We start from the raw sequence: 53660 nt of genomic DNA, 5'->3' as shown, positions 1-53660 counted from the left end.
GTTCGTCCTGAGCCAGGATCAAACTCTCCATAAAATGCCTAAACAACCGTCAGACATCCCACGAAGGAACATCCCAGCAGACACCCCCGCAAGACGCAGGAGTGCCACAACCATCAACCAGACACCCACCCCGAAGAGCAGGACATCCGGCATGACGGGGTTAATTCATCATGCACTGGCTTTTAGCACACTGTTGAGTTCTCAAGAAACGGACGCGTACATCGACTCACAAGTCAATTTGATTCGTTAGTCGAGGCGTTCATCCGTGTTACTTTAAGTTTCACCGAATCCCCATCCCCTGTCAAATCGCTTCGATCCGGCAGAATGTTGGTCGAAGTGGAGACTTGTACTGGGATCTTGGCCGGCTCCCTCAGGAGGAGTCGGCCGGATGAACTTACCGTGCCATCCGCGCTCTGTCGAATCAACCGATTTTCCGGAGACTCGGAGACCACATGATCGACAACCAGACCCGTGGCCCGGCACCGGTTCGTTCATGGAGGCTTCCCCCGGGTACCACGACGTGTCCGCCGGTCCCGAAGGGCGAAGAGAACCTTACGTCGCCGATCCGAGGACGTCAAATCGCTCGCTCCGGGCGTCCAACCGGACCGTCAGGCGGCGGGACCACGGACCGCGCCGCACTCCCCGGCAAGACCGCTCACCCTGCGGGTGGCCTGGCCACATGCCCGCAGGCATCCGACCAGGCCACCCCAACGGCCGTGCGTCAGGAAACCACCTCGACACCGCCGATCGAGCGCTTGCCCCGGCGCAGGACCAGGAAGCGTCCGCACAGCAGGTCCTCCCGAGTCGGCACGTATGACTCGTCGGTGATCTTCGTGTTGTTGAGGTACGCCCCGCCCTCCTTGACCGTCCGCCGCGCGGCCGACTTGCTCTCCACCAGGCCGCTCGCGGCGAACAGGTCGATGATGGGCACATCCAGCGACGTCACCTCGGCCCGCGGCACCTCGGCGAGCGCGGCCCGCAGCGTGCGCTCGTCGAGCTCGGACAGCGCGCCCTGGCCGAACAGCGCGCGGGAGGCGGCCTGCACCCGGGCCACTTCCTCGTCGCCGTGCACCAGCCGGGTCAGGTCCTCCGCGAGGGCCCGCTGCGCCTCGCGGGCGGCCGGGCGGTCGGCCACCGCCTTCTCCAGTTCCTCGATCTCCTCCCGGTCGCGGAAGGTGAACACCTTGAGGAAGCGGATGACGTCCCGGTCGTCGGCGTTGAGCCAGTACTGGTAGAACGCGTACGGCGAGGTCAGCTCGCCGTCGAGCCACACCGAGCCGCCGGCCGTCTTGCCGAACTTGGTGCCGTCCGCCTTGGTGATCAGCTTTCCGGTGAGGGCGTGCGCGTGCCCGCCGGTCACGCGCCGGATCAGCTCGCAACCCGCGGTGATGTTGCCCCACTGGTCGCTGCCGCCCACCTGGAGGGTGCAGCCGTACCGCCGGTAAAGCTCCAGGTAGTCGTACGACTGCAGAATCTGGTAGCTGAACTCGGTGTAGCTGAGCCCCTCCCCCGACAGCCGGGCGGCGACCGACTCGCGGGCCAGCATCCGGTTGACGGGGAAGTGCTTGCCGATGTCGCGCAGGAAGTCGATGGCGGACAGCTGCGCGGTCCAGTCGAGGTTGCTCACGAGGGTGGCGGCGTTCGGGCCGGGCGTGAAGTCGAGGAACTTCTCCACCTGGACCCGGATGCGGCGCACCCACTCCGCCACGACCTCCGTCGGGTTGAGCGAACGCTCCTCGTTGCGGCCGCTGGGGTCGCCGATCAGTCCGGTGGCGCCGCCGACCAGGCCGATGGGCCGGTGCCCGAAGCGCTGGAAGCGGGTGAGGATCAGCAGGGTGGCCAGGTTGCCGACGTGCAACGACGGAGCGGTCGGGTCGAAGCCCGCATAGACGGTGATCGGCCCCTCGGCGAGTGCCTTGCGCAGCGCGTCGGCATCGGTGGTCTGCGCGAGCACGTCGCGCCATTCGAGCTCATCGAGGATGTCGGTCACGGTCCTGGCCTTCGTTGTCGTAGTTCGCCTGGGCGGGTCGGGATGCCCACCGCCGGTCCCGCGGCTCCGGGCGGACGGATCGATTCCCCGACGCCCGTCGCCCAGATCGAACCTTGGTGAGCATCACATGTATATGGCTTTGTACAGGGTGATGCGTCAAATCATGGAATCGCCACCCGAAAAACCGGCCACAGCCGCGGCCGTCAGCGGGATCGGGGCTGGTGGGAGCGGTAGGGGGACACCGTGGGATCTGCGTCGATCCAGAAGCGCCACGGCGTCTCCTTGCCGTTCGCCACGCCCGTCCGCGGCCCGGTGCGTACGCGTGAAGGGCTGACGGGCTCGCCGTCGAGGATGCGTATCGGCCCGTCGCCGCAGCAGTCCGCCCCATCGTGCTCCCGGGCGAACCCCAGCGCCACGGCGAGCCTCGCCGGTCCCCGCGCCAGGTCCCGCGACGCCACGCCGGAGGCCGGGCGGGTCCCGGCGGCGTCGCCGTTCGGCGCCGGGCGGCGCCCGTTGCGCCGGGCCAGCGCGAGGTCGGCGCCCGCCACGATCTCGCCGGCGCGCAGCAGCACGCCCGCGCCCGTTCCTTCGGGCATGCAGACCAGGTTGGCGCAGAAGTGCATGCCGTACGTGAAGTACACGTACAGGTGCCCGGGCGGCCCGAACATGACGGCGTTGCGCCGGGTCTGCCCCCGATAGGTGTGCGACGCCGGGTCCTCGCCAGGCACGCCGTACGCCTCGACCTCGGTCAGCCGTACGGCGACGCGCCCGCCCGGCGAATCGTGCACCAGGACCCGCCCGAGCAGCTCGGGCGCGACCTCCACGGGCCGCCGGGCGAAGAACGACCGGTCCAGCGGACGCCATCGGGCGAACGCCGCTTCGCCGGAGGATGCGCCGTGCGAGGTCACCGGTTCGAAACCGCCGGGGCCCGCTCAGGCTCCGGCGGCCCAGGCGGCCTGGGCGTCGACGGACTCCCGCAGCGCGGCGAGCTGGTCGCGGACCCGGTCGGGCGCGGTGCCGCCGTGGGCCTTGCGTGCCGCGAGCGCGCCCGGCACGCTCAGCACGTCGCGCACCTCCGGCACGTCCGATCCGGCGGCCCCCTCGACGGGCTTGGCGGTGAAGTGCGGCGAGACCTTGGCCAGCTCCTCGTCGGTGAGGTCGCCGAAGTCCTTGTCGTTCACCTGGCACCACACCACCAGGTGGCCGACCGCCTCGTGCGCCTCGCGGAACGGCACGCCCTTGCGGACCAGCAGCTCGGCCAGGTCGGTGGCGAGGGCGAAGCCCTCCGGCGCGCTCGCCTGGAGGCGGGCGGTGTTCACCCGCATGGTCGCGACGAGGCCGGCCATCGCGGGCAGCACGAGCAGCAGGGTGTCGACGGCGTCGAACACCGGCTCCTTGTCCTCCTGCAGGTCGCGGTTGTAGGTGAGCGGCAGGCCCTTGAGGGTGGTGAGCAGCGTCATCAGGTTGCCGATGAGCCGCCCGCTCTTGCCCCTGGCCAGCTCGGCGACGTCGGGGTTCTTCTTCTGCGGCATGATCGACGAGCCGGTGGAGTAGGCGTCGTCCATCTCGATCCAGTGGAACTCCTGCGAGGCCCACAGGACGATCTCCTCGCCGAGCCGGGACAGGTGTACGCCGATCATGGCGGCGCAGAAGAGGAACTCGGCGGCGAAGTCGCGGTCGGCGACGGCGTCCATGGAGTTGGGGGCGGCGGCGTCGAAGCCCAGCTCCTCGGCGACGGCCTGCGGGTCGAGCGGCAGCGACGACCCGGCGAGGGCGCCGGAGCCGAGCGGGCTGATCGCGGCGCGGCGGTCCCAGTCGCGCAGCCGGTCGACGTCGCGGGCGAAGGCGTGGACGTGGGCGAGCAACTGGTGGCCGAACGACACCGGCTGGGCGTGCTGCAGGTGGGTCATGCCGGGCGCGGCGGTGTCCGCGTGCTGCTCGGCCTGGCTCATCAGCGCCGTCTCCAGCTCCACCAGGCGGGACACGATGTGCCGTACGTGGTCGCGCAGGTAGAGGCGCAGGTCGGTGGCGACCTGGTCGTTGCGGCTGCGGCCGGCGCGCAGCTTGCCGCCGAGGGTGCCGAGCCGTTCGAGCAGGCCGCGTTCGAGCGCGGTGTGCACGTCCTCGTCGGCGACGGTGGGCCGGAACTCGCCCTTCTTGCACGCCTCTTCCAGGTCGTCCAGCGCGCCCAGCATGCGTCGCAGCTCGTCCTCGTCGAGCAGCCCGGCCCGGTGCAGCACCCGCGCGTGCGCCCTGGAGGCCAGCAGGTCGTACGGCGCCAGCCGCCAGTCGAACTGCACGCTCACCGACAGGCGCGTCAGCGAGTCAGCGGGGCCGCCCTCGAACCTGCCGCCCCAGAGCCGCATCGGCTTGCCGCCGGAGTTGTCCGCCACCCTTGTCTCCTCCCCGGGCCCGGTGTGCCACACGCCTTGTCCAATCCGCGACCCTAGCTCACGTGGGGCATCGTCATGTACGCGGCCAGCGTGGCGTGCGGCGTCCGCCGCCGGGAGCTTGGGCGACATGTCTACTTGTGACATGAAATATCCACTTACCTTTTCTCTGCAGATGGTCTGATTGCCCGCCCGTCGGCAACTCCGCGACGACCGCCCTACGCGGCGGCGACGGCACAACCCACAGCCCGCACAACCCACAGCCCGCACAACCCACAGCCCGCACAACCCCGGGACCCGCAGGATCCCGGCCGCCCCGACGCGCTCCCCGCCGCCGTCACCCGCCGGGAGCGCGGCCGCCGCCGTATGAGGTGACGGATGTGCGGACGCCTTCGCGCCCGAGAAGTCGTAGACGCCGACCCACCGGCGTCCCGGGCGCGGGCCCGATCTCCGCCACCGCGCGTGCGACGCCACCCGGCCTCAGCGGCGCGGCCGCCGCCCTCCTGCACGCATGGACTTCCCGCCGCCCGGCTCGCAGGTCACGTACTCTCCGGTACGGCCCGCCGACTAGGTGCGCCGGTCCGCGGCCCGGAGCAGGCTCTCGGCGACCGCCGCCCCGCCCTGCGGATCACGGCTGATCACCAGGATGGTGTCGTCGCCCGCCACCGTGCCGAGGATCGACTCCCAGCCCGCGTGGTCGATCGCCGAGGCGAGGAACTGCGCCGCCCCGGGAGGGGTGCGTACGATCACCAGGTTCGCCGACGCCTCGGCGGAGACGAGCAGTTCCTCGGCGATGCGTCGCAGCCGGGCCGCCGGGGTCTCGGACGTGCCCAGGCGGGCGGGCGGGATGCGCGCGCCGCCCTCCCCCGGCAGCGCGTAGACGAGCGACCCGTCCTCGGCGCGCAGCTTGAGCGCGCCCAGTTCGTCCAGGTCGCGGGAGAGGGTGGCCTGGGTGACCTCGACGCCGCTCTCGGCGAGCAGCTTGGCCAGCTCCGGCTGGGAGCGGACCGGCTGCTGCGACAGCAGGGCCGCGATGCGGGCGTGCCGGGCCGCCTTCGTCGTCGGGATGTTCACCGCCTGCCCCTGGACTGTTCGAGCAGGAACGTCAGCAGGGCCTTCTGCGCGTGCAGGCGGTTCTCCGCCTGGTCCCACACCACGCTCTGCGGGCCGTCGAGCACCTCGCCGGTGATCTCCAGGCCGCGGTAGGCGGGCAGGCAGTGCAGCACGATCGCGTCCGGCTCGGCCTCGGCCAGCAGCTCGGCGTTGATCTGGTACGGCCCTAGGGCGGCCACCCGCTCGTCCTTGCCCTCCTGTCCCCCCTCCTGCCCCATCGACACCCAGGTGTCGGTGGCGAGCACGTCCGCCCCGGCCACGGCGGCCCGCGCGTCGCCGAGCGTCTCGACCGAGCCGCCGGTCGTCGCGGCGATCGCGGCGGCGTCGGCGACGATGGCGGCGTCCGGCCGGTACCCGTCCGGGGCGGCGACGCGCACGTGCATGCCGGCCACCGCGCCGCCGAGCAGGTAGGAGTGGGCCATGTTGTTGGCGCCGTCGCCGAGGTAGGTGAGGGTGAGCCCGGCCAGCCGCCCCTTGCGCTCGCGGATCGTCTGCAGGTCGGCGAGGATCTGGCAGGGGTGGAAGGAGTCGGTGAGCGCGTTGACGACCGGCACGTGGGAGGCGGCGGCCATCGCCTCGATGCGGTCCTGGCCGTAGGTGCGCCACACGATCGCGGCGACCTGGCGCTCCAGCACCTTGGCGGTGTCCTCGATGCTCTCGCCGCGGCCCATCTGCGACTGGCCGGCGTCGATGACGAGCGGCAGGCCGCCCAGTTCGCCGATGCCGACCGCGAACGAGACGCGGGTGCGGGTCGAGTTCTTGTCGAAGAGCACGGCGACGGTGCGCGGGCCCTCGAGGGGGCGGTAGCCGTACCGGTCCTTCTTCATCGCGTCGGCGAGGTCGAGGACCCGTGCCTGCTCCTCTGGGGTCAGGTCGTCGTCGCGCAGGAAGTGCCGGCGGGCCGATTCCGGTGAGTCGGTCACGGGACGTCCTTGGGATTCGGTGGCGTTGCCGCCTTGGACAGTATGGCAGGGAACGCGTCCACGAAGGTCGCGAGCTCGTCCAGGGTCGTCACGAGCGGAGGCGCGACGCGCACCGCGTCCGGCTGGACCGCGTTGACCAGGAACCCGGCCTGCCGGGCGGCGGTCTCCACCCGTGCGGCCACCGGCTCGGTGAGCACGGCGGCGAGCCACAGGCCGCGACCGCGCACGCCCGCGAACAGCGGGTGCTCGACGGCGGCGAGCCCGGTGGACAGGTGCTCGGCGGCCCTTGCGACGTGCGCGAGCAGTCCCTCCTTCTCGATCGTGTCGAGTACGGCGAGGGCGGCGGCGCACGAGACGGGGTTGCCGCCGAACGTGGAGCCGTGGTCGCCCTTGGTGAAGATCGTACCGGCGGGGCCGAAGCCGACGCACGCCCCGATCGGCAGGCCGCCGCCGAGGCCCTTGGCGAGGGTGAGGACGTCGGGGGTGACGTTCTCGGACTGGTGGGCGAACCAGTGGCCGGTGCGGCCGATCGCCGACTGGATCTCGTCCATGACGAACAGGGCGCCGGTGGCGCCGCAGATCTCGCGGGCGGCGCGCAGGTAGCCGTCCGGGGGCGGGACCACGCCGCCCTCGCCGAGGGTGGGTTCGAGGAACACGGCCGCGCAGTCGTCGGTGACGGCCTGCTTGAGCGCGTCGGCGTCGCCGTACGGGACGAAGCGGACGTCGTGCGGGAACGGGCCGAACGGGTCGCGGATGGAGGCCTTGCCGGTGAGCGACAGGGCGCCGGTGCTGCGGCCGTGGAAGCCGTTCTCGGCGGCGACGATGTAGGAGCGGCCGGTGGTCTTGCCGTACTTGACCGCCATCTTGTACGCGGCCTCGTTGGCCTCCGTGCCGGAGTTGGTGAGGAACACCCGGCCCTCGCCGCCGAGCAGGCCGCGCAGGCGCTCGGCGAGCAGCACCTCCGGCTCGTTGAGGAACAGGTTGCTGGTGTGCGCGATCGTCGCGACCTGGGCGGTGACCGCGGCGACGAGCGCGGGGTGGTTGTGGCCGAGCGAGCTGACCGCGATGCCGCCGATCAGGTCGAGGTAGGCGTTGCCGTCGGCGTCCCAGACGCGTGCGCCCTCGCCGCGGACCAGGGCGACCGGCTGCGGCGCGTACGTGGGCATGAAGGCGGCCTGGTGCCGGGCCAGCAGGGTCTCGTTCCGGCTCATCGTCATGCTCCTTGTGTCGTGGGCAGCACCATCGTGCCGACGCCCTCGTCGGTGAAGACCTCGACCAGCAGCGAGTGCGGCATGCGGCCGTCCAGGACGTGCGCCTGGGGCACGCCGCCGCGCACCGCCGTCAGGCACGCCTCCATTTTCGGGATCATCCCGGCGGACAGGCCGGGCAGCAGTTCGGCCAGCTCGTCGGCGGTGATGCGGTCGATGACGTCGCCGCGCTCGCCGTCGGGCGACCAGTTCGCGTACAGGCCCTCGACGTCGGTGAGCATGATGAGCTTCTGGGCGTCGAGGGCGACGGCGAGGGCCGCGGCGGCGGTGTCGGCGTTGACGTTGTAGACGGTGCCGTCGTCGCCGCGCGCCACCGAGGAGACGACGGGGACGCGGCCGTCGTCGACGAGCGCCCGCACCGCGCCCGGGTCCACCTTGACGATGTCGCCGACCTGGCCGATGTCCACCTTCTCGCCCTCGACGAGGGCGTGCTTGCGCTCGGCGGTGAACAGGTGGGCGTCCTCGCCTGACAGGCCGACGGCGAACGGGCCGTGCCGGTTGATCAGGCCGACGACGTCGCGGTTCACCTGGCCGACCAGGACCATGCGGACGACCTCCATCGCCTCGGGGGTGGTCACCCGCAGGCCGGCGGTGAAGGTGGACTCGATGCCGAGGCGGTCCAGGTGGGCGTTGATCTGCGGGCCGCCGCCGTGCACGATCACCGGCTTGAGCCCGGCGTACAGCAGGAAGACGATGTCGTCGGCGAACGCCTTGCGCAGCTCCTCGTCGGTCATCGCGTGCCCGCCGTACTTGATCACGACGGTCTTGCCGCGGAAGCGCTCCAGCCACGGCAGGGTCTCGATGAGGACGGCGGCCTTGTCTATGGGATCCAGCGGTTTCGGTGCGGAGCTCATGACGAGTACGCCGAGTTCTCGTGGACGTATTCGGCGGTGAGGTCGGTGGTGTGGATGGTCGCGGTGTGCGGGCCTGCCGACAGATCGACGGTGATCGTGACGTCGCGGGGCCGCAGGTCAACCTTGGAGCGGTCGTCGCCGGCGGCGCCGCCCCGGCAGACCCAGATGCCGTTGATGGCGACGTTGAGCCGGTCGGGCTCGAACGCGGCGTCAGTGACGCCGACCGCGGACAGCACCCGGCCCCAGTTGGGGTCCTCGCCGTGGATGGCGCACTTGAGCAGGTTGGAGCGGGCGACCGAGCGGCCCACGGTGACCGCGTCCTCGACGCTCGCCGCGCCGATCACCTCGATGGCGATCGCCTTGGTGGCGCCCTCGGCGTCGACGACGAGCTGGCGGGCGAGGTCGGCGCAGACCTCGGTGACCTTGGCGGTGAACTCGGCCTGGTCGGGGACGACGCCGGTGGCGCCGCTGGCGAGCAGCAGCACGGTGTCGTTGGTGGACATGCAGCCGTCGGTGTCGACGCGGTCGAAGGTGACCGCGACCGCCTCGCGCAGGGCCGCGTCGAGCGCCTCGGCGGGCAGGTCGGCGTCGGTGGTGATGACGCTGAGCATGGTGGCGAGGCCGGGGGCGAGCATGCCCGCGCCCTTGGCCATGCCGCCGACCATGTAGCCGCCCGCGCCCCGGCGGAAGGAGATCTTGGAGACGGTGTCGGTGGTGCGGATGGCGTCGGCGGCCGGGAGCCCGCCGTCGCGGGAGAGCTGGGAGGCGGCGGCGGTGACGCCGTCGAGCAGCTCGGGCATGGGCAGCCGCTCGCCGATCAGGCCGGTGGAGCAGACCGCGATCTCGCCGGCGGAGTCGCCGAGCACCTCGGCGACCTTCTCGGCGGTGGCGTGGGCGTCCTGGAAGCCGAGCGGGCCGGTGCAGGCGTTGGCGCCGCCGCTGTTGAGGACGACCGCCTTGACCCGGCCGCCGCGCAGCACCTGCTGCGACCACAGGACCGGGGCGGCCTTGACGCGGTTGCGGGTGAAGACGCCGGCGGCGGCGCGGGACGGGCCCTGGTTGACGACGAGGGCGACGTCGCGGTTGCCGTTCGGTTTGAGGCCCGCCGACACGCCCGCGGCGACGAAGCCCAGGGGTGCGGTGACGCTCATCTCGTCTCCTCCTTGCCGCAGTTGCCGCTTTTGCTGCTTTTGTCGCCGCAGGGGCCGTCGCCGGGCCCCCGGGTCGCGAAGGCCGGTCGATGATTGCTCACGGAGCTACTCCAGTGGTCGGCAAACCGAGTTCTTCGGGGAGTCCGAGGGCGAGGTTGGCGCTCTGGATCGCGCCGCCCGCCGTGCCTTTGGTGAGGTTGTCGATGGCGATGACGACGAGCACCCGGCCCGCCCGCTCGTCGAGGGCGACCTGCAGGACGGCGGTGTTCGCGCCGTAGGTCATCGCGGTCGCGGGCCAGGTGCCCTCGGGCAGCAGGCGCAGGAACGGCTCGTCCTTGACGGCCGTGTGGTACGCCTCACGAAGGGTCTCGGCGGTGACGCCGGGGCGGGCGGGGGCGGTGCAGGTGGCGAGGATGCCGCGGCTCATCGGGGCGAGCACCGGGGTGAAGCTCACGGTGACCGGCGTCCCGGCGACCGCGGAGAGGTTCTGCTCCATCTCCGGGGTGTGGCGGTGCACGCCGCCGGCGGAGTAGGCGCTCGCCGAGCCCATGACCTCGCTGCCGAGCAGGTGCGGCTTGAGGGAACGGCCCGCGCCGGAGGTGCCGCTGGCGGCGACGACCACGACGTCGGGCTCGGCCAGGCCGGCGGCGAAGGCGGGCAGCAGGGCCAGCGTGGCGGCGGTCGGGTAGCAGCCGGGGACGGCGATGCGGGTGGCCGTGCGCAGGACCTCGCGCTGGCCGGGCAGTTCGGGCAGCCCGTACGGCCAGGTGCCGGCGTGCTCGCCGCCGTAGAAGCGGGCCCAGGCGGCGGGGTCGGCGAGCCGGAAGTCGGCGCCGCAGTCGACGATCAGCGTGTCCTCGGGGAGTTGCCGGGCGATGGCGCCGGACTGGCCGTGCGGCAGGGCGAGGAACACCACGTCGTGCCCGGCGAGGGCCTCCGCGGTGGTGTCGGTCAGCACGCGGTCGGCGAGCGTGGGCAGGTGGGGCTGGTGCTCACCCAGGGTGGATCCGGCGTTGGAGCCCGCGGTGAGCGCGCCGATCTCGAACTCGGGGTGCGCGAGCAGGAGTCTGAGCAGCTCGCCTCCCGCGTATCCGCTCGCTCCGGCGACGGCCGCTCGCCTCGTCACGCGTACCTCCCCGACGGTCGCGCGTGCATAACCATGCATCGCATCTCATGTTCTTACCGTTAAGAGTATGCACGAGCCGGGATGACCATGCAACATGTCGTCCAGGTAACAATTCATCGTCTGGTGCCCATACCGGCCGGTCGGTATCGTGGCGGCACGCATCCGGATATGGCACGACCGGGAGTCAGACGTACATGAGCGCACACCCTGAGGCCGGGCTCACCGCCCCTGGACAACCGTTCGAGATGGAAGAGGTCGAGGTGCGCGGGTCCCGCGTGCGCACCTGGCGGCACGCCCCTCGGGACTTCCGGGCGCTGCTGGAGAGAAGCCGGCTCCACGGCGAGCAGGTCTTCATCGTCTACGAGGACGAGCACGTCACCTACGAGGAGCACTACCGGCGCGCCGCCACCCTCGCCCGGCGTCTGGTCGAGGAGTACGGGGTGCGCAAGGGCGACCGGGTCGCCATCGCCATGCGCAACTATCCCGAATGGATCGTGTCGTTCTCGGCGGCGCTCGCTGCCGGGGCGATCGCCGTGCCGCTCAACGCCTGGTGGACCGCCGCGGAACTGGAGTACGGCCTGGCCGACTCGGGGACGAAGGTGCTGATCGCCGACGGGGAGCGTGCCGACCGGCTGCGGGACTCGGCGATCGAGGCCCGGCTCATCGTGGCGCGGCCGGGGCCGGAGGGGCCGCCGCCGGGGGCGCGCACGCTCGACGAGGTGATCGGCACGGTGCCGGCCGACGTGACGCTGCCCGCGGTGGAACTCGATCCGGAGGATCCGGCCACGATCTTCTACACCTCCGGGACGACCGGGCGGCCCAAGGGGGCCCTGGGCAGTCACCGGAATCTGGGGCAGTCGCCCGTGACGGTGGCGTACGCGCTGCTGCGCACGGTGGTCCGGTCCGGCGGGGATCCGGAGGAGGCGGCGGGCAGGCGCCGCGTCACCCTGCTGACCGTGCCGCTGTTCCACGTCACCGGATGCTTCGCGGCGATGACCACGACGATGTTCACCGGCGGCGGGCTGGTGCTGATGTACAAGTGGGATCCGGAGCAGGCGTTGCGGCTCATCGAGCGCGAGAAGGTCACCCAGATGACGGGGGTGCCGACGAACGCCTGGCAGCTGCTCTCGCACCCCGATCTGGATGAATACGATATTTCGAGTCTTGGCGGCATCAGCTATGGGGGCGCGCCGGCTCCGCCCAAGCTGCCGGAACGCATCAACGCCGCGCTGCCGCACCGTACGCCGTCGAACGGATACGGCATGACCGAGACGACGGCCCTGGCGATCTACAACAGCGGCCCCGACTACGCGGCCAAGCCCGACAGCATCGGCCTGCCCGTCGCCGTGGTCGACGTCAAGGTCTGCGACCCGGCGGGCGCCGAGCTTCCCATGGGCGCGGTCGGCGAGCTGTGCATGCGGGGGCCCAACGTGATCATCGGCTACTGGAACCGCCCGGACGCCACCGCCGAGACGTTCGAGGACGGCTGGGTGCACACCGGCGACCTCGCCCGCGTCGACGAGGACGGCTTCGTCTACATCGTGGATCGCGCCAAGGACATCGTCATCCGCGGCGGCGAGAACGTGTACTGCGCCGAGGTCGAGGCCGCCCTGTTCGAGCACCCGGCGATCGACGACGCCGCGGTGATCGGCGTACCGGACGACGAGCTCGGCGAGCAGGTCGGCGCCGTCGTCCGCCTCGCCCCCGGCCACTCGGCCACCGCCGACGACCTGCGCGAGTTCCTGCGCGGCCGGATCGCCGCGTTCAAGGTTCCGACGCGGTTCTGGTTCCGCGAGGCGGAGCTTCCCCGCAACCCCGGCGGCAAGATCCTCAAAACCCACCTGCGCCGAGAGATCCTCGGCGACTGACCACACCGGTCGGCGGGGGGCGGCGGGGCGGCCCCTCCCCGCCGCCCCCGCCGACCGGCTCGTCCATCCGGTATCGAGCCGGCGCGGGGGCGGCGGGCGGGGCGGCGCGGGCGTCAGAACGCCGCGGCGGCCGCGGGCGACTCCACCAGGCGCCGTGAATACTCCCGCACCCGGCTGATGTAGTGGTCCCAGGGGAAAAGCGGTCCGGGGTCGTCGTGGTCATTACCCGGAACGTTGCAGTGGCCGCCCAATCCTGTGAACCAGCCGCGCGTCCGCGCGTTCAGGGGCACCTCGATCGGAATTCCGTACAGGGCGCACAGATAGGCGGACAACTCCGCGGAGGACTCCAGCATCTCCTCCTTCCAGTCATCGGGCCCCTTGGCGCCCGGATATCCGTATTCATGCTCGATGCCGACGTACACGTTATTGCCGCCCTTGCAGTGCCAGGCCTTGTACCTCCCGTCCCTCGGGCCCCCGGTGTCGGGGGCGGGCAGCGGCACCATCTGCAGGCGCCGCCCGTCCCTGGCGACGATGAAGTGCGCCGAGACCTGGGACGACGGGTTCTGGAACCAGGAGACCGCCCCGTCGTACCGTCCGGCGGTGTAGTGGATCACGATGCCTTTCGGGGTCATGGCGCCGGCGGACCGGTTGGGGCTGTTCCGATAGGCCACCTCGGGCCTGGACACCTCCCGGAGATTCTGATGGGTCAGCAGGCCCTGGCCGTCCATCTCGTCGGTCGTCACGCCCAATGCCAGCTCTCCACATCTAGGGCAGATGCATTGCGTCACCGTTTCCATGACCGCCACCTCAACAAAAAATCGTTCCGAAATTATTGGCGCCAACAAGGGATCAGGAAATGCCTTCGAGAAGGAATGTCACATGCCCCGCGCCGTATTGCACCCTTCAAAACAACGCTAATCCGGGCATAGATCTCCGGCAATCCCGCCTGTCGAATCCGTACGCCGATTTGACCGAATTTCGATCGGCGATCGACGGCCCCGGCCGACGCCGGTCCGCTACTCGGCACGTAATCGACGCGCCCGGACCCCGCATGCGACGGTTCCCTCGTACGGCCCGCCCCGCCTCGGCGCCGGGGCGGCACCACGGCAATCACGCGCATCCAATAGGGAGAATCGCGATGACCGACTTCAATGACCTGGTGGAGCGGTACCTGAGGGCCTGGAACGAGCCGGACGCGGAACGCAGGATCAAAATCGTCGCGGACCTGTGGACCGAGGACGGCGGCTACACCGACCCCCTGGCCGACGTCACGGGCCACGAGGCGATCGCAGCCGTGATCGCGAGTGCCCGCGAGATGTTCCCCGGTTTCGTCTTCACCCTCGGCACCGGGCCCGACGGGCACCACGACACCGTCCGCTTCACCTGGCACCTCGGCCCCGAGAACGGCCCCGAGCCCGTGGTGATCGGCTCCGACGTCGCGGTGCTCGCCGGCGACGGCCGCCTCAAGCACGTCTACGGCTTCCTGGACAAGGTCCCGGCGGCCTGAACCTTCCCGCCCGGAGCGCGGTCAGGCGAGTGTCTGCCACCAGCCGTCCACCGGCGGCGGCGCGCTGACGTTCAGCGGCTCGCCGGGGCGGGGGACGACGATCTCGACGTCGCGGGCCTTGGCCTCGCGCCACAGGCGGTCGGCGGGCTCGGCCCAGGAGTGCGGGGCGAGGTTGAAGGTGGCCCAGTGCACGGGGAGGAGGAGCCCGCCGCCGACGTCGAGGTGGGCGGCGACGGCCTGTTCCGGGGTCATGTGGACGTCGGGCCAGTTGTCGCTGTAGGCGCCGATCGGCATGAGGGTGAGGTCGAAGGGGCCGTGGGCGGCGCCGATTCCGGCGAAGCCGTCGAAGTAGCCCGAGTCGCCGCCGTAGAAGACGCGGTGCCGGTCGCCGGCGATCGCCCAGGAGCCCCACAGGGTGTCATTGCGGCGCAGGGTGCGGCCGGAGAAGTGACGGGCGGCGGTGGCCGTGAAGCGCAGGCCGGCCACCTGCGCCTCCTCCTCCCAGTCGAGCTCGACGATCCGGGAGGGGGGCACCCCCCACCGCTCAAGGTGGGCTCCGATGCCGAGCGGCACGAGGAAGGACGCGGAGTGCGTACGGCTGAGCACCCGTACCGTCGGCATGTCGAGATGGTCGTAGTGGTCGTGTGAGATCACCACGGCGTCGATCGGCGGAAGCGCGCTCAGCGGCACGGGCGTCGGGTGCAGCCGCCGCGGCCCCAGGAACCGCACGGGCGAGGGACGCTCGCTCCAGATCGGGTCGAGCAGCACCCGCCGCCCCTCGATCTCCGCCAGGACCGTGGAGTGGCCGTACCAGACGACGTCGAGACCGGTGCGCTCGGGGCGCGAGGGCGCGGCGGTCACCAGGGGCACGGGGCCGCTCGGCCGACGGGTCTCCCGTTCGGCGACCATGCTGCGGATGATCTTGAGGCTGGGGGCCGACGGGACGGTGGCGCCGGGCTCCGAATTCCGGAACGCCCCGTCATGGAACTGTGGCGACCGCAGCACCCGCTCCGCGCGCTCCCCCGACGGCCGCCTGCCCAACGACGCCGGGACATCCCGCAGCAGCAGGCCGGCCGCGACGACCGCTCCGGCCGCGAGCGCCCCCTGTATCGTCCGCTTCACCGCCATCCCACACTCCGATCCGGTGTCGATCTGATCGGTCTGATCGGTCAAACTGATCGCGGCCGCCCGGTGTTCCCGGCGACTTCCGCTGTACGTGAACAAGAGCCCGATGCTGGGGCATCATCAACATTGAGTTCGCGATGGCTAGAGCATCAAGCGACGGCGGTTGCTACGGTAAGACACATGACGGTTGCAGTGCGGAGTGAGAAGATGGCCAACCCGCGGCTACCCACCTGGCTGACCCCTCCCCCGGAGGGGTTCACCTCCGACGATCTCGATCACTTTCCGGATTTGCCTGCGCACACAGAGTTGATTGATGGAAGCTTGGTCTTCGTGAGCCCGCAGAAGGACTTCCACACGACCATGCTTGACCTGCTGGTGGCCGAGACGCGACGCACCACGCCTCCGGAATTCCGGGTACGTCGCGAGATGAGCGTCATCCTGGGTCCCAAACAGCGTCCCGAGCCCGACATGATCGTGCTTCGATCGGAGGCCCTGCGCGGCCCCGACGTCAGCGCCTACCCGGCCAGCCATGTCGTGGTGGCCGTGGAGGTCGTCTCCCCTGATTCGGAGATTCGCGACCGGGAGCGCAAGCCCCAACTCTACGCAAAAGCCGGCATCCCGCATTTCTGGCGTGTGGAGAACAACGAAGGCCGCCCCACCGTCTACGTCTACGAACTCGATCCCGCCACCTCGACCTACACCCTGACCGGGATCCACCACGACAAGCTGCGCCTCACCGTCCCCTTCGAGATCGACATCGACCTGACTAAGATCGAAAGCCTCTGATCGCCCGACCGGATGAGGAATCGACCCCGCCCCGCGGAGCAGGTGGCGGGCGTCAGGCGATTCGCAGGCCGCAACGCGTTACTTGGCAATCGTCTGGGTGTCATTGCTCTTGTGGATGACAGGACGTATGTTCCTCTCACCAGGATGAGCATGCCTCATGTTTATGGGGGTCCCCTCCATGCCCAGACGTCTTCGCCGTACCGTTTCCGCCTTATCCGCCGCCGTACTCCTCACGCTGGGGCTCCCCGGGGCACCGGCCGCCGCCGACACCTCCTTCACCCCCGACGACCACTGCATCGGGCAGTGCGCCGACATTCTGCCGCCGGGGCAGAACGGCAACGCCACGTTGATCGACATCATCGGCAACCAGGCCTTCGGCACCATGCCGCGGCACGCCGACGACCAGCTCGCCAAGTACGCGAACCTGCTCGCCGGGTACAACGGGCTCACCGAGGACCAGATCGGCGCGTTTTTCAACGACGCGTCGTTCGGGGTGCCGGCCGGGCAGGTGGAGAGCACCGTACGGCCGCGCTCGGACGTGACGATCGTGCGGGACAAGGCCACCGGCGTGCCACACATCACCGGGACGACGCGGGCCGGGACGATGTTCGGCGCCGGGTACGCCGGGGCGCAGGACCGGCTGTGGGTCATGGACCTGATGCGGCACGTGGGGCGGGGCGAGCTGACCTCGTTCGCCGGGGGCGCGCCGGGCAACCGGGCGCTGGAGCAGAGCGTGTGGCGCAACTCGCCGTACACCGAGGCCGATCTGCAGGCGCAGGTGGACCGGCTGCGGAGCCAGGGCGAGCGCGGGCGGCAGTTGTATGACGACGTCCGGGAGTACGTGGCCGGGATCAACGCGTACATCGACCGGTGCATGGCCGACCGGAACTGCCCGGGCGAGTACGTGCTCACCGGGCACCTGGACGCGATCACCAACGCGGGCGGGCCCGAGGACTTCACGACGACCGATCTGATCGCGATCGGCGGGGTGATCGGGGGCCTGTTCGGCGGCGGTGGCGGCGCGGAGATGCAGTCGGCGCTGGTGCGGGTGGCCGCCCGGGCCAAGTACGGCACGGCCGCCGGCGACCAGGTATGGGCGGCCTTCCGCGCGCAGAACGATCCCGAGGCCGTGCTCACCCTGCACGACGGGCAGAGTTTCCCGTTCGGCGCGGCGGCGGGCGCGACCGGCGTGGTGCTGCCCGACGCGGGCGCCGCGCCCGTCGACATCACCGAGAACGAGTCCGGCTCGGCGGCCTCATCGGCGTCCGCGACGGCCGCGATGGCCGCGGGCGTGACGCCGGCCCTCAACGGCCTGGTCGTCGACAACGCCAGGCCGAGCATGTCGAACGCCGTGGTGATCTCGGCGGCCGAGTCGAAGGACGGGCACCCGATCGCCGTGTTCGGGCCGCAGACCGGATATTTCGCCCCGCAGCTGCTGATGCTGCAGGAGCTGTCCGGGCCCGGCATCCGGGCGCGGGGCGTCGCGTTCGCCGGGCTCGGCATGTACGTCCTGCTGGGCCGTGGCATCGACTACGCCTGGAGCGCGACCTCCAGCCTGCAGGACATCACCGACACCTACGCGATCATGCTGTGCGAGCCGGGCGGCGGCACCCCGAGCGTGAACTCGGACCACTACCTCTACCGCGGCTCCTGCACCGCGATGGAGACGCTGCGCAAGACGAACTCCTGGCGGCCCACCACCGCCGACTCCACCCCGGCGGGCTCATACGACCTGGTGATGAAGCGCACCAAGTACGGCCTGGTGACCTGGCGGGGCACGGTGAACGGCGTGCCGACGGCGTTCACCACGCTGCGCTCGACCTACCGGCACGAGGCCGACTCGGCGATCGGCTTCCAGATGTTCAACGATCCCGACGCGATGGGCTCGGCGGCCGATTTCATCGAGTCGGCGTCGAACATCACCTACGCGTTCAACTGGTTCTACGTGAACTCCACCGACGCGGCGTACTTCATGTCGGGCAGCAACCCGGTCCGCTCCCCGGTGTCCGATCCGAGCCTGCCGATGGTCGCCGACCAGGCGCACGAATGGGAAGGGTACGACCCCGACGGCAACACGGCCGCCTACGCCCCGGCGTCGAGCCATCCGCAGACCACCGGCCAGGACTACCTGGTGAGCTGGAACAACAAGCAGGCCAAGGACTACGGCTCGGCCGACGGCAACTTCAGCTTCGGCGCGGTGCACCGCGGCGACCTGCTCGACGGGCCGGTCAGGGCCGCCCTCGCCGGGGACGGCAAACTCGACCGGGCCGGCACCGCGAGGATCGTGGCCGAGGCGGCGTCCGTCGATCTGCGCGGCAGGCGGGTGCTGCCCGACCTGCTGCGGGTGATCGACGCCTCCGCCGTGACCGACCCGGCGCTCTCCGCGGCCGTGGCCAAGCTGCGCGCCTGGGCCCAGGCGGGCGCCCGCCGGGTGGAGACGTCGCCGGGGAGCAAGGCGTACGCGCACGCCGACGCGATCCGGATCATGGACGCCTGGTGGCCGAGGCTGGTCGCCGCCCAGTTCAAGCCGGGCCTCGGCGACGACCTCTACCAGGCCCTGGTCAACGCCCTGCAGATCAACGAGTCGCCGTCGGGCCACCAGCAGGGCGACGTGTCCACCGTGCCGATCTCCGCGAACGAGGCCCAGACGCACAAGGGGTCGGCGTTCCAGTTCGGCTGGTGGGGTTATGTGAGCAAGGACGTGCGCTCGGTGCTCGGCGATTCCGTGCAGGGCGCCCTCCCGCGCGAATACTGCGGGGATGGCACCGTGGCGGGCTGCCGTACCGTGCTGCTCGCCAGCCTCGCCACGGCCGTCGCCGAACCGGCGTCGGTCACCTATCCCGGCGACGACGTGTGCGCGGCGGGCGACCAGTGGTGCGCCGACGCGGTACGGCAGTCGCCGCTCGGCGGCATCAAGCACAACCTGATCTCCTGGCAGAACCGGCCGACCTACCAGCAGGTGGTGTCCTTCCCCGCCCACCGCGGCGACCCGATCGCCAACCTCGCCCAGGGCGCGACCGCGACCGCGTCGAGCAGGCAGAACTCGTCCTACCCCGCGAGCAAGGCGATCGACGGCGACCTGGCCAGCCGCTGGTCGAGCGCGTCCAGCGACAACCAGTGGCTCCAGGTCGATCTGGGCGCGGTGAAGACCGTGGCCCGCACGATCCTGCGGTGGGAGGCCGCGTACGGCTCGGCGTACACGATCCAAACCTCCACCGACGGCTCCACCTGGACCACGGTCCACTCCACGACCACGGGGAACGGCGGCGTGGACAACGTCACCTTCACCCCGGTGAATGCCCGCTATGTCCGCATGCAGGGCGTGAAGCGCGGTACATCCTACGGTTATTCGCTCTACGAGTTCGAGATCTACTCCCGCTGACCGCCTCGCCGGTCGGCGTTCGCTCCCAGGACGCCGACCGGTCGTACATGATCGACGAGGTCGTCCCGATGTCGCCGACGCCGGCGTGGGAGTCGGTGCTCGGAGAGTCGGCGACCAGGGCGGCGCCCCGGCCGCCTTCCGGCCGGGGCGCTCGGCGGTCATAGGGTCCCGCCCGGCCGCCGGAGACCTCCAATCGACAGGCGGGCGCGCTGCACCGTTCCAGGGCTCGATCACGCCCGCCCGTCAACGCTCCCGGCGGTCGCCCTCGGTTCGGGCGCCGCCGGGGCCCCGGCTACGAGTCGTGGATGATCACGCCTCGGATCAGCTCCCCGTCGTCCAGGGCCTGGTAGCCCTCGTTGATCTCGTCCAGGGAGTACCGGCGGGTGATGAGCTCGTCGAGCTTCAGCCGGCCCTGCCGGTAGAGGCTGAGCAGCCGCGGGATGTCGTACAGCGGGTTGCACATGCCGAAGATGTGGCCTTGGATGCGCCGCTGGTAGCCGACGACGCCGCCGTTCGCGGCGAGCCGGATGTGGTCCTCGCCCGTACGCCCCACGGAGGTGATGGTGACCTGGCAGCCCTTGCCGACCATCGCGGTGGCCTGTGACACCACCTCCGCCGTCAGTTCGCCCACGGTCACGATCGCGTGGTCGGCCAGTTGGCCCCAGGTCATCTCGACGACGGCCTCGTGGGCCTCCTCGGCCGAGGCGAAGACGTGCGTGGCCCCCATCTCCAGCGCCTTGTCCCGCTTGAACTTCACCGGGTCGATCACGATGAGGTTGCGCGCGCCCGCGTACGCCGCGCCCTGCACGGCGTTGATGCCGACGCCGCCCGAGCCGAAGATCACGACGGTGTCCCCCGCGGAGACGCCGGCCGCGTACACCGCGGTGCCCCAGCCGGTCGGGACGCCGCAGCCGACGAGCGCCGCCACGTCGAAGGGGATGTCGTCGTCGATCCGGACGCAGGAGGCCTGCGACACGACGGCGCGCTGGGAGAACGTGCCGAGCATGCAGAACCCGCCGAGGTCCTCCCCCGAGTCGTCGTGGAACCGGAACGTCCCGTCGCTCAGCCGGCCCGTGACCATCTCGGCGCCCTGGTCGCACAGGTTCTGCCGCCCGGTCGAGCAGTACCTGCAGGTCCCGCAGGCGGGGATGAACGAGCAGACCACGTGGTCGCCCACCTTCACCCTGGTCACGTCCGGGCCGACGGCCTCCACCACTCCGGCGCCCTCGTGCCCGCCGACGAGCGGCAACCGCCCGATGCTGGCGCCGGTGCGCAGGTGCTCGTCCGAGTGGCACATGCCGGACGCGGCGAACTTGATCCGTACCTCTCCCGCGCGTGGCTCGTCCAACTCGAGTTCAGTCAGTTCCCAGGGTGTTCCAGGCTTGCGGATGACCGCTGCTCTCGTCCTCATGCGGCCGGAGCGTACTTATCGTTCACAAGATTGTCCATAATTTCGTGAACTCGATCTTCTACAAAGTTTCGCCGGTTTCGCGTACGTGATCAACGTCCCCGTCCATAAGGGTCTACCCAGCCCGCCTCGGCGCCGCCCATGGACGGCTGTCCGCCCGACCGGCGCAACCCGATCCCCCGCCCCATCCGGCCGTCTCCTGCCGTTGCGGGTTGATACTCGTATACGTATACTCGTCCACGAGTATCTGAGATTTGGCGAGGTGGATGGCATGGCGAAGCGGCGCAAGGTCGGCAATCTGCTGGCGCTCGCGGTGCTGGCCGCGCTCATGCAGGGCCCCATGCATCCGTACGAGATCGCCACGGCCTTGCGTGGCTGGGGCAAAGACCAGGACATGGAGATCAAGTGGGGGTCGTTCTACACAGTCATCGGCAACCTGGATAAACACGGCCTGATCACGGCCGTTGAGAGCACCAGGGAGGGGCGCCGTCCCGAGCGCACCGTCTACCGCATCACCGAATCCGGCCGGGCGGAGCTGCTGGACTGGACACGCGAGCTGATCTCGACGCCCATGCCCGAGCGCCCCCGTTTCCGCGCCGGTCTGTCGGTGCTCCCCGTCCTGCATCCGGACGAGGCCGTCGAACTGCTGCGACAGCGCCTGCGCCTGCTGGAGGACGGCATCGCGACCGCACGCGAGGAGCTCGAACGGCATCTGCGCACCATCCCGCGGCTGTTCCTGGTGGAGACCGAGTACGACCTCGCCCTCCAGGAGGCGGAGGCGGCCTGGCTCCGCACGCTGCTCGCCGAGCTCACCTCGGGCGTCTACCCGGGGCTCGACGTCTGGCGCGCCGTACACGAAACCGGCGAGATGCCGCCGGAACTGACCGAACTCGCGGAGAAGAGCCGCTCCGCGGAATGACGAAAGCCCTGGCGCGGTGCGCCAACACCACGCCAGGGCCCATTTCCTCGAACCACACCTGGGAAGGCGCTCGGCCCGAGGCGGCAACCACGAGAATAGCCGGGTTCCTCCCAGGCCGGTTCGCACGCACGAGAACCGACACCAGGGAGAAGAATCATGACCGCGATCAGAACCGCGATCGTCGTCGGCGGCGGCATCGCCGGGCCCGCGACGGCGATGGCCCTGCGCAAGGCGGGTATCGAGGCCACCGTGTACGAGGCGCACCCGAGCACGGCTGACGGAATCGGCGGCACGCTCGCCCTCGCGCCCAACGGCCTCGCCGCCCTGCGCGTCCTCGACGCCGACGGGCCGGTGCCCGCGCTCGCCACGCCGATCACGCGTACGGTCATGGCCGTCGGGCGCAGGCGCATCGACCTGCCCACCCTCCCCGACGCGCCTCCGCTGCAGGTGATCCACCGCAGCGACCTCTACCGGGCGCTGCACGACCGGGCCGTCGCCGCGGGCGTCACCGTCGAGTACGGCAGGCGCCTGGTCGACGCGCGGGAGACCGCGGCGGGCGTCACCGCGACGTTCGCCGACGGCGGCACCGCCTCGGCCGACATCCTCGTCGGCGCCGACGGCATCCACTCGACCGTACGCACGCTCATCGACCCCGGCGCGGCCGGCCCGCACTTCACCGGGCTCCTCGGCTTCGAGGCGGTGGCACGCCATCGCGTCGACGTCCCGCCCGGCACGATGACCTTCGCCTTCGGCAAGAACGCCTACTACCTCTACTGGCCCGAGCCGGGCGGCGGCACCCGGTGGGGCGTCAACCTGCCGCAGGAGCGGCCGATGACCCTCACCGAAGCCCGCTCGGTACCGCCCGCCGACTGGATGCGCCGGCTGCGCGCCGCGTTCGCCGACGACGACCCCGGCCGCGACCTGATGCTGACGAGCGACGCCGACGAGGTGCAGGCCGTGGGATCGCTGCACATCATGCCGCGCCTGCGGCACTGGCATCGCGGCCGCATGGTGCTGGTCGGCGACGCGGCGCACGCCCCCTCCAACAGCTCCGGTCAGGGCGCGTCGCTGGCGCTGGAGAGCGCGGTGCAACTGGCTCGCTGCCTACGCGACCTGCCCGACGTCTCCTCCGCGTACGCCGAGTACGAGCGCCTGCGCCGCGACCGCGTCGAGCGGATCGCCGCCCGCGCGGCACGGATCAACCGCGCCAAGGCCCCCGGAGCGGTGGCCAGGGCGATGATGCCGCTGCTGATGCCCCTCATGCTGAAAACCGTCATGAACCCGGAGAAGACCCTCGGCCCCGAGCAGCGTTACGTGATCGACTGGGACGCCCCGGTGTCGACCGGCTTGACATAGGGAAAGCCGGCACCCCGCAGGTGGGCGGCCACGTCCGGCTTGAGCCCCGAGGGTACGGCGGTACCGGCGACGAGGGACAGCATCGCCTCGGGCGCGTTGTCGGCCAGCGTACGGCCGTTGCGGGTCGCGAAGCCGAACGTCGCGGGGGTGCCCACGACGTAGGGCAGGACGTCGGGGAACAGCTCATGAGCGACGGCCTGGCCGTACCCTTGAGGGTCGTCCGATGTCCTGCTCGCGGCCGCGACGGCGGCGACGCGCCCGGCGATGTGCTCGCCATCGGCCGCCAGGTCCTGCGACGGGTGCCGCGAATTGGAAGGATCGGAAAAGTCGGTGTCATCGGGCCAGAAGATCGGCCACATCATGGGATGCCCGGCCCGGTTGATCTGACGCCGCCCACCGGCGTCCGTGGCCAGTTTGGTGGCGCACCACACTCCGATCCGCGCCCCGGGCCGCAGCCTCTCATGCTGATGGGAGACCTCCAGCACGATCGACTCGACGGTCTTGCCGGCGAAGCTGTTCCGCGCGTTCTCCGGATGCCACTCCGGCAGGTCCACCGCGGTCCGCTTCGCGATGGCCGAGTTCACGACGGCAAGCAACGACAAGTCGATGTAGAACGAGTCGGCGATGCGCCCGGCCCAGAGCCGGACGCCGTCCCCGCCGACCGACTCGCCCGTCCGGCCCTCCAGCACGACCCGGCCGTCCGCGGCGTCCTCCCGCGCCTCCTCCCCCTCAAGAGCGCGCAGCCGCAGGGCCTGCCGCCCACCGGAGTCCGCCTCGCCGAACTCCACCCGGTACGTCAACTCCTCCAGGTCGGCTCCGCCGAAGTGCACCTTGAACTCGTAGCGCGCCTCCGGGTGGAAGCCCGGCTCGGCACGAACGCCGGTGATGTCGGAGTTGACGTCCATGACGAACACCGTGCTGCGCTCGCCCTGGAACACGTACAGATCGTCGATGAAGAGGTTGCCGCTCTGGCTCGCCAACGGAGTATCGAGATGATGGGACATGACAAGATCTCTCTTCCCGGCCACGCGGACAACACCGAACTGATAACTGAACCGGAAGTGTGATCGGCTGCCGCGCAACCTGCGGTCCGAGCCCTCCCCTACCCGCTCCCCGAATCCCTGCGCCACGATCTATCCCGTCATAACCACAAGATGAGTTGGCCTTGACCCGGATCACGACCGCCGACATACCCGAAGCCGCACATTCGTCCGCCCGTCCGCCGCACCGGGCACGGCGTCGCCGGGGGCCGCTGACAGCGCTGGAACGGACTCGTAGTCCGATTGTTTCCGCTGGGATCGCGGGCGCACCAGCGAAATGACCGCCCTGGCCAGCGGCGCACGAAAAGTCCGGTCTCGTGGCTCGTTGCCCTGCCGCCGGGCGGCCTTGGCCTGGCTCCGCGCACGCCTGCGGATCTACGCCCTGAGCTGCACATCTGAAGTAGTTCAGATAGGATGTCGATGTGACGACAAAGACCTTCTCTTACAGTTCGTTCCTACGCAGCCCTTCCCAGGTGCTCCCTTCCCTGGACGATGCTGATGTGATCCTTGAGCGGCGCGATGAGGAGAACCTCATCCTGATGCGTGCCGAACGCTTCGAGGCCGGGGTGACCGGTGTACGCATCGCAGCCCGTGCGCTCGCCATCCTTGCCCGCCGCAATCGCGCTCTCGCCGAAGAAGTACTCGCCGAGGAGCTGCCATGGACGACCTGGCTTCCCGAGACCGAGCGACAGGAATGCGTCCGCGATCTTCTACGGCATCTGATCGCGGGGGCGGACACCGGCGAGTTGCTTCCCTTCAGCCGCGCGCTGACCTCCTGGCGTTCAACCGCGGTCGTGTGGAGTGACCCCGAGCTCGCCCGCGAACTCCAGGGTCCGTTCACCGGCGACGGGCCCGAGGTCCCACGTCCTGTGGAAGCGTCCGAATGACGGGCCGTGGAGACGAGGTACCGCGCCCCAACCCCTGGAGGGTCCGGTTTGCCGACCGCCGAACCGCCCAAGGATGGAACCATCTGCTCGCTCAGGCAGCGGAGAACCTGGACCGCGCGTGGGCGACGCGTTCGCCGCGTACGAACGCCTGCGCCGCGACCGCGCCGCCCGGATCAACCACACCAAGACCCCCGGCCCGATGGCCAGGATGCTGATGCCGCTGCTCATGCCGCTAGCGGTGAAAAGCGTCATGAACCCGGACAAGACCCTCGCCACAGAGCAGCGCTGCGTCATCGACTGGGACGCCCCGGTGTCGCTGGCACCGGCCCTGTGCTGACCACCGGCGACGCGAGGGCCGCAACGGCGGAGCCGGTCGTCCTCCGCGGCCAGGTCAGCCGCCGGTGTCGCCGCGCGCGGCCGATCGTCCGTTCAGCAGGCGCAGGGTGTCGCGTAGCTCCCGCTCGATGATGCGACCGGCCTCGTCCGGTTCGCCGGCGCGGATCGCGGCCACGAGGGCGGTGTGGGCGCGGTCGCCCAGGGTGGGGTCGTGAGCGCGCAGGTCGGCCAGGGCGATCACATCGACGAGGCCGCGCCGGAGCACCGGGACGAAGTCGGCGAACAGCGCGGTCAGTAGCGGGTTGTGCGTGGCGGCGAGCACGGCGGCGTGCAGCGCGATGTCGGCGTCCACGAAGGCCGCGTCATCCGCCGCCACGGCGGCCCGGCGTCGTACGGCCAGGGCCTCGTCCATGGCCGCGAGGTCCGCCTCGGTACGGCGTTCGGCCGCCAGTCGGGCGGCCCGCACCTCGATCATCTCGCGTATCTCGTAGAGGTCGACCACGGCGGCGTGGCGCAGGCGGGTGGGCCAGTCCTCCTCCGGCTCGGTGGCGATCACGTACACGCCGGCGCCCTGGCGTGCCGCGAGCAGGCCCGCCCCGGTGAGCGCGCGCACGGCCTCGCGGACGGTGGAGCGGCCCACGCCCAGTTCCTTGGCCAGGGCGGTCTCGCTCGGGATCTTGCCGCCCACCGGCCAGCGGCCGGCGCCGATCTCCTCGCGCAGCCGTCGCGTCGCCTGTTCGACGAGCGGACTGCGAATCAACGGGCCGAGCGTCATTCTGAACCTCTCAGGTTGTCTGAGGAGTTGGATTGTGCCATCATACCGCCCATGACGCTTCGTGGTCTTCTTCTCGGCCGCCGCGGCGGGGCCTGACCGATCGGCACCCCGCCGCGGGGTTCCGTGCCGCCGATCGTCGACCTCCCGACGAGACCACGAAGAGAAGGGGCCAACGATGCCCACCGCCTTCCCGACGCTGCGCACCCCCGACGGCCCGGTGCCCGCCTCCCGGCCGCACTGGAACCCGCAGCGCGCCAGCGTCATGCCGTACCACCGTTACCGGCCGGTCCACAAGCGCGTCGCCGTACCTGAGACCGTGCGCGACTGGCCCGCACGAAGGATCACCGAGGCGCCGCTGTGGGTGCCGGTCGACCTGCGCGACGGCAACCAGGCCCTCGCCGAGCCCATGGATCCCGGACGCAAGCGCCTGATGTTCGAGCTGTTCCTGGCGATGGGGTTCAAGGAAATCGAGGTCGGCTACCCGTCGGCCAGCCAGACCGACTTCGACTTCATCCGGCTGCTCGCCACCGAGGATCTGGTGCCCGATGACGTCACCCCCGTCGTCTTCACGCCCGCCAGGCCAGAGCTGATCGAGCGGACGTTCGCCTCGATCGAGGGCCTGCCCCGCGCGGTCGTGCACATGTACGTCGCCACCGCGCCGGTCTGGCGCGAGGTCGTGCTCGGCTGCGACCGCGCCGAGCTCCGCGAACTGATCGTCTCGTCGGCCGAGCACGTGGCGCGCCTGGCGGACGGGCGGCCCGGCCTGCGCTTCCAGTTCTCGCCCGAGGTGTTCAACCTCACCGAGCCCGACTACGTGCTGGAGGTGTGCGACGCGCTGTCGGACCTGTGGGACGCCTGCCCCGACCGCCCGGTGATCCACAACCTGCCGGCGACGGTCGAGGCCGCGACCCCCAACGTGTACGCCGACCAGATCGAGTACATGCACCGCCACCTCGCCCGGCGCGACGGCGTGATCCTGTCGGTGCATCCGCACAACGACCGCGGCACCGGCGTCGCCTGCGCCGAACTCGCCCTGCTCGCCGGGGCGCAGCGCGTGGAGGGCTGCCTGTTCGGCAACGGCGAGCGCACCGGCAACGTCGACCTGGCCACGCTCGCGCTCAACCTGCACGCCCAGGGCGTCGATCCCGAGATCGACTTCTCCGACATCGACGAAATCCGCCGGGTCGTCGAGCACTGCAACCGCCTCCCGGTGCACGTCCGCCACCCCTATGCCGGCGACCTGGTCTACACGGCCTTCTCCGGCACCCACCAGGACGCGATCAGCAAGGGACTCGCCCACCACATACGGCAGGCCGCCGCCGCGGGCCTGCCTCCGCGGCAGGCCCCCTGGGCCGTGCCGTACCTGCCGATTCGACCCGGCCGACGTGGGCCGCGACTACGAGGCCGTGATCCGCGTCAACAGCCAGTCCGGCAAGGGCGGGATCGCCTACGTCATGCAGACCGAGCACGGCCTCGACCTGCCCCGGGGGCTGCGCATCGACTTCTCCCGGATCGTCCAACAAGACGCCGACCGCAGCGGCGAGGAGATCACCGCCAAGCGCCTGCGAGAACTGTTCACCGAGGCGTACCTCGGCGCGACCGGCCCCATCCGGTCGCTGCACCGCCAGGTGGACCGCTCGCCCGACGGCTTCGCGTTCACCGGCGAACTCGCCGTCTCCGGCCGCCGAACCCCGGCGTCGGGCACGGGCGCCACACCGGCCGCCGCCATCGCCGCGGCGCTGCGCGGACTCGGCTTCGACATCGAGATCACCAAGTACGCCGAGCACCCCACCGGCCAAGACGATGACGCCCTGACGGCGGCCTACGCCGAATGCCGCGTCGCGGACACGTCCGCGTGGGGCGCAGGACTGGCCTCCCCGCCGTCCACCGCAGCGGTGGACGCGGTGCTGTCCGCCCTGAACCGGGCACTAGCCGAAGGCTGACCCTCACTGCGGCCGCCGGATTCCTCGATCCGGCGGCCGCGCACTCCGACAACCCGACCGCCGTACGCGAAAAGGCCACCCCGAAACCACGGACGCCGACCGCGCGGATCAGCCCGTGAGGTGCGTGAACAGGAGCGGCAGGAAGAGCGCGAACGTCACCACACGGTCTTCGAACGGGATTACCTACAGACCGGGCCAATCGTATTCGGCAGAAATTCGATCAAGCCAAATCACCGGACGACTGCATGCCGAAATAATGCTGCCTGACCAAATCCTAGCTTCCTATGCCCCTTTATCGGATATGCGCCCATACGGCCAGGTTGGGGTGGGAGGCTAGGGGGCTGTGGCCACTGGTGCAACCACGGAGTTGGAGGCCGGGTTAGCGCGGGTCGTCCGGCTGGCGGAAGAGCATGTGTACGCGTTGGATTCGTGTGTGCGGTGCATGGCGGCGAACGCGTGGGTCGGCGGAGGCGCTCCGACATTCGCCTCGGCCCTCAGGGACCGGCGCAATGGGCTGCAGCAGGCGTTCAACGCGGCCATCCAGGCGATGGCCGAGCAGATTCGGCGTCTGGGTGGGCAGGCGTCTGTGCCGGGACTGGGCAGCACGCTGGGGGTGGTGTCGGCGTGGCCGGGGGCCTTTTCCGGGATGGACGTCGCGGCCATGCAGCGGCTGGTCGCCGATCTGGACCGGGCCGGGCGGGAGCTGCCGGAGGCCGGGGGGCGCCTGACCGCGGAGTTGACCGCGGCGTGTGTGGTGGCCGCGCCGGGGCGGCGGGTGGCCGACATCGGGGAGTGGGCTCGGCGGCAGAGCGCCGATCTGCGGCGGCGGCTCACCGTGATCCAAAAGGAGCATCCGGTCGGGACGGCGTCACGCGCGTCGGCCGGGTTCGTCCTGTTCGGCGGGTACGCGCCCGACCCGGAGGGCGTGGGCAGGCTGACCGCCGCCGCGGCCTCCGGGGACGTCAAGGCATTGGACGAGCTGCGCCGGCTGCAGGGGACCGGCAAGGACGCCACGCTGGCGGCGCGGTTGAACGCATGGTGGCGGCAGTTGGACGAGCAGGCCCGGCAACGGCTGATCGTCGCCGCGCCCGGGCTGATCGGCGGCCTCGACGGGTTACCCTCGGCCGTGCGGGACCAGGCCAACCGGAGTCATCTTCAGGCGCGGCGGCAGGCGGTCGGCGCGGAGCTGGCACGGCTGCGCGCCTCGGCGGCCGACGCCGAGGCCAAGATCGAGGAGCTGGAGCTGACGATGCGGCAGATCGCGGCGGTGGACCGGGCGCTGGCCCTGGGCGGGCAAAACGGCCGTCCTGCGGCGTTCCTGCTGGATTTGCGGCTCGGCGAGAACGGCAAGACCGCCATCTCCTACGGCGATCCGGACGAGGCGGACAACGTGGTCGCCTACGTCCCGGGCACCGGCACCACGTTGGAAGGCTTCACCGGGGACGCCAAACGCGCCGCCGTCCTGTGGGATCAAGCCCACGCCTTCGCCGAGCCGGGCAAGAAGATCGCCTCCATCGCCTGGCTGGGGTACGACGCACCGCAGTGGGGCAAGACGGTGAGCATCGATCGGACCGTGGTGAACATGAACGCCGCCAAGGCGGGCGTCCCCGCGCTGGCGAGTTTCACCGACGGGCTGCACGCCGCCCACCAGGCGGGCGCGAACGTCCGGCTGACCGTGCTCGGGCACAGCTACGGCTCGACGCTGGCCGGCCTTGCCGCCCAGGCGCGCCCCAGGACCTTCGCCGACCAGGTCGTGTTCGTGGGCAGCCCCGGCGTCGGCGCGGCCAGGGCCAAGGACCTCGGCGTCGATTCCGTGTGGGTGGGCGAGGCCCCCAACGACCCGGTCGGCGACATCGGCTCGCTCCCCCTCAACCTCACCGGCACCCTCGACAGGACCACAAAGCTGCCCGAGTGGGGAGGTCCGCTTGGCCCCGACCCCAGCAACAGCGAGTTCGGAGCCAAGCAATTCTTCGTGCCGGACACGGGGGACCCGGCTCGGACTTTCAAGGCCCACTCCAGTTACTGGGATACAAGGCCGGGGCCCTTCGGCTCAGCCTCCCTGCGTAATCTCGGTCGTCTCGTCAATGGGCAATACGGCGACCTCATCTTTCCTGCCAAGCCATCCCCCTCGGCGTTCCCCACACCGGCCTCTCCCACCCCGACGCCTCCCCCACCCGACGTCTCACCGCACCCCACGCCGACCGGGAAGCCTTCCCCTTCTCCGCTGCCCTCGCCCTCTCCGGCCGGAGGATGAATGTTCCGCATCACCGTCATCATCGCTGTCATCGCCGTCGTCACCGGCTGCAGCGTCTCAGGAGGAGGTTCGACGGACGACGTGAGCCAACCTGCGATGACCAAGTCTCAAGCGCTCGCCCGGATCGAGCAGCTGATCCAGGCCACAGCGAGTGAGCTTAACCCGAAGCCTCGCCTGGAGCTCTACCGTCCGAGCCTCAATGAGAGCAGTTGTCCGGACGCCACGGGCGACGATTCCAGCCGCGTGGTGATCAGCCGGGCGTACTACCTGCGAGACATTCCGAGTGAACAGAACTCGCAGGTGTCCGAGCAGGTCCAGCAGCACTGGCAGCAGCAAGGCCATCTGATCGAAGGGGTCTCCAGGAACGGTTTCAACATCGCGGGACGATCGCGGCCGGACGACTTCCTGCTCGCGCTCGACCGGACGGGCGAGGGTGCATTGATGCTGGGAGTCACTTCCCCCTGCGTATCGGCGAGCGAAGATCCGACCGCCACTCCCCATCCGTGATCAGCCAGGGGAGCGGCGATCGATCCGTTGGTCTCGAGGGACGGATGCCCTCTCGGTGAGCGATGGCGCGGGTGGTGAGCGAACGTTCATCCTGCCTTGGCGGTGATCTCGGGTGTCGATGGGGTCGGCGTCTTGGTTGCCGCCGAGTCGGCCGGGGGTGGCGTTTGGTGCGGGATGGCGGGGCAGGTCCCGGGCTCGGGGTCGTGGGAGAGGACGAACCAGAGGGTGCAGCGTGGGGGCTCTTCGAGGAAGCCCCAGCGGGAGGAGAGGGCGCGGATCAGGCGGATGCCCCGGCCGGATTCGGTCAGGTCGTCGTCGGGGTGACAGGGCGCGGTGGGGATGGTGTCCGAGCCTTCGTCGGTGACCTTGACGAGGAGTTCGCCGCCGCCGTCGGCCAGGACGGCGACCTCGATGGACGTGGAGCGGGTGTGGACGGCCGCGTTGGTGACCGCCTCGGAGAGGAGGAGCAGGGCGTCGTCGCGGCACGGGTGGCGGTCGATGACCTTGGCCAGCCATCGTCTGGCCTCGCCTGCCGCCGTTTTCGACGGGGTGAAGGCGGCGGTGTCCAGGGGGCGGAAGTACGGCGCGATGATCATATGTGGCTGTGCCTTTCCTTGCGGGGGGCAGGGGCGAAGGTCCGCAGGCCTGGCTCTCGCCATCGGACGTGAAGCAGGAACACTCGCTGTGACATTTCGCATGCGGATCGCGACGCTAGGAAGGCAAGACGGACCCGAGCACGTCGCCGCCATGCCACCGCTGCGGCTTGAGTACCTCTCGCCGCGCGGCGACGCCGGGCTTCCTTGAGAAACCTGAGATTTACCAGGCCAAGACGCTTATGGTTGACCTCACTGAACCACTTAGCGTTATCGGCCGCGTTCGGAGAGTGGGGTGTGCGAGGTGGCGGGACAGACGACGCTGCTGAAGGTGCTGCTGGCCAAGCGGCACCTTCAGACGCACCGGGCGTTCCGGCTGGAGTACGACAAGGTGGCGCGCAAGCTGGACGCGCGGCTGATCGGCATCGCGCCGGGACGCGAGCAGTTCGCCCGCTGGCTCGCCGGCAAGGTCAAGACCAAGCCGTCCTCCGAGCACTGCCGGGTGCTGGAGCGCATGTTCCCCGGCCACACCGTTGCCGAATTGCTCGCCCCGTACGACCCTGGAAAGAACGAACCAAGTGTTTCCCCCACGCCCTCCGAGAATGAGGAGGCCGCCACGGACCGGCGACAGGTATTCCAGCTCGGCGCGGTGACCATGACCACCGGCCTATTGGACGGCCTCACGCAAGGCCCCGACCTGCTGGAACAGGCACTTCACTCGACCACCATCAGCGAGGGCAGATTGTCCTTGCTGGAGGCCGAGGCCGAGCAACTCGGTCTGTCCGGTGGTCGGGTGTCTTCGGAAAGCTTCATACGCGAGATCCTTCTAAATCTGTCGGGTGTGCGTGCGCTGCTGAAGGCTCATCAGCCCACCGCTGTTCAGCAACGCCTGGCACGGGTCGCGGCGCGGATGTCCTTCACGGTCGCCGAGCATCTTTTCTATCTCCACCAGCCCGAACTGGCCCGCCGCTGGTGGAGAACCTCCCTCCAGGCAGCCGAAGAGGCCGGAGATCGTAACTTCGCCGATCACGCCTACGCGGCCTGCGCCTACTTCCCGACCTACTCCAACGATCCGCTGAGCGTCCTCGCACACGTCACACCGCGCTTGGAACAGGCGACTAAAGCCACCCCCTCTATTGCTTGGATGTGGGGGTTCGCCGCCATGGCACATGCGGTCCTTGATAACCGCAGCGAATTCGAACGGGCGAACAACGCGGCACAAAACACTCTGGCACGTTGCGCTCCCGAGAGCCTCGCACCAAGCATCTTTTCGTTCCTGCCCAGAAAGCAGGCGTTTTATGAGACCCGTGCGCGTGCAGATCTTGGGGATGTCGAGGGGGCAGGAGAGGCAGCAGCTCGCGCACTGGCGGCCTTCGAACCGACCACAACAACCGATCCAGCCTTGACACGTCTCGCATACGCCAGCGCGTTGGCGAAGGCGGGTGAGATCGAAGAGGCATGCCGCCTGGCAGCGATTGCAATCGAGTGTCGAGACGTTCCGGCTCTCCCCGTGGTGATACGCGCCCACCAGTTTACCGCTCTAATTGGCCAGAAATCCGCCGCTGCCAACGAATGGCGCGAAGCCCTGAAGGCGATTCGAGTTCCAGAGCCAGGAGCTTATGCACGACCGACGGATAAGGCATAAGGAATACTCAGGGCCAGCTAGAATAGCGTCTTTGGCGGTCGGAATAGCCCTCCATCAATTGGCCCTTCTTCGCCGATCGACGATGCGTCTGGCAACGACGAGGAGGAGCCGCTGAGCTTTTTCCTGACCCTGCGAGATCGTTTCCCCGCATGAAATCCGGCTGCCACCTCCTGTTTGTACCGATACGAGTCAAGCGCCAGTAGCTCGCGTGCCCGCCACGGACACCGCTCCCCGGCCTGTCGGTGGCCACGGGCCGGGCAGTGCCCAAAGCCCTTGGGCAACGGACGGCGACCGCCTGCGCGGCCTCGCGGGACCGGAGAGCTCGTCAGGAGTTACCTCCCCGGGAGTAGCCCACCAGATTGTGATCCCGGTGCCGTACGAACGAAGCCTTCCTCTGCAGGACGCCTGAAGCGGCCGGGCCGGATGACGATTCGGGTACGAGTGGCGGCCGAAGGGGTGCAGGAACCGTGTGGAAGCGAAGAATCGTCAAGATCATTTCTATTACGCTGGCCGTGCTGGTCGGGATACCGGTCGCGGTGCTCGCGGGGCTTCTCGTTTGGGACGGTGGCATCGACGACGATCCACGCCGGGAGATCCTCGATGGGGTGCGGATCGATCTGCGGACGGCCGTGACCCGGCTCGGTCCTATCGAGTACGACCTGTACGGCGCGAAGGGCCCCGTGCTGCTGTCGGTCCACGCAGGGCTGGGCGGAGCCGATCAGGGACGGCTGTTCGCCGACTGGCTGCGCGGGGACTCGTTCCGCATCCTTAGCCCCTCGCGGCCGGGCTACCTCGGCACGCCGCTGGAAAGCGGCCGTACCAACGAGGAGCAGGCGGACCTGCTCGCCGCGCTGCTGGACGAACTCGGCATCGAGCGGGTCGGGGTCCTTGCGGTCTCGGCGGGAGCCCCCGTCGCCTACACCTTCGCCGCACGTCATCCGGACCGGATCTGGGGACTGGTCTCCATCGGCGGCGTGAGCAAACCGCAGCCCGGTGAGACGAGCTCGCCGGCGCGCAGAACGTTCCTGAACGTCGTCGGTCAGAAGCTCGCCCTGCTGACGGCGAGGCTCTCATTCGAGAGCGTGGTCGCCGGGACGTTGGACGAGACCAGCACCTTCACCGAGGAACAGCGGGCGAGGCGCGTCGCGTACATCATGAACACCCCGCACGTGCGGGCGCTCTTCGAGGCGATGTTCGCGACCACGTTTCCCTACCAGCGGCGCTGGCCGGGCACGGACAACGACGCGGCGCAGGCTCGGCGCGGCGGCCTGCCGCTGGAGCGGATCATGGCACCGACCCTGCTGATTCACGGCACGCAGGACGGTGATGTGACTTTCGACCATCACGAGTTCGCGGCCCAGCGGATACCCGGCGCGGAACGATACCGGATGGAACACGAGGATCACCTGGGCTTCTGGCTGAGTCCGGAAGGGTCTCGGGCACAAGCCGTAGCGAGGGACTTCCTCCGGAAACACGCGCCGGGCGAGTGAACGCGGTGGGCCGCCGGGGATTCCGGCCTGTGGCGAGCGCACGGCCGTGGCGCAGCGCGGTGCGCCGACGACGCGCCGACGGCGAGCCCACGCCGAGCACCGCCGCGAGGAGCACGGCGAGCACGGCGTCGGGCAGGCTCCCGCGGCCCCCTCGGATCGAACCGCGTTCCCGCACACTACGACGTGAATCGGCGCTCATCCCTCCGGGGCCGTATCGCGGACTACTCCCGGCGGCGTAGACCGGCCGCCGCTGCTTCTGGTGGGGTAGCGACAGCTCACTCCCCGCGCGGGACGCCCGAGACCGCCGACCGGACGACGATTGCGTCATGAGACTCCCAGTCAGATCTATCCAGGGGGCGGCGCTGCTGGCCACCGGGCTGCTCGCGGGCGCGTTCGGGTACGGCGCGGCCAATGTGGTCCCCACGTTCCGGGCCGTCCCGACGGATGTGCGCCTGACCTTCCACACCACGCTGATGAACGTCAACGCACCGATCATGCAGGGTGCGATGGCGCTGGCCATCCTCACCACCTTCGGCCTGGCGATCGCCCGCCGCCCGCGCCTGCCGTCGCTCGCCGCCGGCGCGCTGGTGCTGACCTCGCTGCTGATCACCCTGTTCGGCAACGTCCCGCTGCACCCCCGGTTCCGGGAATGGGCCGCCGACTCGGCCCCGGCCGACTACGCCGAACTCTTCCAGCGATGGGAGCTGTTTCACGCCCTGCGCACCCTGACCGCGCTGGCCGCCTTCGCGCTCATCGTCATCGCCGCCGTCGTCGCACGGCCCGCACCTCGCTGAGGACGTCATGTCGCACTGCCGCGACCAACGAACACGAGGACATGGCCGTATGAGCACATTTGAGGTGATCTAATGCCCGACTTCCACGCCTTTCTGACACGGATGCCGTACGAGCTGGCCTTCAGCCAGGAGGATGCCGCCACAATCCTGGACCGCTACTACTCCCCCGAAATCGAATACCACAACGACGGCATCACCCTCGACCGCCAGCGGCTGATCGACCACGCCGGACCGGTCCGCAAGAACGTCCGCGAACTGAACATCGAGATCCACGACACGCTGCTCGACGGCGACCGAGCCGCCGCCCGCTACACCATGACCGTCCTGGTCAGAAAGGACAAGACGGTGCGGATCGAGGTCTGCCTGTTCGCCCGGCTCGCCCCCGACGGACGGGTCCGCCGCGTCGACTCGATCACCAGGACCGTCACGCAGTGAACGGGAACGATTAGCGGACCGGGCGGCTTCGGCGGGCAGGCGTCGTCAGGTGAGCCACCGGGCGGTGGGCCACGTCTCCCTGCGCCACGCGCTGTCCCAGAACAGCCACTCGTACTCCGTGGCCCGGAGGAACGCCGCCGTCATGGCCTCGCGTGACTCGCCTTCAGCCGCGGCGAGACGGTCGGCGATGCTCTTGACCTGCTCGACCGACGCTGCGAAGTCCGGGTCGGAGTAGGTGGAGATCCACGCGCGGTACGGATGATCTTCGATGTGGGCGGTGCTTTGCAGGAGTGCCGTGCCCACGTCCTGGTACACCCAAAAACACGGCAGCAGCGCGGCCACGAGCACAGGGTACGGCTCGGCCAACGCGGTGGCCTGCAGGAACGACGAGTAGCCCAGGCACGTCGGCGAGGTCGCGATGCCCTCGATGTCCTCGGCGGACAGGCCGAACTCCTCGACGTACCCGGCGTGCAGGCTCCGCTCCACCACCAGCGCCGTGTGCGCGCCCTGCGCGAAGAACGCCGCCTCCTCGGGGTTCGCCGCCCGCACCGACGCCGTGGCCAGCGCCTTGGCGAACGCCACCAGGTAGCGGGCGTCCTGGACGATGTAGAACGCGAACCGGTCGCGGTCGAGCGTGCCCGCCCCCAACTCGGTGTTGAACGGGTGATCGTGGATGGCGCGCACCAGCTTGGCCGCGCGTTCCCACACCTCGTCGCAGAATGCCGCGTCTCCCACGTGACGTCCCTCCGCTAGTGCTAACTAGTTCAGGTTCGACGGGTCTGATCTCAGCCCGGCCATGCCGGGCACCCCGCGTCACAGCACACCCTAACAGCGGCGCGCCGACCGGGGCACGACCAGGCGCCAGGTTCGAGGGTCGGCCCAGAGCCCGCGCACGAAGACGGCTTGTTACGTCGCAGCCGACGCGTCGCCTGCCAAGGCCGGACCACGTTCGCCACGCTGACCTGGCCTTTCAGCCGGGCCAGACTCGCATTCTTCAATAAGTGTAGGTTAATCTTCGTTTTTTGAAGGTTATGCCGCCGCCGCTGCTCCCGATCTTCCGTTCGGAGTCGCAGGTGAAACTCCTCACCTGGATGCTCCTGCATCCCGACACCGAGGACTCGATCAGTGGCCTCGCCGAACGCCTAGGGCTTCCGTGGCTGACCGTTCAGCGGGAGGCCGGGCGTCTCGTCCAGTCGGGCGTGCTTTCGTGCGGGAAGTGCGTGCCCGGCCCCACCTGCTCGTCGTGACTGACGAGGAGAAATGACGATGGTCGCCTGGTGACAGTCTGGCGGTGGGTACGGCCGCTCGCGGGGCGGCCGGCCGGTGAGGGTCGGCCGCCCCGCGTGATGGGTCAGGCGCCGCGGAGGGTGGCTCCGAGGCGGGTGGTGGCCAGGGCGACGGCGGCGTCGCGGGCGGCCGTGGTCTCCTCGACGGTAAGGGTGCGGTCGGGGGCGACAATCCGCCTTGGCCCATCGAAGTGAATCTGGTCGCGGTCCAGTCCAACCAGGCCGAAGCGGTCTGCTCGGCCACCGCGCGCCGCCGGCGTATCTTCCAGCCGTCGGTGAGCGGCTCGCAGCGGCGGGGCAAGGGAACTAATCGAATTCCGGAGTCGGCATCGGCAGTACTGAGTGTGGACCGTGCATCAATTCCTCATCGAGTCGGATGCCGCTTTCCAGTTCCACCACGGTCAGGCAGGCCGCTACGATGTCCACCGTGGCCTCCCCCTCCTCGCTGTCATATGCACTCGTGAGGAGGTCGGCGTAGCCGGCCAAAGGGCCGAGGAGGTCCGTCCAGGGTGTGAAGGGCAGGTCGAGCGGTTCGGGGTGTTCGAGGTTCCCTTCGGTGTTCCCATACCGGACGTACATGGTGGTGCCGCCATTGATATCGAAGGCCACATACCAGTGGCGAAAGCCTTCGCCGCCGAGTCTGTCGGTCACCTGCTTGTGTTCAGGCAGAGGGAAGGACCAATTCAAGGTGACGATGCCCGCACCAACCTGGTACAGGGAAAGGTCGGCACCGCTGTGTGGCTCACTAGGGCCTCGCAGTTCGACGGTGCCGAACCCCATCCGACGTACGGCCTCATCGATGGCGAGGATCCCGGAGTCGGGAATCGTCACCGTGTACGCCATATCCTCGCCGAGGTGGTCCAGCAGCTCAGTGTAATGAGCGACGACCTCATCCAACATAGTCTGATTGACCTTCCGTCTGTTCAGGAGGCCCCCCAGGATCACGGGCTGATCTGCGAAGCCTGGGGGGCATTGCTTCTGACGCCGCTCAGATACTAGTGCGGATTCTGTCCAGGCACATGCGCCTCTACCCAGTATTGATCATAAGTGATATTCCGGCGATTGCCGTCCTCTCCTAGGATCCTCTGGGTTCCGTAGAAGACGCCGAGCCTAATCCCGTCTTCGGTGTTGCGCTTATGCCATACAGGTCTAATCGACCAAGCGTAAGCGTCGGGGCTGTTCACCCGCTCTACACTAACCCAAGTGCCTTGCATGGTCGACTGGAACGGGAACTCGTCACATTCATAGACCTTGTGGAGTTTACCCTTCCCTAGTTCTGCATCCCTTCGATCATAGTCTGCGAATAGCTGCCTACACCGCTTGCGACTTTTTTCGTTATTCTTCCTTTTCCAGGTCCCGTTGACCAGGCGCGTGAGGGGTTCGCTGCTTACCGCCCAATGGCCTGGGATTATTTTGTCCCGCTTGACCGGAAGCGTCAACTCCGTCTTGTGCTGGGCCGTCCAAATATGGGATGCGACGCTTCGATATGCCATGTTGACGTTGTCGGGGTCTCCCATATGGGTCCATGGAAGGCCAGGACGGGTCTCTGTCGTCTCATATACAGCCGCCACCTTGTCAAAGATGCAACCGCTGCCATAATGCCGGATGAGGTAGGATGCCGAGTCGCATCGGGATTGCGGCTTGGCATCCGACCAGTAGTACTTCGGTTTCGTACTAGGAATACCATCGAGCCATATCTTGGTGTAAAATTTTGGATAGCAGTATTCGATCTTATCGATTCCCCCGCCGTTCTGCTCATTCGAAACGACGGTGAAGTCGACAGTCTTTCCGTCCCGCCACTCCTGCCAACTTGCCTCGGCATACGAGGTGCCCGTTATTGTGCAGGCACTGTTATGGGTCTTGGCGCCGAAAGCCATCATGGCTTGCCTGGCGTACACTCCACCGACCGGTTGTATGTTTTGCACAGATATGCTGTAGCGGGTGAACCGGTATTGCGTAGGCGCGTCCTTACCATTGCCGACGGCCGTTCCAATGATCGTGGCGTCCGCGAAGATACCGTTAACCATACTTCTTCGTGTACCCCACTGGGCATCACCGCTTGCGACCTCTTGAATGGCACACCAGTGTATGCGGCTCGCGTAATAGCCGTCAGGGCGGTACAGCCGTTCGCCGGTTCTGGCCTCCTGCTCATGTTCCCAGCACTCTGTCACACGCCAGTCCGCGTTTGCTGCAGGGAGCGCGGCGCGCGCGGAAGCGGAAGGGGCACGTTTGTCAGAGACGGTCAGGTTCTGCCACGGTGACCAAGCGCCGTCGGTGCCGATCCTGGCCCGCCAGCGCACGTGCTGCTCGGCGCGGAGCTTGCCAACCGGAACTTTCAGATCGACGTATGGCTTCTTCTCGTTGCCTGTGGCCTTACCCGACCAGATCAGACCTTTACCTCTCGACGACTTCGACGGGGACTCGATGATCTGTACTTCCAGGTTCGACGAATGCCGTCCCGCATCACTCTTCCAAACCCTGAAGCGGGGTGTGCGGGTGGTTACAGCGGTTCTCCCATCGACCTCAGCCGATCCAGATACCTCGAGCTTTACGGCGGAGGAAATCGTAACTGCAGCCTCTCCGGTTCGTACTGGCGATGCGCCGCCGCCTCCAATGGGAGAATCCATGTCGGTTTGAATTTGCTCTGCGGTCTGCGCAATGTTGTAGATACGGACCTCGTCGATCAACCCCCCGAAGAACTCGCCCCATACGGAATTGCCTCCGATGTGAAGATCACCGCCGTCGTCGTATATGTCGCCGGTGGCGGCAGCTTGACCGGCCAAAGAACCGTTGACGTACAACTTGGCGACGGTGCCGTCGTAGGTCAGCGCTAGGTGGCTCCACTCGTTTGGCCTTAGTGGACCGGTGGCTTCCGGAGTTGCCACCTCTCCGTCTTCCATTTTCAATAGCCAGCCGGCAGGTACGGAGCCATTTGAAGCGTACAGGCCATACGACGCGCCGTCTCCGGCAAAGAGATCCTTCATGACCACCGTATGCCAGTCCGTCAGTTCAGCCGGTCTTACCCAGGCCGATAGTGTCATGCCGCTGCCCAGGCGCAGGGATGGGCTATCACTGACGGTGATCATGCTGGTGGTGCCGTTGAAAGACAATGCTTTGCCGAACTTGCCCTCGGCGGCCCAACTCGTGTCCCTGGCGATTCCGGTGTTGTTCTGCCCGGAAGAGTCCGAGACCATCGTTCCGGTCCCTTCCTCCATACCGTAGGCCGCCACCAGTCCAGGCACGGGGCCGGGCGGGTCCGTCGGAGTCGGCGTAGGGGTCGGGGTTGGAGTTGGAGTGGGGGTCGAACCGGAGGCTCCGACAGGGGTGTTCATGTCGCTTTGGATCTGCTCTTCGGACTGCGCGACGTTGTAGATACGGACCTCGTCGATCAAACCGGTGAAGTGCTCGCCCCAGATGTTGTTTCCACCGATGGTCACTGCTCCGCCGTCGTCGTCAAGCGCTCCGTTGAGCGGTACTTCCGCCACCTGCGATCCGTTGACGTGCAGTCGGGCGGTGGTGCCGTCGTAGGAGAGCGCCACATGGCTCCAGACACCCGTCGCCAAAGGGGCGGATCCGTCGATCTGTGAGGTCCGGCCGTTGGATTGTAGCCAACCTGACGGGCTGACCCCATTGGAGGCGTAGAGCGCGTACGAAACGCCCTCGCCCGAGGTGAGTTCCTTGGCGATGACACTGCGCCAGTCGGTAACGCTGGTCGGCTTCACCCAGGCCGATAGTGTCAGGCCGCTGCCCAGGCGCAGGGATGGGCTATCACTGACGGTGATCATGCTGGTGGTGCCGTTGAAAGACAATGCTTTGCCGAACTTGCCCTCGGCGGCCCAACTCGTGTCCCTGGCGATTCCGGTGTTGTTCTGCCCGGAGGAGTCCGAGACCATCGTTCCGGTCCCTTCCTCCATACCGTAGGCCGCCACCAGTCCAGGCACGGGCGTGGCTCCGCCTACCGTCGTGAAGGTGGCAGCATAGTCGCTCATCACGTTCCCAGCCGTGTCCCTGGCTGCCTTGACTTCGATTCGGTAGCGCTCAGCTTCCTTCAAGGGTTGATCAGGCTTGAGTGACCAGGCCTGATCATCGGGTTCGATTTCCTCCGTACTCGGGTCATCACCGATCGGTGTGGCACTGAAGCTTATATCGGCCCCCGCCGAGTCCTTCAGCGCGAAGGTTTGGCCCGTCACCGACTCACCGAATGACACCCGAATCTGAGTATCAGTGGGAATACCGGTGTCTCCGTCGGCGGGGTTGGTCATGACCTGAGGGGGCACGGTGTCCGGCCCCGGCTCAGGTTCCGGATAGTCCTCATAGTCCCCTCCTTCGGTTCTGGCGAACTCCTCCAGTTCTTCCTCACTCAAGCCTGGCGGCGGCTCCAGCTCATTGGCGTTGACCAAGACGCTGGTGCGCGAGTTCAAAGCAGCCTGCCGGGCCTCCTCATCGGTGGGGTTGGTGAAGGGTGGGGTCTCATCCTCCGTCTGCCGTGTTCGCTGCGCATCCAGGTCCGCCTGAGTAGCGCCCCATTCGCCGTACTGGAACGTACCTACTTCCACGGTCTGCACGGGCTCGTATTCGATCATGAGGGTGGGGGCGTGGCGGCTGCCAGGGTAGGGCTGTCCGCTGTACTCGCTGGAGTAGTACTGGCGCCAGTTGATGGCGGCGGTTTCGCTGGCGGCTCGCAGGACCAGGCCGTGGTTGGGCACGTCCTGTTCGATCCAGGCGCGGGCTATGGTGGAGACCCGGTACCACAGGGCCTCGTCCTTGGCGCACCAGGTGTCGGTGGCGTCGTAGTTGTAACCGGCCGTGTTGAGTCCTTCGGTGCCGCCGGCTCTGGTCGGCTGGTTGTCCCAGTCCAGGCTCCAGGTGTCCCAGTCGGAGGTGATGCGCTGGGCGAGGATGCCCGAGCCCAGGACTTCTCCGCACAGGGCGTTGCCGGGGCCGCCGGACTTGTAGTTCCAGATGATCAGGTCGGCGTCGACGACGGTGGCGCCTTCCAGTTCCGGGACGTCCAGGTCGTACTTGAGGTAGACGCGGGCGATGTCGGCGCTGGTGGAGGTGGTGCCCGCGCGCAGCCAGCCGTCTGCGGCGTGGTTGCTGGAGGGGTCGTTCTTGCTGACCCAGGCGTCGTCGGGGCTTCCGCCGCCGAACCATTCGGAGGCGGCGGCGATCGTCACCGGGTAGGTCACCGCCGGGTCGGCCAGGAACTTCTCATCCGGGGTGAACACCAGTTCCGAGGTGGTGCCGGAGGTGTCCACACGCGCTTTGACCGGGGAGGTTTTGCCCTGGTCGGGGCCGGCCTCCACCTTGGCGTCCATGGCGGTCAGGACGATCGGCGCGGCGGCGGCCTTGCCGTTGGCGTCCTTCAGTTGCGGCAGTCCGTCGGGGGTTGTGCCGAACTTGGTGTCCTTGGGCAGGGTGAGCGGCAGTCGTACGGTCACCGGGCCGGTGGGCTTGTGGCGGAAGACGACCTGGGAGATGAAGCCGTCGGATTGGGCGTGCACGACCAGGTCGGCCCCGGGCGCTATGGCGTCGGGGTAGGTGACGGTGTTGCCGGAGATCTTGGGCTCGGGAAGGGCGCGGGTGACGGCAAGGCCGCTGGCGCCTTTCTCGCCGGTCGCGGTGACCAGGCGTTTGGCGCCGCGTTCGCCGAAGGTCAGCGGGGTTTTGACCCGGGCGGCGTGGAGTTCGCCGTCGCGGGTGACGATGCGGGTGTCGACGGGTTCCCATGCGCCGTTGGCGGGGTTCTTGAGCTGGACGGGCCGGGTGTACAGCGCGGCCTGCAGGTGCTTGCCGTCGGGTTTGGCCCAGACCTTCATCCGTTCGGTGAACCGGGAGGGGATCTCGACGGGCCGGCCGGACTTGGCGGCCTGGTCGAAGGCGGTCTTGATTCCGACATCTGCGGCGGGGTCGGATGGGGTGGTCGATGTGAGGGCCGGGGTGGGGGATGGCTTGGGGCCCTGGGCGGTCGCGGGCGCGCTCATGAGGGAGAGCGGCAGCGTCAGCGCCATGATCAGGGCCGCGCAGCGGCGCGTCCGGGTGGATAAACCGGACGTCGATCGGCTTGTGTTCATCACAACCTTTCGAACTGGTGTAGGGAAGCCAAGTGATCATCACATGGGGCGAAACTGGAAGTAAAGATCGTCTTCAGTAACAGGAAAGGGATCTTCCGTGATCACTACACGTAATCCCGGCACCGACATGCCGTCATCCGATTGCGGCCCTAGATGAATTCACCTCGTCTTCCCAGACATCTCAGGCACCGCGAACAACGCGGCCGACTTGCCGTTAATGACGTCAATGGCCGCTGCCGTACCGGCGCGACGATAATCGGGCAGGTGATGACGATGTTGACGGTTCCGGTATTCGCGCCACCGCCTCGCGTATCGCGGCGGCGTGAAGTCGCACGAGGTGGCCGGGGGTGTGGTCGGCCGTTGACGGCTGCGGTTGAGGCGCTCGCGGTGGAAGCGGCCGACCCGGCCCGACCAACCACACGGCGAATACCGTGGATTACACACTCCGAATATTTTGGAATACGGATATCCCAAATAGAGCCGATCCCCGCACTGACCCGCGTCTCTGTGCATGGCGGCGAACTCGTGGGGCGGCGGGGGTGCTCCGGCGTTCGCCTCCGCGCTCGGGGAGCGGCGTAATAGGCTGCAGCCGGGCGTTCAACATGGTCGTTCAGGCGATGGCGGAGCAGATTCGGCGGCTTGGGGGCAGGCGTCGGCGCCGAGACTGGGAGCACGCTCGGGGTGGTGTCGGGGCGGCCGGGAGCCTTTACCGGGATGGACGTCGCGGCCATGAACCGGCTGGTCGCCGATCTGGACCGGGCCGGGCGGGAGCTGCCGGAGGCCGGGGGCGGTTGACAGCGGAGTTGTCGGCGGCGTGCATGGTGGCCGCGCGCCGGGACGGCAGGTGGCCGATGCGTCAACGGCCAAGTGCGTGTGACTCTGGCGCAAAGTGTGTGATCACGCCACGGACTGTGACATGAAGGGTCGCTTGGAGGTTCGGTAGCAATCGTGTAACCCACCGAGCGTGAGAGCGGCCGCTCGGTGATGATCTCGTTCGACCAAGAACATGATCGTCATCAAACGGCCGCGGAGTCATTGTGCAACTCACCGGGCAACCTGCGGGTGTCGCCTGCCTGAAACTTCTCCTCCCCCACCTGTCCTGCCTGGTCATCGACCATGTGACCGACCGGGGTGGCCACGTACTCGTCGAAGCCCGGACCTCCGACGGTCCGGCCGGCTGCCCCAACTGCGGGATGTTGCCGTCTCGCAGGCACGGCTTCTACCGGCGACGATTGCAGGACCTGCCCGCGGGCGGGCGAACAGTACTGATCACGCTGACCGTACGACGATGGAAGTGCGAGAACACGATGTGCGCGACACGAACCTTCGGCCAGGCCGTCAATGGCCTGGCCGTGCGGTACGCCCGCAGCACCTCGCCCCTGCGCCACATGCCGGAGTCACTCGCGATCGCTGTGGCCGCCCGAGCCGCTTCACACCTGGCCGGCCTGCTCGGCATCGCCGTATCGCGCGACACCCTGATCCGGCTGATCCGCGCGCTGCCGGATCCGGCCATCGGCCCGGTCACCGTGCTGGGCATCGACGACCGGGCCAAACGGCGCGGGCACTCCTACGCCACCATTCTGATCAATATGGCAACCAGCCGACCCATCGACATTCTCGACGACCGCACCGCCGACGCCGTCACGACCTGGCTTAGCGGCCACCCGGAAATCCAGGTCATCCGCCGCGACCGCGCGGGGGCGTACGCGGAGGCCGCCACCACGGGAGCACCGCAGGCCACCCAGGTCGCCGATCGGTGGCACCTGTGGAGCAATCTGTGTCACGCGACCGAGAAGGCCGTCCGCGCGCACCGCGCTGACCTGCTCGAGCCCGAGGGCGTCGACATGCCGGTCGACATGCCGGTTGACGTTGCTCCGCCGGTCGCGGTCACGGCGCCCGCGACGCAGACCGCCTCGACGCCGCACCAGGCCGACTGTGATTCGGTCACCGCGACGCGGACCCGACAGCGACACGCCATCATTCACGACTTGGTCAGCAAGGGCCTGACGATCACGGCAATCTCCCGGCATCTGAGCTTGGATCGCAAAACGGTCCGCAAGTACCGTGACGCCGGCAGCGCCGAGGAAGTCATCAACGGCCCCCGCCGCTACAGCCGGGCCTTCGCAGCGTTCATCCCTTACCTTCAGCAGCGCGTCCACCACGACGGCGTCACCAACGCCGCCCAACTGTTCAGCGAGCTTCGCGAGCATGGCCATCGCGGGAGCCGGCGCACCGTCCGCCGTTACCTGAAACCTCTACGTTCTGCTGTCGCCGGCTTCCAGCCGCCGCCCGCCCCGCTCACCGTCGGCCAGGTCACCCGTTGGATCACCAGCCACCCCGACGATCTCTCCGGTGACGACAAAGTCCGGTTCAAGGCTCTGCTGGAGCGCAGCCCCGGCCTGCCCGGCCTGGCACAGCACGTGACCACGTTCGCCGAGATGATGATAAAGCGCACCGGAGCCTCCGCCCTGAAGACGTGGCCGGCCACCGTACACGCCGCGGACATTCCGCCGCTGCGCTCCTTCGCCCGCGGGATCGAACGCGATCTGGACGCCGTCATCAACGGCTTGACCCTGCCCTACTCCTCGGGTGCCGTCGAGGGCAATGTGACGAGGGTGAAGGCGCTCAAACGAAGCCGATATGGGCGGGCCAACCTCGACCTTCTCCGGAAGCTCATCCTCTGTGACCTCCGGCGGCGATGACCCTAGGTGAGGACGTCACATGATCTGCGCCAGAGCCCACGCACTTGGCCGTTGACAAAGGCCGACAATCTCGTGGCGGAGTTGAACAGTGCATTCGACCTGACCGGATCCTCCGTCAGGCAACGCGCCGGGGCTTTCGTCAACGCCATCGTCGACCTGTTTGCAGGCAGGGACGCCGCGCCGCACGCCACCTCGCCGCTCTTCACCGACAGCCTTTTCGCCCCGCCCTTCCCTCCTGCGACCGTGAACTTCGCCGCCGAACTCCGCCGACCCCCGCCGACGAACTGCCGCTGCGTGATCTGATCACGGGTGCGCCGCGCACCAAGAGCGTCCCCCGCCGGAACTCGTGGCCATCTATTCCCGCGTGTCTCCAGGTGTTGCGGATCGCCGCGACGCCGACGGCCAGAACTTGGGGGGAGCGGCGGCCGGATCGACGACACGCAACCGGCTTGCCGAAGTGGGATCAATGCCTCGCAGTGTGATCAGCCTCTGGCCGTCGGCTTCCTGCAGCAGTGTCAGTGCATGAGGCAGGCCGGCGGTGACGGTTGCGATGGCGATACTTATGCCGACCAGGCCCGTATGCTTATGCGGGTATTCGATCCGATGCAGCCCCGAAGCGGCTATGGCGGCCACCTCCCGCGGTCGCTGCATCTGGCGACCATCGTTGGTCAGCACGACGTGAAAACCTTCGGCCGCCGCCCTCGGGTACAGGGCTTCATCCTGCGTCCCCGACCAGCCGTCGAGATCAAGAAGGTGAACGATCTCATGGCCGACGATGAAGCAGGTGAGGATCTGGTGGAGGGGACGAGGAACGTTCTCATCCAGCAGCAGCCTCACGCGGCTCCCTGGGAGGTTCGTAGCTGTCGACATAGTCGGCGAAGTCCACCGCGTCCCGCGCCGCGTCCGCCGACACGCTCGGGTAGAACTGTGAGATCCGATCGGCCGGGACGCCATCGCGCACCAAAGCCGCGACCTCGTCATAGGGCACCCGAGTGCCTTTGATCACCGGTGTCCCGCCGCGCACTGCCGGATCCACGGTGACGCGCTCACGTGGATGAAGCAGGTCGGGGATGTGCCGACCGTCCCGATAGAATGAGCGCAATACGTCTACCATGTCGTGGATTACCACGTTTGCTTTACGGCGCACCAGGTCGGTCGCTTGTCCCGGCTCCACCAGGTAGATCGTCGACCCGTCGGCAACGAGTCGATAGGCCGACAGGTGCTCCCGCTCCCGCAGATCGTCTCGCAGGGTGTCCAGCGCTCGGCGGATTCTTTGCAGCGAGGCGTCGTTGCGGAGCCGCACGCATGTCCGCAGTGCCACCACATCTCGGAATGAGTAGAGGACCGGCCGCGTCGCGGAGACCTCCGGCACGAGCACCGCTCCACGAACCGTATCCGCCTTACGCCAGTGGGCGAGCTGGCGCAGCGTGGCGCCCGACAGGGCCGCCGCGAGCTTCGGGCTGTAGGACACCAGCTCCCCTCCCCTCGCCCGTTGATCAGGTGTCTTGCCGCCACATCATCGCAAACATTCCGGCGATCCGCCGGTTCAACGCTCGGCCAATGCCAGGACAGCATGTTTGCCGTCAAGCTGCGCCATCTGCCGTACGGCCTATTGAGCGCGCCTGTCGCCACCGAGCGGCGGGAGCAAGTGGAGAAGCTGCTGCAGCATGAGCCGCCGTATCGTCCCGTGCGGTGACAGGCCGGCGGTGGGTGCGGGCGTTTGCGGGGCGGTCGGCCGGTGAGGGGCGGCCGCCCCGCGGGGTGGGTCAGGCGCCGCGGAGGGTGGCTCCGAGGCGGGTGGTGGCCAGGGCGACGGCGGCGTCGCGGGCGGCCGTGGTCTCCTCGACGGTGAGGGTGCGGTCGGGGGCGCGGAAGCGCAGGGTGTAGGCGAGGGACTTGTTGCCCTCGCCCACCTGGGCTCCGGTGTAGACGTCGAACAGGCGGATGGATTCCAGCAGTTCGCCCGCGCCCTCGCGGAGCGTCGCCTCGACGTCGGCCACCGGGGTGGCGGCGGGGACGATGAGGGCGACGTCCTGGGTCGCGACCGGGTAGGTGGAGATCGGCGGGGTCTGGGCGGGGCCGGGCAGGAGGTCCTCCAGCGCGGTCAGCTCCAGTTCCACGGCGCTGGTGCGCGGCGGGAGGCCGTACGCCTCGACGACGCGCGGGTGCAGTTCGCCCGCGTGGCCGATCAGGCGGTCGCCGACGTGCAGGGCGGCGCAGCGGCCCGGGTGCCACGGGTCGTGCTGGTCGGCCGTGACGCGCACGTCGAGGCCGGCCTCGCGGACGACCGTGCGGGCCGCCTCGACGGCGTCCGCCCAGGAGGCCTGGCGGCCCTTGCCCCACCAGCCGGAGCGGTCGAACTCGCCGGCGAGGACGACGGCGATCCGGCGCGGCTGGGACGGCAGGGCCGACTCGATGCGGTCGAGCTCCTCGCGGGTCGGGCGGCGGTCGACGGCGAGCACCGGGGCGGTGCCGGGCGCGTCGGGGCGCGGCCGGTAGACCAGGCCGGTCTCGAACAGCGCCAGGTCGGGGAAGCCGCGGCCCACGTTGCGGACCAGCGTCTTGAACAGGCCGGGCAGCAGCGTGGTCCGCATCAGCGGCTCGTCCTCGCTGAGCGGGTTGGCGAGGCGTACGGCGACGCGGCGCGGGTCGTCGGGCGGGAGCTGGAGGTTGTCCAGGTCCTTCGGCGACATGAACGGGTAGGCCAGCACCTCCACGTATCCGGCCGCGGCGAGCGCCCGGCCCGCGCGGCGGCGCAGGCGCTGGGCCTCGGTGAGGCCGGAGCCGGCGGGGGCGGCGGGCAGCACCGACGGCAGGGCGTCGTAGCCGACCAGGCGGATGACCTCCTCGGCCAGGTCGTTGGGGTCGGTGAGGTCGGGGCGCCACGACGGCGGGGTGACCGTGATCAGGTCGGTGGAGTCGCCGATGACCGAGAGCTTGTCGGCGAGCGCGCCGCCGGAGACGGTCGCGGTCCCGAGGGTCGCGCCCGCGGCGACCGGCGCCGTGGCGTCCGCCTCTCCCCCGGCGGCCGGGGCCGGCCCCGTCACGGCGGACACGGAGGCGTCGTCCTCGGCCTGGGCGCCCGCCGCGACCGTGCAGCCGACCTTCTCCAGGCTGCGGATGACGGTCTCGCGGTCGTACGGCAGGCCCGCGACGCGGCCCGGGTAGTCCACCGGAATGGTGATCGTCGTGGGCTCGGCGTCGTACGACACGTGCGTCACGCCGGGCTGGGCGGTGCCGCGCCCGTAGGCGACCAGGAGCTGCACGGCCCGCCAGGAGGCGTACAGCGGCAGCTCGCGGTCGACGCCGCGCTCGAACCGGCGCGACGCCTCGCTGACCAGGTTGTGCCGCCGCGACCCTCGCGCGATGCCGGTCGCCGAGAAGTGCGCCGCCTCGATCACCACGTTCGTCGAGGTCTCGGAGATCTCGGTGTGCACGCCGCCCATCGTGCCCGCGATCGAGATCGGCCCGGACTCGTCGGTGATGAGGATGTCCTCGGGGTGGAGCTTGCGGGTGACGTGGTCGAGCGTCTCCAGCGTCTCGCCCTCGGCGGCCCGCCGGACCGTGATCGTGCCCTGCAGGCGGTCGGCGTCGAAGGCGTGCAGCGGCTGGCCGAGCTCCAGCATGACGTAGTTGGTGACGTCGACCGCGAGCGACACCGGGCGCATGCCGGCGCGGGCGAGCCGTACCCGCATCCACATCGGCGAGGGCGCCTCGGGGTCGAAGCCGGTGACGCTGCGCAGCACGAAGCGGTCGCAGGCGGTCGGGTCGGCGATCGCGGCCGGGTACGACGCGCCGGAGTCGGCGGGCAGCTCGATGTCGGCCGGGTCGCGGAACGGCACGCCGTAGGCGATGGCGGCCTCGCGGGCGACGCCGCGGATCGACAGCGCGTACCCGCGGTCGGGCGTGATCTCCAGTTCCAGCACGTCGTCGCGCAGGCCGAGCAGCTCGACGACGTCGGCGCCGATCGGGGTGTCGGCGGGCAGCACGAGGATGCCGCTGTGGTCGTCGCCGACGCCCAGCTCCCGCGCCGAGCAGATCATGCCGTCCGACAGCCGCCCGTACGTCTTGCGCGAGCCGATCTCGAAGTGCTCACCGGGTTTGGCACCGGGCAGCACCGCGCCGGGCAGCGCCACCGGCACCCGGTCGCCCGCGACGAAGTTGGTCGCGCCGCAGACGATGCCGCGCGGCGCGGCCTCGCCGACCTCGACCTGGCAGTACCGGACGGGCTTCTTGAAGCCGGTGAGCTCCTCGACGGCGAGCACCTCGCCGACGACCACGTTCTTGATCTCGTGGCCGACGGACTCGATGCCCTCCAGCTTGAGACCGGCGGCGGTCAGCCGGTCGGCGATCTCGTGAGCGGTGGCGGCGGGCAGGTCGACGTACTCCCGCAGCCAGGAAAGCGGGACCTTCATCAGACCTCCACTCCGAACGGGAGCGTGAAGCGCACGTCTCCCTCGACCATGTCGCGCATGTCACCGGCGTTGTGCCGGAACATCAGGGTCCGCTCGATGCCCATGCCGAACGCGAACCCGGAGTACCGCGCCGGGTCGACGCCGCAGGCGACGAGCACGCGCGGGTTGACCATGCCGCAGCCGCCCCACTCGATCCAGCCCTCGGACTTGCACGTACGGCACGGCGCCCCGCCGGGCCGCGCCGAGTCCCCGCGGCAGACGAAGCAGCGCAGGTCCATCTCGGCCGACGGCTCGGTGAACGGGAAGTAGTTGGGCCGGAACCGGGTCCCGATGCCCTCGCCGAACATCACCTCGGCGAACCGGTCGAGCGTGCCCTTCAGGTGGGCCATGGTGAGGCCCTCGTCCACGGCGAGGCCCTCGACCTGGTGGAACACCGGCGTGTGGGTGGCGTCCAGCTCGTCGGTGCGGAACGTCTTGCCGGGCGCGATCACGTACACGGGCAGCTTGCGGCCGAGCAGCGCGCGGACCTGCACCGGCGAGGTCTGGGTACGCAGCACCATGCCCGAGTCGGGCGAGCCGACGAAGAACGTGTCGTGCTCGGAGCGCGCGGGATGGTCGGCGGCGATGTTGAGGGCGTCGAAGTTGAACCACTCGCCCTCCAGCTCGGGCCCCTCGGCCACCTCGTAGCCCATGCCGATGAACGTGTCGGCGATGCGCTCCTGCAGGGTGGTGAGCGGGTGCCGGGCGCCGCGCGGGCGGCGGTCCCACGGCAGCGTGACGTCGACGGTCTCCTCGACGAGGACCCGCGCGTCGCGTTCGGCCTCCAGCTCGGCCTGGCGGGCGGCCAGCGCCTCGGAGATGGCCTTGCGGGCAGCGCCGACGCGCTTGCCCGCCTCGGCGCGGGCCTGCGGGGGCAGCGCGCCGATCTCGCGGTTGGCCAGGGCGATCGGCGAGCGGTCGCCGGCGTGGGCCAGCCGTATCTGCTTCAGATCGTCGAGGTCTCTGGCCGCGGCGATCGCGGCGAGGGCGTCGGCCTGCATGCGCGCGACCTCGTCAGCATGCAGCGGCGTCACCTCGACGGGGTCATAGGTGTTCGACATGAGGATTCGAGAGCTCCGATATCAGGGCCTAAGCGGCAAGAGTCTAGTGTCCGAGCGGCCCACCGGCCCAAATCGCCGCGTCGTCGATGATCGGACGATCGACGATCACGCGAATTCAGGTGCCCCGGTGGGCATGGTAAATCGAAACTCGGCCCCGCCGCCGGGCGCCTGCTGCACGGTGATCGTGCCGCCGTGGGCCTCGACCAGGCCCTTGACGATGAACAGGCCCAGGCCCGTGCCGCCCCGGCGGCGGCTGTTGCCGCGCCAGAACTGCCGGAACACGCGCGCGGCGAGCTCGGGTGCGACACCCTCACCTTGATCGCGCACGGACACGGCCACTCCCCATTCGATGGGCTCCATCTCTATGGTGACCGTACCGCGCCCGTGGCGCACCGCGTTTTCCAGCAGGTTGCCGAGAATCTGGTCGATCTTGTCCTGGTCGAGCCACGTCTCGGGCAGTTCGCCGCGCACCACCAGGCGGAACCGGTCCTCGGGCTCGCCCGAGGCGACCCGCCCCGCGATGAGGCGGCGGGCCCGCGCGGGCAGGTCGACGATCTGCCGGTGGATCTCCAGTCGGCCGGACTCGATGCGGGACACGTCCAGCAGTTCGGTGATGAGCCGGGTGACGCGGTCGGCGTCGGAGTTCACCGTCTCCAGCATGACACGCTTCTGGTCGTCGGTGAGCCGGTCCCACTTGGCCAGCAGGGTCGCGGTGAAGCCCTTGACGCTCGTCAGCGGGGAGCGCAGCTCGTGCGCGACGGTGGAGACCAGGTCGGCCCGGCTGCGTTCCAGCCGGGCGCGGGCGGCGGCGTCGCGCAGGGTGACGACGACCTTGACGACGTCGCCGCAGCGGGCGGGCTCGCGCACGAACCGCGCCGCGACGAGCATCTCCTGGCCGCCGGGCAGGTGCAGCGGGCGCTCCGGCTGGCGGGTGCGGATGCGCAGGCCGCCGTGCGGGTCCAGCCACTTCCACCACTCGCGTCCGTCGGCGTCGCGGAACGGGAGCACGTCGGCGATGGGCCGGCCGATCGCCGACGCGGCGCAGACCCCGGTCAGCCGTTCGGCCGCCCGGTTGAGGACGACGATCTGCCCGTCGGGGCCGGTCACGACCAGTCCGTCGGGTAGTTCGTCGACCGGTATCGCACCTACCGCATCAGCGTCCGGCTGATGGGTCCCTTCGCCGTGCACAACCGCCTCCTCGCCGCTACAACGCCGACAATAGCGGGTTTCCCGGGCCCAGTGGCAGCCTCACTTCTCCGGCGGCATGGGCCAAAGGAGACATCATCGCCTGGTGGGCGGCGGGCGAAGCCGTCTCCGCGCCGCCCCGGGCTTGGCCGCCCACTGTGGCGACCGTCACGCCCGCGCGGTGGGTAACGATGGGGGTAACGACGGGGGTAACGACGAGGGAGGTGACGACGGGCTTTGGCGGATCGCCCGTGCGGAGGCGTACAGGCACACGGCCGCGGCGGTGGCGAGGTTGAGGCTTTCGGCGCGGCCGTAGATGGGCACGCGCACCACCTCGTCGGCGAGGGCGAGGATGTCCTCGGGCAGGCCCCAGGCCTCGTTGCCGAAGATCCATCCGGCGGGCCGGGTGAGGTCCACGTCGTCGAGCGTCGCCTCGCCCGCGCCGTCGGCGGCGAGCACGCGCAGGCCGGTCTCGCGCAGGCGCTTCACGGCGTCCCCGATGTTCACACCGGTCGCGACGGGCAGGTGGAACAGGCTTCCGGCGCCGGCCCGCACGCATTTGCCGTTGTAGGGGTCCACCGAGGCGTCGGTGAACACGACCGCGTCCGCTCCGGCCGCGTCCGCCGTGCGCAGCACGGTGCCGGCGTTGCCCGGGTCGCGTACGTGGGCCATGACGGCGACCAGCCGCGCGCCCGGGGCGACCGCCTCGTCGAGCGGCACGTGCACGAACCGGCACACCGCGAGCAATCCCTGGGGGGTGACGGTCTGCGCCAGCTCCGCCATCACCTCGCCGCTGACGGCGTGCACCGGTACGCCCGCCCGCAGGGCGTCCTCGATGATGGCGGCGTGCCGCGCCCGCGCCTCGGCGGTCACGAACAGCTCGGTGACGACGCCGTCCAGCGCCATCGCCTCGCGTACGGCCTGCGGCCCCTCGGCGAGGAACGCGCGATCCCGCTCCCGGAATGCCCGCTTCGCCAGCCGCCGGGCCGCCTTCACGCGCGGCGACCTGATGTTCGTCAGTTCCGGCACGGCA

The 53660-nt window shown here is 69.2% G+C and carries 41 protein-coding genes, 3 pseudogenes and 1 riboswitch (1 of these 45 only partly in view); of the genes and pseudogenes, 19 read left to right on the top strand and 25 right to left on the bottom strand.

Annotation, left to right across the window (positions count from 1 at the left end):
- Positions 1-721: 721 nt before the first annotated feature.
- From tyrS to argC, 9 genes are all read right to left on the bottom strand, one after another.
- Positions 722-1990, bottom strand: a complete 1269-nt coding sequence (tyrS, locus tag AB0K60_RS32300; RefSeq protein WP_364063816.1) for a tyrosine--tRNA ligase — start codon at positions 1988-1990, stop codon at positions 722-724.
- Positions 1991-2193: 203 nt separating this feature from the next.
- Positions 2194-2898: a DNA-3-methyladenine glycosylase gene (locus AB0K60_RS32295; protein WP_364063813.1), complete on the bottom strand. Its 705-nt coding sequence runs from the start codon at positions 2896-2898 to the stop codon at positions 2194-2196.
- A gap of 24 nt (positions 2899-2922) precedes the next feature.
- A complete protein-coding gene (gene argH / locus AB0K60_RS32290) occupies positions 2923-4356 on the bottom strand; it encodes an argininosuccinate lyase (protein WP_364063831.1) in 1434 nt (477 codons plus the stop codon).
- 591 nt (positions 4357-4947) lie between these two features.
- A complete protein-coding gene (locus tag AB0K60_RS32285; protein WP_364063810.1) occupies positions 4948-5454 on the bottom strand; it encodes an arginine repressor in 507 nt (168 codons plus the stop codon).
- Positions 5451-6416, bottom strand: a complete 966-nt coding sequence (gene argF / locus AB0K60_RS32280; protein WP_364063807.1) for an ornithine carbamoyltransferase — start codon at positions 6414-6416, stop codon at positions 5451-5453. The genes AB0K60_RS32285 and argF overlap by 4 nt, the downstream gene beginning before the upstream one ends.
- Positions 6413-7627: an acetylornithine transaminase gene (locus AB0K60_RS32275; protein ID WP_364063804.1), complete on the bottom strand. Its 1215-nt coding sequence runs from the start codon at positions 7625-7627 to the stop codon at positions 6413-6415. Before AB0K60_RS32275 ends, argF begins: the two co-directional genes overlap by 4 nt.
- 2 nt (positions 7628-7629) lie before the next feature.
- On the bottom strand, positions 7630-8538 hold the full coding sequence (argB, locus tag AB0K60_RS32270) for an acetylglutamate kinase (RefSeq protein ID WP_364063801.1): 909 nt from the start codon (positions 8536-8538) through the stop codon (positions 7630-7632).
- Positions 8535-9689: a bifunctional glutamate N-acetyltransferase/amino-acid acetyltransferase ArgJ gene (gene argJ / locus AB0K60_RS32265; protein WP_364063798.1), complete on the bottom strand. Its 1155-nt coding sequence runs from the start codon at positions 9687-9689 to the stop codon at positions 8535-8537. Before argJ ends, argB begins: the two co-directional genes overlap by 4 nt.
- Before the next feature lie 97 nt (positions 9690-9786).
- Complete coding sequence (argC, locus tag AB0K60_RS32260; RefSeq protein WP_364063795.1) at positions 9787-10815, bottom strand: N-acetyl-gamma-glutamyl-phosphate reductase; 1029 nt, start codon at positions 10813-10815, stop codon at positions 9787-9789.
- A gap of 194 nt (positions 10816-11009) precedes the next feature.
- Here argC and AB0K60_RS32255 point away from each other — a divergent pair, with 194 nt between their 5' ends.
- The gene (locus tag AB0K60_RS32255; RefSeq protein WP_364063792.1) at positions 11010-12683 is read left to right on the top strand and encodes a class I adenylate-forming enzyme family protein; all 1674 of its coding nucleotides are present in this window, start codon (positions 11010-11012) and stop codon (positions 12681-12683) included.
- A 113-nt stretch (positions 12684-12796) separates the two neighbouring features.
- On the opposite strand, the gene AB0K60_RS32250 is transcribed toward AB0K60_RS32255, so the two are convergent.
- Positions 12797-13426 carry a peptidoglycan recognition family protein gene (locus AB0K60_RS32250; RefSeq protein WP_364063790.1) on the bottom strand — a complete coding sequence of 210 codons (630 nt, stop codon included), beginning with the start codon at positions 13424-13426 and terminating at the stop codon, positions 12797-12799.
- A 395-nt stretch (positions 13427-13821) separates the two neighbouring features.
- On the opposite strand from AB0K60_RS32250, the gene AB0K60_RS32245 reads away from it, so the two are divergent.
- A complete protein-coding gene (locus AB0K60_RS32245) occupies positions 13822-14190 on the top strand; it encodes a nuclear transport factor 2 family protein (protein WP_364063787.1) in 369 nt (122 codons plus the stop codon).
- A gap of 21 nt (positions 14191-14211) precedes the next feature.
- On the opposite strand, the gene AB0K60_RS32240 is transcribed toward AB0K60_RS32245, so the two are convergent.
- Positions 14212-15312 (bottom strand): MBL fold metallo-hydrolase, encoded by a 1101-nt coding sequence (locus tag AB0K60_RS32240; RefSeq protein ID WP_364063784.1) that lies wholly within the window; start codon positions 15310-15312, stop codon positions 14212-14214.
- 183 nt (positions 15313-15495) lie between these two features.
- Here AB0K60_RS32240 and AB0K60_RS32235 point away from each other — a divergent pair, with 183 nt between their 5' ends.
- Both AB0K60_RS32235 and AB0K60_RS32230 read left to right on the top strand, forming a co-directional pair.
- A complete protein-coding gene (locus AB0K60_RS32235) occupies positions 15496-16101 on the top strand; it encodes a Uma2 family endonuclease (protein ID WP_364063782.1) in 606 nt (201 codons plus the stop codon).
- 178 nt (positions 16102-16279) lie between these two features.
- Complete coding sequence (locus AB0K60_RS32230; RefSeq protein WP_364063779.1) at positions 16280-19483, top strand: penicillin acylase family protein; 3204 nt, start codon at positions 16280-16282, stop codon at positions 19481-19483.
- Between the two features lie 292 nt (positions 19484-19775).
- Here AB0K60_RS32230 and AB0K60_RS32225 read toward each other — a convergent pair whose 3' ends face one another.
- Positions 19776-20894 carry an NDMA-dependent alcohol dehydrogenase gene (locus tag AB0K60_RS32225; RefSeq protein WP_364063777.1) on the bottom strand — a complete coding sequence of 373 codons (1119 nt, stop codon included), beginning with the start codon at positions 20892-20894 and terminating at the stop codon, positions 19776-19778.
- A gap of 268 nt (positions 20895-21162) precedes the next feature.
- On the opposite strand from AB0K60_RS32225, the gene AB0K60_RS32220 reads away from it, so the two are divergent.
- Both AB0K60_RS32220 and AB0K60_RS32215 read left to right on the top strand, forming a co-directional pair.
- Entirely contained in the window at positions 21163-21810 is a 648-nt protein-coding gene (locus tag AB0K60_RS32220) for a PadR family transcriptional regulator (RefSeq protein WP_364063774.1), read from the top strand.
- A gap of 156 nt (positions 21811-21966) precedes the next feature.
- Positions 21967-23166 carry an NAD(P)/FAD-dependent oxidoreductase gene (locus AB0K60_RS32215; RefSeq protein WP_364063771.1) on the top strand — a complete coding sequence of 400 codons (1200 nt, stop codon included), beginning with the start codon at positions 21967-21969 and terminating at the stop codon, positions 23164-23166.
- Here AB0K60_RS32215 and AB0K60_RS32210 read toward each other — a convergent pair.
- On the bottom strand, positions 23121-24146 hold the full coding sequence (locus AB0K60_RS32210; protein WP_364063768.1) for a DUF4331 family protein: 1026 nt from the start codon (positions 24144-24146) through the stop codon (positions 23121-23123). The genes AB0K60_RS32215 and AB0K60_RS32210 overlap by 46 nt on opposite strands.
- Before the next feature lie 482 nt (positions 24147-24628).
- On the opposite strand from AB0K60_RS32210, the gene AB0K60_RS32205 reads away from it, so the two are divergent.
- The gene (locus tag AB0K60_RS32205; protein ID WP_364063765.1) at positions 24629-25093 is read left to right on the top strand and encodes a hypothetical protein; all 465 of its coding nucleotides are present in this window, start codon (positions 24629-24631) and stop codon (positions 25091-25093) included.
- Between the two features lie 118 nt (positions 25094-25211).
- Positions 25212-25430, top strand: coding sequence for a hypothetical protein (locus tag AB0K60_RS32200; protein ID WP_364063762.1), 219 nt, complete (start codon positions 25212-25214; stop codon positions 25428-25430).
- A gap of 54 nt (positions 25431-25484) precedes the next feature.
- On the opposite strand, the gene AB0K60_RS32195 is transcribed toward AB0K60_RS32200, so the two are convergent.
- On the bottom strand, positions 25485-26189 hold the full coding sequence (locus AB0K60_RS32195) for an FCD domain-containing protein (protein ID WP_364063759.1): 705 nt from the start codon (positions 26187-26189) through the stop codon (positions 25485-25487).
- Between the two features lie 277 nt (positions 26190-26466).
- On the opposite strand from AB0K60_RS32195, the pseudogene leuA reads away from it, so the two are divergent.
- The 3 genes and pseudogenes from leuA to AB0K60_RS32180 all read left to right on the top strand — a co-directional run bounded on the left by leuA (position 26467) and on the right by AB0K60_RS32180 (position 30908).
- Positions 26467-28147, top strand: a pseudogene (gene leuA / locus AB0K60_RS32190) (2-isopropylmalate synthase).
- A gap of 442 nt (positions 28148-28589) precedes the next feature.
- Entirely contained in the window at positions 28590-30401 is a 1812-nt protein-coding gene (locus AB0K60_RS32185) for an alpha/beta hydrolase (protein ID WP_364063757.1), read from the top strand.
- Positions 30402-30908 (top strand): hypothetical protein, encoded by a 507-nt coding sequence (locus AB0K60_RS32180; protein ID WP_364063755.1) that lies wholly within the window; start codon positions 30402-30404, stop codon positions 30906-30908. It abuts the gene before it with no gap.
- An 86-nt stretch (positions 30909-30994) separates the two neighbouring features.
- Here the strand turns inward: AB0K60_RS32180 and AB0K60_RS32175 are convergent, their stop codons facing one another.
- Positions 30995-31504 (bottom strand): ATP-binding protein, encoded by a 510-nt coding sequence (locus AB0K60_RS32175; protein WP_364063752.1) that lies wholly within the window; start codon positions 31502-31504, stop codon positions 30995-30997.
- Positions 31505-31805: 301 nt separating this feature from the next.
- Between AB0K60_RS32175 and AB0K60_RS32170 the strand changes: the two genes are divergently transcribed.
- From AB0K60_RS32170 to AB0K60_RS32155, 4 genes are all read left to right on the top strand, one after another.
- On the top strand, positions 31806-33146 hold the full coding sequence (locus AB0K60_RS32170; protein ID WP_364063750.1) for a hypothetical protein: 1341 nt from the start codon (positions 31806-31808) through the stop codon (positions 33144-33146).
- Between the two features lie 467 nt (positions 33147-33613).
- A complete protein-coding gene (locus AB0K60_RS32165; RefSeq protein WP_364063748.1) occupies positions 33614-34636 on the top strand; it encodes an alpha/beta hydrolase in 1023 nt (340 codons plus the stop codon).
- 326 nt (positions 34637-34962) lie between these two features.
- The gene (locus AB0K60_RS32160; protein ID WP_364063745.1) at positions 34963-35430 is read left to right on the top strand and encodes a DUF1772 domain-containing protein; all 468 of its coding nucleotides are present in this window, start codon (positions 34963-34965) and stop codon (positions 35428-35430) included.
- Between the two features lie 72 nt (positions 35431-35502).
- Positions 35503-35865: a nuclear transport factor 2 family protein gene (locus AB0K60_RS32155; RefSeq protein WP_364063743.1), complete on the top strand. Its 363-nt coding sequence runs from the start codon at positions 35503-35505 to the stop codon at positions 35863-35865.
- Positions 35866-35910: 45 nt separating this feature from the next.
- Here AB0K60_RS32155 and tenA read toward each other — a convergent pair whose 3' ends face one another.
- Complete coding sequence (tenA, locus tag AB0K60_RS32150; RefSeq protein ID WP_364063740.1) at positions 35911-36600, bottom strand: thiaminase II; 690 nt, start codon at positions 36598-36600, stop codon at positions 35911-35913.
- Positions 36590-36686: riboswitch (TPP riboswitch) on the bottom strand. Its footprint overlaps the gene before it by 11 nt.
- Positions 36687-36887: 201 nt before the next feature.
- On the opposite strand from tenA, the gene AB0K60_RS32145 reads away from it, so the two are divergent.
- The gene (locus AB0K60_RS32145; RefSeq protein ID WP_364063738.1) at positions 36888-37112 is read left to right on the top strand and encodes a hypothetical protein; all 225 of its coding nucleotides are present in this window, start codon (positions 36888-36890) and stop codon (positions 37110-37112) included.
- 345 nt (positions 37113-37457) lie between these two features.
- Here AB0K60_RS32145 and AB0K60_RS32140 read toward each other — a convergent pair whose 3' ends face one another.
- Both AB0K60_RS32140 and AB0K60_RS32135 read right to left on the bottom strand, forming a co-directional pair.
- On the bottom strand, positions 37458-38051 hold the full coding sequence (locus AB0K60_RS32140) for a hypothetical protein (RefSeq protein ID WP_364063735.1): 594 nt from the start codon (positions 38049-38051) through the stop codon (positions 37458-37460).
- Between the two features lie 95 nt (positions 38052-38146).
- Positions 38147-43162, bottom strand: coding sequence for a LamG-like jellyroll fold domain-containing protein (locus AB0K60_RS32135; RefSeq protein WP_364063732.1), 5016 nt, complete (start codon positions 43160-43162; stop codon positions 38147-38149).
- 702 nt (positions 43163-43864) lie between these two features.
- On the opposite strand from AB0K60_RS32135, the gene AB0K60_RS32130 reads away from it, so the two are divergent.
- The 3 genes from AB0K60_RS32130 to AB0K60_RS32120 all read left to right on the top strand — a co-directional run bounded on the left by AB0K60_RS32130 (position 43865) and on the right by AB0K60_RS32120 (position 46230).
- Positions 43865-44020: a hypothetical protein gene (locus AB0K60_RS32130; RefSeq protein ID WP_364063729.1), complete on the top strand. Its 156-nt coding sequence runs from the start codon at positions 43865-43867 to the stop codon at positions 44018-44020.
- 242 nt (positions 44021-44262) lie between these two features.
- Positions 44263-45927: an ISL3 family transposase gene (locus tag AB0K60_RS32125; protein ID WP_364063726.1), complete on the top strand. Its 1665-nt coding sequence runs from the start codon at positions 44263-44265 to the stop codon at positions 45925-45927.
- Between the two features lie 81 nt (positions 45928-46008).
- Positions 46009-46230: a hypothetical protein gene (locus AB0K60_RS32120; protein WP_364063723.1), complete on the top strand. Its 222-nt coding sequence runs from the start codon at positions 46009-46011 to the stop codon at positions 46228-46230.
- Positions 46231-46281: 51 nt separating this feature from the next.
- On the opposite strand, the gene AB0K60_RS32115 is transcribed toward AB0K60_RS32120, so the two are convergent.
- From AB0K60_RS32115 to AB0K60_RS32085, 7 genes and pseudogenes are all read right to left on the bottom strand, one after another.
- Positions 46282-46764 carry a hypothetical protein gene (locus AB0K60_RS32115; protein WP_364063720.1) on the bottom strand — a complete coding sequence of 161 codons (483 nt, stop codon included), beginning with the start codon at positions 46762-46764 and terminating at the stop codon, positions 46282-46284.
- Positions 46745-47398 carry a DUF433 domain-containing protein gene (locus tag AB0K60_RS32110; protein ID WP_364063717.1) on the bottom strand — a complete coding sequence of 218 codons (654 nt, stop codon included), beginning with the start codon at positions 47396-47398 and terminating at the stop codon, positions 46745-46747. The genes AB0K60_RS32115 and AB0K60_RS32110 overlap by 20 nt, the downstream gene beginning before the upstream one ends.
- A 295-nt stretch (positions 47399-47693) precedes the next feature.
- Positions 47694-48839, bottom strand: a pseudogene (locus AB0K60_RS32105) (phenylalanine--tRNA ligase subunit beta); the annotation flags it as partial.
- Between the two features lie 177 nt (positions 48840-49016).
- A pseudogene (locus AB0K60_RS32100) lies at positions 49017-50342 on the bottom strand (phenylalanine--tRNA ligase subunit beta); the annotation flags it as partial.
- The gene (gene pheS / locus AB0K60_RS32095) at positions 50342-51442 is read right to left on the bottom strand and encodes a phenylalanine--tRNA ligase subunit alpha (protein WP_364063714.1); all 1101 of its coding nucleotides are present in this window, start codon (positions 51440-51442) and stop codon (positions 50342-50344) included. The pseudogene AB0K60_RS32100 and the gene pheS, both read right to left, overlap by 1 nt.
- 105 nt (positions 51443-51547) lie before the next feature.
- Positions 51548-52630 (bottom strand): ATP-binding protein, encoded by a 1083-nt coding sequence (locus tag AB0K60_RS32090; RefSeq protein WP_364063711.1) that lies wholly within the window; start codon positions 52628-52630, stop codon positions 51548-51550.
- 165 nt (positions 52631-52795) lie between these two features.
- Positions 52796-53660 carry the 3' portion of an RNA methyltransferase gene (locus AB0K60_RS32085; RefSeq protein ID WP_364063709.1) on the bottom strand. The gene runs 5 nt beyond the window's last position, so 865 of the gene's 870 nt are visible here — the last part of the coding sequence; the start codon falls outside the window, past its right edge — the gene reads right to left on this strand; its stop codon occupies positions 52796-52798.

The organism is Thermopolyspora sp. NPDC052614, from assembly GCF_040678635.1.
Classification (GTDB): Bacteria; Actinomycetota; Actinomycetes; order Streptosporangiales; family Streptosporangiaceae; genus Thermopolyspora.
This window is presented reverse-complemented; position numbering and strand designations above follow the sequence as displayed.

Bases quoted from the DNA above. Each gene is read 5' to 3' on its own strand.
- argH (WP_364063831.1), bottom strand. From the start codon at position 4,356: ATGCGGCTCTGGGGCGGCAGGTTCGAGGGCGGCCCCGCTGACTCGCTG.
- AB0K60_RS32275 (WP_364063804.1), bottom strand. From the start codon at position 7,627: ATGAGCCGGAACGAGACCCTGCTGGCCCGGCACCAGGCCGCCTTCATG.
- argB (WP_364063801.1), bottom strand. From the start codon at position 8,538: ATGAGCTCCGCACCGAAACCGCTGGATCCCATAGACAAGGCCGCCGTC.
- argJ (WP_364063798.1), bottom strand. From the start codon at position 9,689: ATGAGCGTCACCGCACCCCTGGGCTTCGTCGCCGCGGGCGTGTCGGCG.
- AB0K60_RS32255 (WP_364063792.1), top strand. From the start codon at position 11,010: ATGAGCGCACACCCTGAGGCCGGGCTCACCGCCCCTGGACAACCGTTC.
- AB0K60_RS32245 (WP_364063787.1), top strand. From the start codon at position 13,822: ATGACCGACTTCAATGACCTGGTGGAGCGGTACCTGAGGGCCTGGAAC.
- AB0K60_RS32235 (WP_364063782.1), top strand. From the start codon at position 15,496: ATGACGGTTGCAGTGCGGAGTGAGAAGATGGCCAACCCGCGGCTACCC.
- AB0K60_RS32230 (WP_364063779.1), top strand. From the start codon at position 16,280: ATGCCCAGACGTCTTCGCCGTACCGTTTCCGCCTTATCCGCCGCCGTA.
- AB0K60_RS32225 (WP_364063777.1), bottom strand. From the start codon at position 20,894: ATGAGGACGAGAGCAGCGGTCATCCGCAAGCCTGGAACACCCTGGGAA.
- AB0K60_RS32220 (WP_364063774.1), top strand. From the start codon at position 21,163: ATGGCGAAGCGGCGCAAGGTCGGCAATCTGCTGGCGCTCGCGGTGCTG.
- AB0K60_RS32215 (WP_364063771.1), top strand. From the start codon at position 21,967: ATGACCGCGATCAGAACCGCGATCGTCGTCGGCGGCGGCATCGCCGGG.
- AB0K60_RS32185 (WP_364063757.1), top strand. From the start codon at position 28,590: ATGGCGGCGAACGCGTGGGTCGGCGGAGGCGCTCCGACATTCGCCTCG.
- AB0K60_RS32180 (WP_364063755.1), top strand. From the start codon at position 30,402: ATGTTCCGCATCACCGTCATCATCGCTGTCATCGCCGTCGTCACCGGC.
- AB0K60_RS32175 (WP_364063752.1), bottom strand. From the start codon at position 31,504: ATGATCATCGCGCCGTACTTCCGCCCCCTGGACACCGCCGCCTTCACC.
- AB0K60_RS32160 (WP_364063745.1), top strand. From the start codon at position 34,963: ATGAGACTCCCAGTCAGATCTATCCAGGGGGCGGCGCTGCTGGCCACC.
- AB0K60_RS32155 (WP_364063743.1), top strand. From the start codon at position 35,503: ATGCCCGACTTCCACGCCTTTCTGACACGGATGCCGTACGAGCTGGCC.
- AB0K60_RS32140 (WP_364063735.1), bottom strand. From the start codon at position 38,051: ATGTTGGATGAGGTCGTCGCTCATTACACTGAGCTGCTGGACCACCTC.
- AB0K60_RS32135 (WP_364063732.1), bottom strand. From the start codon at position 43,162: ATGGCGCTGACGCTGCCGCTCTCCCTCATGAGCGCGCCCGCGACCGCC.
- pheS (WP_364063714.1), bottom strand. From the start codon at position 51,442: ATGTCGAACACCTATGACCCCGTCGAGGTGACGCCGCTGCATGCTGAC.